The sequence below is a fragment of the Nocardia sp. NPDC056541 genome, from assembly GCF_042794235.1.
GTDB lineage: Bacteria > Actinomycetota > Actinomycetes > Mycobacteriales > Mycobacteriaceae > Nocardia.
In genome coordinates this window covers 1-56128 of the sequence record NZ_JBHTUD010000019.1, presented here as the reverse complement: position 1 = coordinate 56128, position 56128 = coordinate 1, and the positions used below count along the sequence as shown (strand labels likewise).

Here is a 56128-nt window from a genome sequence, read left to right as displayed (position 1 = left end):
ACGACGTCGACGCCGACCTGATCAACGCGGGCAAGGAAACCGTCACCGTCGCCGACGGCGCCTCGTTCTTCGATTCGTCGCTCAGTTTCGGCATGATCCGTGGTGGCCACATCGACACCGCGGTCCTCGGCGGCATGCAGGTCTCGGCCGCGGGCGACCTCGCCAACTGGATGGTGCCGGGTCAGATGGTCAAAGGGATGGGCGGGGCGATGGACCTGGTCCACGGCGCCCGCCGCGTGATCGTGGTGATGACGCACACCGACAAGGCGGGTACCCCGAAAATCGTGCCGACCTGTACCTTGCCGCTCACCGGGGCGGGCGTCGTGCATCGGATCATCACCGACTTGGCTGTCATCGACGTCGAGCCGACGGGTCTGGTCCTGCGCGAATGCGCACCGGGCGTGCGCGAGGAACACGTCCGCGCCGTGACCGCGGCACCGCTCACGTCGGGCTGATCACCTTCTTGCGCTGGTGCCCGTAGACCACCGAGGTGCGGACGTTGGCGAGTTCCGGACGCGTCGTCAGCTTGTCCAGGACTACCCCGTGCAGATGGTCGGTGTCGCGGACGGCCACGTGCACGAGGAAATCGTCGTTGCCGGTGAGCACGAACAGCGAGATCACCTCGGGCATCTGCTCCAGGAACGCCTGGAAGCCCTCGATCACCGCGCGGGTCGGCGGGTGGACGCGCACGGCGATCACGGCCTGCAACCCGCGCCCGATCGCCGCGAGGTCCGCCTCCGCGTGGAACCCGGTCAGGATGCCGCGTTCGCGCAGCGATCTGATCCGCTCCAGACAGGTCGAGGGGGCGATGTCGAGCGCTTGGGCCATGTCGCGATTGGTGCGCCGACCATCCTGTTGGAGCATCCGTACCAACGCCGAATCTAGTTCGTCCACGCTCGCCTCTCTCTATCAATTTCCGAATCTAGTTCGGAGTGTACGCATAGCTGCTGACTATGTTGCTAGCGTCTCGCCAGTCAGCTGATTTTCGTTCGGCTGCGAGACTTCGGAAAGAGGTGCCTTCCGGTGCGTGGACGAGGGCCGAGCGTGGGGGCGGTGGGCGCGGTGGTCGCGGCCGCACTGTTGTGGAGCAGTTCCTACGCGGTGACGAAAGTGCTGTTGGCCGACCTCGGCCCGCTCAGTATCGGGGCCGCCCGATTCACCATGGCGGCATTGCTGCTCGCCGCGATGGTGCGGCTGGACCGCCACCGCGGCGACCGGCCGGATGCCGGGCAGCGGCGCCTGCTCTACCTGTGCGGATTGCTCGGCATCACCGTCTATTTCGTCCTCGAGAACGTCGGCGTGGATCTGTCCACAGCCTCCGACGCGGCTCTCATCGTGGCGACCTACCCGCTGATGACGATGCTGCTGGAGCTGGCCGTCCTGCGCGTCCGGCTGCCGCCGCTGCGGGTGACGGGCGTGCTGCTGGCCACCGCCGGTGCCGTTCTCGTGGTCCACGACGGTGCCCGGATCGGCGGCAGCGCACGGTGGCTGGGCGACATCATCCTGCTGCTCGGCGGACTGGCCTGGGCGGGCTACAACGTGCTCGGCAAGCGGGCGAGTGCCGGACACGGCGCCCTGACCGTCACCTACTACCAGACCATGGCGGGGGCGGGCGGATTCCTCCTGATCGCGCTCCTGGAAGCCGACAGCTGGCGCATGCCCGACGTGACCACGTCGTCGCTGCTCGTCTACCTGGCCGTGGCGTGCTCGGTCGGCGGGTTCCTGCTCTACAACTACGGCCTGCGCAGGATGGCGCCGAGCGTCGCGGTGAACATCCTCAACCTGGTCCCGGTCTTCGGCGTGCTCAGCGCCGTGATCATCAACGGCGAACCGTTCCGGCTCGCCCAGGTGGCGGGCGGCGCGGTCATCGTCGCCGGCGTCGCACTGGGTTTGATCGAACGGCAATCGTCCGCCCCGGCCGAGCGGCCCAGCGAAGTCCTGGTTCGCCCCTGAGCCGGTGAAACCCCGGTCAGCGGAGGTCGTCGGGGTGCGGGCCGGTGCCGAACGGGTTCGGCTCGTCCTCGGCGAGGATGCCCACGAAAGGTTCGCCCTCGTCGGCGAAGGTGTACGCGCCGCCTTCGATGCGGTCGATCAGGCCGTGCGTCCAGGCTGCTTCGCTGTCGGCGGAGTGCACCCACATGTTCATGATCTCGCCGATGTGTCCGAGCTGCCCCGGACCCTGCTCCGGCGTGTAGTACTCGGTGACCGAGGCACGCCACTGCTCGAGGCCGATCATTCGTTGCTTCAGGAGCGCGACGGCCTCGGCGCGCGGTAGGTCGACGATGAAACCGATGGCGGCCGAGATCATGTCCATCTGCTGGTCGTACGAGGTCAGAGCCTCGCGGAGCAGTGTGAGGAACTCCTCGGTGCCCTTGTCGGTGACCTCGTACTCGATGCGGGGCGGACCGCCGGCGGTGCTCGGGGCGACCTCGTGCGCGAGGAGCAGTCCCTGCTTGGCCATCTGCTTGAGCGCGTGGTAGATCGAGCCGGGCTTGGCGTTGGACCATTCGTGCGCGCCCCAGAATTCCAGGTCGTTGCGCACCTGATAACCGTGCGCTCGGCCGTGCTGACGGACCGCGCCGAGGACCAGCAACCGGATCGCTGACATGGACGTCTCCCTTCCGAGCGAGTGCGATCAAAATAGCAGTATTCAAGTTTGACTAACCGAACCGGCCCCGGTACCTTGGCCATCTAGTCAAATTTGATCACTGGTTGATGGAGGGTGTTTTGACTGACCACGATCTCTCGATCGTCGTCGAAGGCCTGCGCAAGAAGTACGGGGCGAAGCAGGCCCTCGACGGACTCGATCTCGCTGTTCGGGCCGGTACCGTGCACGCGGTACTCGGCCCGAACGGCGCAGGAAAGACCACGGCCGTGCGCATCATGTCCACGTTGCTCCGGCCGGAGGAAGGGCGGGTCGAGGTGGCGGGCATCGACGTGCGCACGCGAGCCGACGAGGTGCGTTCACGCATCGGCCTGCTCGGCCAGAGCGCGGCTGTCGACGAGGAACTCAGCGGTCGGCAGAACCTGGAGATGTTCGGGCGTCTCTACCACCTGGGCGCGCGGCGCGCGGGTGTCAGGGCCGACGAACTCCTCGCGCGATTCGGTCTCGCGGACACCGGCAAGAAAGCGGTCAAGCAGTACAGCGGCGGTATGCGCCGGCGGCTCGACCTCGCGGCGTCGCTCATCTCCGCACCGCAGGTGCTGTTCCTGGACGAACCCACGACCGGGCTCGATCCCCGCGGTCGCGCCGAGGTGTGGAGTTCGGTGCGCTCCCTGGTCGACGGCGGCACCACCGTGCTGTTGACCACGCAATACCTGGAGGAGGCCGATCAATTGGCCGATCAGATCTCGGTGATCGACCACGGGAAGGTCATCGCGGCGGGCACCGCCGACCAGCTGAAATCCAAGACCGGCGGCGACCGCATCGACGTAGTCCTGCACGACTCCACCCAGCTGGCCCTCGCGGCCGCGCTCATCCCCGGCGAGGCGGTGGTGGACGAGGACCGGCGGATGGTCAGCGCCGCGGTCGGCGACCGGATGGCGGCACTCACCGAGACGGTCCGGGCGCTGGAGACCAACGGCATCGAAGCCGAGGACATCGCGATCAGACGGCCGACGCTCGACGAAGTCTTCATGCAGCTGACCAAGGAGGACGCGGCGTGAGCGCGACATATTCGACGAACCGGACCCTGAGCACGGCGCTCACCGATTCCTGGACGATGACCAGGCGCGAGCTGGCGCACTGGGCCCGCCAGCCCGTCCAGGTGGTCGTCGGGCTGGTGTTCCCGGTGATGCTGTTGCTGATGTTCAGCTACCTGATCGGCGGCGGGCGCGGCATCGACGGTGACTTCAAGGATTATCTGGTGCCCGGAATCCTCACCATGACAATGGCCTTCGGTCTCGAGGCGACCATGCTCGCGGTGACCCAGGACCTCGGCAAGGGAGTCATCGATCGATTCCGCTCGATGCCGATGAACTCGGCCGCGGTCCTGGTGGGTCGCAGCGTCGCCGACATGCTGCAGTCGGCGGTCGGGCTGATCGTGATGATCGCGGTCGGGTACGCGATCGGCTGGCGCTGGCACGATGGTGCCGCCTCGTTCCTGGCGGCGGTAGGGCTGTTGTTGCTGTTCCGCTTCGCGATGTTGTGGATCGGCATCTACCTGGCGATGGTCGCGGGCAAGCCCGAGCTGGTGCAGGCGGTGCAGATCCTGGTCTGGCCGATCAGCTTCCTCTCCAATGCCATCGCCTCGCCCGAGTCGATGCCGTCCTGGCTGGGTGCGGTCGTCGAGTGGAACCCGATGTCGGCGACGGCCACGGCGGTGCGCGGTCTGCTGGGCAATCCGGGTGCGGTCGGTGACTCCTGGGCCGGGGCACACGCCGAAATGCTGGCGGTGGTGTGGCCGCTGGCGTTGATCGCGGTGTTCTTCCCGCTGGCAGTGAAGCGGTTCCGGGATCTGAGTCGCTAGCTCAGCGCGGCATCTCGGTGGTCCTGCTCCGCGCGAGCCGGGTAGCCCCATTCTCGGCACGCCGTCCTCAGCGCGTCCGGGATCGGCTCGTCGGCGGGCAGTGGCCGGGCAGGCTGGATGGCGCCGGAGCGGATGGTGTCGCTCCAGTCGCCGATGCCGCGAATGTAGCTGCCGTGGTCGAAACGGCCGTAGTCCAGCATCGAGGGCTGCCACTCGACGTCGAGGAACCGGCACAGGCCGCGCACGGTTTCCTCGGGGCGGTGGGTCAGGTCCTCGTAGCGGATCTCGTGGCCGTCCAGCGTCGCCCTGGCCTCGTTCATCGCCGCGACGAACTCCAGCGTCCGCCGCACCGGGTCGATCTCACGGCGATCCGCCCATGCGCGGCCCAGCGAGTCGGCGATCTGGACCGGGTGGCGCAACAGGAACACGTAGCGGGCGCCGGGCCAGCACGCGGCGATCCGTCGCCAGGTCAGCACGCTGCTCGTCGTCTTGTTGACCATCCGGTCCTTCCCGCTGCGTTCCAGCTCGTGGTGCAGCAGGCGGTCCCAGAGGAGATGTTCGAGTTCACGGATCGTCAGGCCGAGCGCGTCCAGCGAGATACTCGCGTAGCGCTCGGTGATGTCGTCGGCGGCCCACTCCAGTTCCTGGACGGTGAGCAGGTTCAGGTGGAGTTCGTGTGGGGCGTGGATGCGTGCGTGGCTGTCGAGGACCGACCGCAGCAGGGTCGACCCGGATCGGGGCGCGGACAGGATGAAGATCGGCGCGGGTACGAGGCGGTTCGCCGTCGTCTGCTTCACGGGCGAGGGCTCGGCAGCACAGCGGTGATCAGGCCCCGGCGGATCAGGAGATCGAGGACGTGATCGGTGGATTCGGCGACCGGCTCGGCGGTGGTGTCTATCCGCAGAGCGGGCAACAGCGGTTCCTCGTAGGCCGCGTCGACCCCGGTGAGCTGGGTGAGCTCGCCTCTGGACCGGCGCCCGTACAGGCCCTTGACGTCGCGTTGTGTGCAGGTGGAAAGCGCTGTCGCGACGTGGACTTCGGCGAAGTCGAGGCCGGCGTCGTCGTGGCGCACCCGCATCAGCGCGCGATCGGCGGCGTACGGCGCGATGGCTGCCACGAGAACGAGCACGCCGTGCCCGGCCAGCATCAGCGCGAGGGTGGTGATCCGGCCGAGATTCTGTGTGCGGTCGTCGGGGGAGAGGCCGAGTTCGGGCCACAGCCGCCCGCGCACGTCGTCGCCGTCGAGTACCTCGACCCGATGCCCAGCGGCCGCCACCCGCTGCCGGGTGGCGGCTGCGATGGTGGATTTTCCCGAACTGGGCAGCCCGGTCAGCAGAACTGTCCCGCCCGGTCTGCAGGGCCCGTCATTCATCAGACATTTCTGACAGGGCGAAATTATGTGGGGGTATCGATTGTGCGATCGACGCGTAAACGCCTGCTGCCCAAAAGAATTCGTCCTGGCACGATAAGGGAGACGGTGCCACTGATAATGATTCGGCGCATCTCTCGCCTAGTTCCCGAAGACGAGACTGCGCAGAACCAGGAACCGCAGACCGCCGACCGCGGCCATGACGGCGATCACCGCACCCGCCTGCGCGACCTCCCCGAGATCCGGCGCCAGGAAATCCAGCCCGGCCAGCGCCGCCGTGCTGATGCCGAGGCCGAGCAGCGCCAGCCCGCCGCCCTCCCACTGCGCGGTGAATCCGCCGACCCTACTTCCCGCCCGGAAGGTGAGCTGGCGGTGCAATTCGTTGGCGATCACGGTGCTCACCATCGACCCGGCGACATTGGCGACCAGTGGACCGCTGTCGTGCATGGTCATGAACAACAGCACATAGGCGATGTTGCTGGCACCGCCGACCAGAGCGAACCGGATCAGCTGAGCGAGGGCGTGGTCGCCGCGCAGGAATCGCAGCACACGGATGGGGTCGACGTGCGACGCAGAGCTGACCCACGGTGCGTAGGTGCTGGTGGGCAGCATTCCGGGGCGGGTGATCTGCGAGACGGTCATGTTCGTTCCGATCGAGCGTGCGGACCCGGCGGTGCTGCCGGACAACGCTTGTGACTATACGTAGAAGTATACGTATAAACAAGTGTCGCGGCGGTGAGGCAACCGTGATCGGCAAGATCGGCATTGGCACCCGCGGCGCAGTCGGCGGACACTGGAGGAATGGTTGACAGGGAGCAACGCACACCCTTCTACGGGGTGGTGCTGATTCTCGCAGCGTTGGGCGCGTCGATGGCGGTCAGTTACTACGGGCCGACCTGGTTTCGCGTCACCGTCTACATCCTCACGGCGGTGGTAGTCCTGGTCGGCGGTGTCATGACCTTCCGCGACTACTCGCACTGACGCAGCGAAACTCGCGCGTCGCACCCTGGCCTGTCAGGGGGCGCGATGGGTTGTGCTGGTGCAGTATGGGTCCCGGCCAGCTCGCCGGGCTGCACCCGGCCGTACCCGCTGAGGAGTTCGCCGTGGCTTACATTGTGGATTTCGAGACCGTTTCGACCCGGGGATTGGAGTCGTCGCCGGTCGCCGACGCGCTCGCGGGATTGCGGGCGAACGAGGCCAGGTATTTCAAGAACAAATACGATCATGTCTTCACCGTGGAGCCCGCGAGCGAGGCGACATCGGCTGTCGACCGGGTGAGCCGGATACTCGCCGAAGAACGTGACATCGTCATCGCCTCGCGCCCGCTCGAAGCTACCGCTTTCCAGGTCGAGAACATTCGTATGGCCTATGTCTTCTACGAAAGCGGCCTGTCGATCAACGTGATGTACTCGATCGACGACGCGAAGAAGCGGGCGGTCGGGTTCAAGCTCAGCGACGGAATGGAAGTACCCGCCGAGCTCGACTCGTTCAAGTTCGCCCGGCAGAAGTCGAAGCTCGCAGGCACCATTCGCGGTTCCTACTTCGTCATCAAGAACGAGTACTGACCGGTCCGGCGCTGGATTCATCGTGCGGCAAACCCTGTTGGGAGTGCGGCTGCGGCGAGGACCCTGTGGTGGTTCGAGTATTCCCGCCTCGCTGCCGCAAGGAGACTCTCATGACCGTCGAAGCCAGTACCCGACTCAACAACGTGGATATCGACGCCGTCGGGGGTCTCGTGGCGGCTGTTCGAGCCGATCCGGCCAAGGGGCAGACCACCTGGGCGGCGCATGTCGGGTGGAAAGGTGGGTTCGCCTCGGAGGCGCGCGTCCGCAAGTTCGCGCCGATCCCGTCGGACGAGCCGTCGGCGCTCGGCGGCGCCGACACCGCCCCCAACCCCGTCGAACAACTGCTCGCGGCCCTGGGCAACTGCCTCGCGGTCGGCTACGCGGCCAACGCCACGATCGCCGGCATCCGCATCGACGATCTGCGCATCGACGTGAAGGGCGACCTCGACCTGCACGTTTTCCTCGGGCTCGCCCAGGGGCACGCGGGCTTCGAGTCCATCACCGCGACAGTGTCGATCGATTCGGACGCTTCCCGGGAGCAGCTCGAGGACCTGCACACGAAGGTGTTGTCCAGCTCGCCGGTGGGGCACACAGTGCGCACCGCGGTGCCCGTCGACATCACCCTCGCCTAGGCGGGGCCTCCCCGCCATGCGCGGCTCCGTCGTTCGAATTCATTGCACTGCCGAGAATTTCGGCCGTAAACAGAACAGTCCCCGGTAGTCTCCATCGAAACCATGAGCTCAGTCGTCGCTGACAACTCCGGTTTCGATTGGCTTGCCGGGGGCTTAGCCAGATCCTGAAATGTCGTCACTACCGTCGGCGAACGTCTTCGTCGGCAGTGCGGCTCATTCCGGTATTCCGGTGTATATCCAGTCTTCTCCGGATCTGCTCGATGTCAATACCTTCGCGCTGTCGAATATTGCCTGATTTCGAACGTGGTGACGACGGCCGTCGCATTGTGTGGACGGTCTTTTCGGAGGACAGTGGATATGTCCGGTGGCGCCCGCCGGGGCGCCGCCCTTCCTGGAGTAGGAGGTGGCCCGTGTACGCACGTTCCAGCACATTCGCTGCCCAGCGGTCGTCGATCGACCGTGGTATCGCATACCTCCACAATGCGGTGATGCCGAATATGCCCGAAATCGACGGGTGGGTCGGAATGTCACTGATGGTGGACAGGGCGACAGGCCGATGCATCGCCACGACCGCGTGGGAATCGGAGGACGCCCTGCACGACAGCAGGATGCGCGTCCGATCGCTGCGCGACGGTCTGGCCGAAGCGCTCAACGGACAGGTCGAGCACATCGAGGAATGGGAAGTCGCGGTCATGCACCGCGATCACCTGGCCGGCGCGAGTGCCTGCACCCGATGCACCTGGATCCAGGTCGACCCGACGGCAGTCGACTTGGCGATCCACACATTCAAGTCCAGCTTGCTGCCGGAATTCGAGAAGATCGATGGATTCCGCAGCGCCAGCCTGTTCGTCGACCGGGACACCGGCCGAGGGGTGGGATCCACGGTCTGGGCAAGCCGAGAGGAATTGGACAACAGCCGCCCCCTGGTGGATCGCATGCGCGCCGAAGCCGTCCGCACCATGGGAGCTGAGGTCCTCGAGGTGGCGGAGTTCCGACTCGGCTTCGCCCATCTGCGCGTCCCCGAGTTGGTCTGAACGACGAAACATCCGGCCGCGGAGCGGCAACTCCCGGCCGGCCTTCGGGCTGTATCGGAGGAGCATTGTGAATGCCGACGAACCACTCGACGCGGCTGAGCGCGCGGAACTACAGCGCCTGCGACAGGAACTGACCGAACTTCGTCGCGCCCGCGATGAGGAATCGCCGAACGCTGCTCCGGCCGAGGGCCGACGTCCCTCCGGTCACCGGAAATTGCGCTGGACGGGCGCGGCGGTCCTGCTCGTGCTGGTCGCCGTCCTGTCCTTTTCCGCGGTCCTCGCCCGCTACGCCCACAGCGAGGTCCTCGACACCGACCGCTATGTCCGGACAATGGCCGCGCTGGGGTCGGACCCGGTGCTGCAGGGCGAACTCACCGATCAGATCACCGATGAGGTCATGACGCGCCTCGATGTCGAGGCGATCACCGCCGACGCGCTGCGGTCGATCGCCGACGACGCTCCCCGCGTGCCGCCCGCCGTGGTCGGGCTGGCGCCGGTGATCGCCGATCAGGCCGAGTCGTTCGTGCACCGGACGGTGGCATCGTTCGTGGCCTCCGACCAGTTCGAAGCCCTGTGGATCCAGGCCAACGAGCAGGCGCATCAGGCGCTGGTCGCGGTGCTGACCGGGCAGACCCGGCCTGGCGTCGATGTCAGCGATCAGGGCGTGGTCAGCATCTCGCTGGCCCCGATCATCGACCGGGTTCGGGCCGCGCTGATCGATCGGGGGTTCGCGTTCGCGGACAAGGTCCCCACGGTCGACAAGTCGTTCGTGCTGTTCGAATCGCCCGAACTCGTCAAGGCGCAGCGGGCGACCTCGGCATTGGACAAGGCCTCCGCGGTGCTGCCCTGGCTGACCCTGCTGGCCGCCGTCGGTGCCGTGTGGGTGGCGCCGAACGGCGCACGCCGACGCGCCGTTGCGCTGGTCGGAGTCAGCATCGCGATCGCGATGGCGCTGCTGGCCGTGGCGATCGCTCTCGGCCGGTCGTGGTATCTGGGGGCCGTCCCTGCGGACGTGCTCTCCGCGCAGGCGGCCACGGTGCTGATCGACACCGTGCTGGTTCCGCTGCGCACCGCGTTGCGGGCGGTGTTCGTGCTGGCCGTGGTGATCGCGGTAGTCGGATACCTCACCGGATCGTCGGGATCGGCGGCCGCGGTCCGTGGCGCTGGTACTCGGGCGCTCGACGCGCTGCGCCCCGAGCACGGGCGGGCCCCGAATCCGATCGAGTCCGCGGTCGCGCGGTTCCGCATCCCGCTGCGGGTGGTCATCATCGTGATCGCGGTGACGACCCTGGTGTTCTGGCCGTACCCGTCGGGCGTGGTCGTGGTGGTGACCGTGCTCGTCGCGGTGGCAGCCCTGCTGGTGGTGGAACTGGTGGCACGGCCCGCGCTGGTCGAACGCGACTCACCGGTCACGGAGGCGGTGCCGGCTCGGGACGGGTGAGTGTCGCTCGGATCAGGTCTTCTCGTCGAGGTCACGGCGTCGTCGGTCCGACGCTCACGGTGAATTCCGTGTTGCAATGGATTCCGGTCATAGCAAACAGCAGAAGTACGTCACGACTGCCGGGATGGTGAGCGTCGATGAGCAACGATTCGGCTGGGCAGACGGGCGGCACACAGCGACTGCTGGCGGTGTTGCTGGCGATGGCGATGTTCGTGCTCGTCGTCGATACATCGCTGATGAACGTGTCGATCTCGGCGGTGGTGCGAGATCTCGACACGACCGTCAGCGGGGTCCAAGCGGCGATCGCGTTGGAAGCGCTGGTTTCGGCCGCATTCATTCTGATCGGCGGAAAAGCAGGTGACCTGATCGGACGCAAGCGGGCCTATGCGCTGGGATTGATCGGCTACGCGATCGGGGCGACGGCGATGGCGTTCGCGCAGAGCCTGATCGCGATCGTCATCTTCTGGGCGGTGCTCGGCGGGATCGGCGCATCGCTGCTGTTGCCCGCCATGCAATCGCTGATCCACGGCAACTTCGAAGGCGCGGCGCAGAAGAAGGTCTATGCCCTGGTCGGCGCGGCGGCCGCGATCGCGGCCGCGATCGGCCCACTGCTCGGCGGATTCATCACCACCTACCTGTCGTGGCGCGTCGGGTTCGTGTTGGAGGTCGTCGTTATCGCGATCGTGCTGTCCGGGATGGGCATCGTCCGCGATGTGTCCTATACCGGCCCGCGCAGCGTCGACCTGGTCGGGGCGGTGCTGTCGGTACTCGGTATGGGCGGAATCGTGCTGGGAATCCTGGTGTGGCAGGAGGGCGGCGAAGCAGTCGGCGCCCTCCTGGCCCTCGGGGCCGTCGCGCTGGCCGGCCTCGCCTATTGGCTCGTTCGGCGCAAGCGTGCGGGCAAATCGATACTGCTCGACCCGGACCTGTTCCGTTCCAAGGCCTTCCGGCTGGGCATCTCGGGACAGATGCTGCAGCAGATCGCCCTCGGCGGCACGATGATCGCCCTGCCGATCTACCTGCAGATGGTGCTCGAGTACAACGCGATGCAAGCAGGACTGTCCATCGCGCCCCTGTCGTTGAGCATGTTCGCCGTAGCGCTGCTCGCCGGCAGATACGCGGGCGATCGGCCCGCGAGCACCATCATCCGGTGGGGATTCGTGCTCCTGACGGTCGGGACGGTGGTACTCGTTCCGATCGTGCCCCGCGCGGAATTCGGCTGGGGGCTCATCATTCCCCTCATCATCGCGGGCTCAGGGCTGGGTCTGCTGGTGTCCCAGCTCAACAACTACACACTGGCCCCGATCGAGGAGGAGCGGATCAGCGAAGCCGCCGGCGTCAATTCGGCGGCCGGGTCGTTCGGGTTGTCCTTCGGGCTGGCGTTCGCCGGCGCCATCATGCTGGCGACGTTGTCGATCACCTTCACGAGCATGGCGGAATCGAGCACGGTGCTCCCGCAGGCACAGCAACAACAGGTGGCGCAGGTGCTGGAGGACGACGCCGAGATCATGAGCAACACCCAGCTCGATCAGCTGCTCGTCGACCAACCGCCGCAGATCCGCGACGAGATCGTTCGCATCAACACCGAGGCTCGGCCCTTAGCTCTGCAGGTGGCACTACTGGTTCCGCTGCTGGCCGGTCTCGTCGGGTTGTTCACCTCGTTCCGGATGAGACGCATCCCGGAAGCCGTGCCGAAGCCGTCCTGATCCCGGTCGCGATATCGGCGGGGCATTCGGCCCTGCCGGCAACAAGGTGGCGATCAGCCACACCTGGGGTCCCTGGTGTGGAGTGCGGCTCCGGACAATGGTTTACCTATGAGTGGCGCGAAATCGACTACCGAGGTGTGGCGGGAGAAGTTCCGGGCCCGCCGCCGGACCAGGTTCGTCGTGGCGTTCGGAGTGCTCCTCGCGGGACTGAGCACGGCTGCCGTAGTCGTCGTGCCCCGACTTGCGTCCGCGATGTCCGGCACGGATGTCTCGACCATGCTGATCTGGCTGGCGATTCCGGTCTTCCTTGTCGCCGTTGTGGCGGAGTTCGTGTACATCAAGCGTCACGGCAAGCCCTACGACTACCGTGACTCAGCTACCTCCATCGCCGCCGGTGTGGGGTATCAAGTGCTCAACATTCCCTGGGCGCTGGCGGAGCTCGCGATCTTCGCAACTGTTTCCTCGCTGGTGCCGTGGCACCTCGAGGGCTGGGTTGCGTGGGCCGTCGCGCTGATCGGGGTCGACTTCGCCTACTACTGGTTTCATCGCGCACACCACGAAATCCGGGTGTTCTGGTCGGTCCACGTCGTGCATCACTCGAGCGAGAACTTCAACCTCACCACAGCACTGCGTACGCCATGGCTGGTTGTCACGTCCCTGCCGTTCCTGGCACCGCTGGCGCTGTCGGGAATCGATGGCAAGATCATCGCCGCCTCCTACGCGATCAACCTGCTGTACCAGTTCGGCATCCACACCGAGGCCATCGGCAAACTCTGGGCGCCTATCGAATTCGTGTTCAACACACCGAGCCACCACCGCGTGCACCACGGCTCCAACACTGAATACCTCGACCGCAACTACGGTGGCGTGCTCATCATCTGGGACCGCGTCTTCGGCTCCTTCGAACCGGAGGGCGAGCAGGCGATCTACGGTCTCACCAAGAACGTCGACACCTACAACATCGCAAAGATCAACGCCCGCGAGATAGTCGCGATCTGGCAGGACGTGCAGAACGCGGCGAAATTCTCGGACAAGCTCGGGTTCCTGTTCCGAGGTCCCGGTTGGCAGCCACAGCCGACCTGAGCGAGCAGCTCTTCGAGTTCGAGCCACCCGTGACGTCGTCATGGGCAGGCAGGGACCGCGATCGGCAGCGGCAGCCTGGCCGCGCTATTGCGTGAAGTCCACCTTGGTGCCGTCGATCCAGCCCGGCAGGCTGTCCGCGACGAAGTCGGACATGTCGCGGCCCGCGTCGATCGTCGATTCGACGTCGGCGAGGTAGGTGGCCATCGCGCGTTTGGCCGACGGCGTGGACGCCGCGGTGAGGAAGTGGGCGCGTTCGATGTGCAGGCCCTTCTCGAGTGAGGTCGAACCACCCTGGTAGACAGCGTGTTTGATACCACGGACCGCCGTGGGGGAGCGCTTCGCCAACCTGGCAGCCGTCGCCTGCGCCTCGGTCAGCAGCTCGTCGGCGTCGATCAATCTGTGCACGAGCCCGATCTCCAGCGCCCGGCTCGGGGTGATCGGAGCGCCCTCGAGACACAATTCGAGCGCACGCCCCGCGCCGAGCACGCGAGTCAGCATCTGGGTGCCGCCGCCGCCGGGGATGATGCCGACCAGGATCTCGGGCTGCCCGATTTCGAAGGGACCATCGGCCATCAGGCGCAGGTCGCAAGCCAGCGACAGCTCGCAACCGCCACCCAGCGCGCGGCCGTTGAGCGCGGCGATGAAGACGGTGCTGGACTCCCGCATCAGTCGGCACACCTCGTGATAGCGGCGGAGATTCGCGACACCGCCCGCGCCGGCCCGGGCCAAGCCCGACTGCCCGCCGGGAACATGGTCGGCCAAGGAACTCATCCGCAGCGCTGCGCCCGCCGTGCGCGCGTTCAGCGTCAGCGGTGCGGCCTCGACGCCCTCCAGGATCTCCGACACCGAGTAATGGCTGACGAAGACCCCGTCGACGGCGCTGGTGAGCACGACCGCACGGACTCCGGCGTCACCGTCGATGGCGCGCAGGAGGTCGAGTAGTTCACCCATCACGGCATCGGTGAGGAAGTTGTAGGGCGGGTTGTTCAACCAGATGGTTTGAACGGGGCCGTTCCGGTCGGTGCGGAGAAACTCCATGCCATTGCCTTTCGTTGTCGCTATTGCCCGTAGGCACGTTCGAGTTCGGCCAGCGCGTCACCGCAGTACGGTGCGACCCGTTGGACATGGGGCAGTGCGGTCGCGCACGCGGTCACGCACAGGTTGAGGCGATTCGCGTAGGACAGGATCGTCAGGTTGAGTGCTTGACCGTCGAGCGGGATCGATACCGCGTGCCACTCCTCCAGGGTCATACCGTTGTAGTGCAATTGCCGGCTCGGGCCCGGCATATTGGAGATGACGACATTGAACATCGGCGTGATCCGGCTGCTCACGCCGAGTACCAGACTCGCGCCGAAGGGCGCCATGAGCATCGCCGTGTACGCCATGACCGCCGCGCCCGACATCCGGCTCATGTGTTCCTTGGCAGCGACCGTCGAGGCGACGATCGCCGAGACGCGTTCCCGGACATCGGTGATGTCGGTCGCGAGGGTGGCCAGCGCCATGGTCGTCGCGTTGCCCTCGGCGTCGTCGCTGTCCTTGGGGCGGAACGACATCGGCATGCCGGCGATCAGTGAGTCCGCGGGCAGCGCGTCGATCTCGGCGAGGTAGCGGCGCAGGCCGCCCGCACAGATCGCGAGGATGACGTCGTTGATCGTTCCCCCGCATCGCTGAGCGAGCGCGGTGATGCGCGCCAGATCGAACGACTGGGTGGCTATCCGGCGTTCGGCGGTGATCGCGCCGTTGAGGATCGATGCCGGCGCGGAATACGGCTTGACCAGGGCCGCGTCGGATTCGAACAGCCCGCCGTACATGCGTGAGATCGCCTGCACACCCGTGAGCTGATCGGCGATTCCCCGGATCGGAGCGTTCATCAGTCGCCGGAGCGAGGAGACCGGGCTCGCGCCCGCACCTGCCGAATCCGGGGTGGGGTGGGGCCGGGGCTTCCGGGTTTCCCGATAGGCCCAGATCGCCGGCCTGCCACGTTCGTCGGGATCGTTCGACATCACTTTGCGGGCGAGCCGCACGGTGGCGACGCCGTCGAGCAGGGCGTGGTGTCCTTTGACGTAGAGCGCCAGACGTCCGTCGTCGAGGCCCTCGATGACGTGCAGTTGCCACAGCGGGTGCGACCGATCCATCGGTACACCGTGCAGGCGCGAGACGAGGGCGCCGAGCTCACGCTGTCCGCCCGGCGCGGGCAGTACATGGTGCTGGAGGTGGTAGTCGAGGTCCGGCGCTTCGACGCTGACCCATTGTGGGAGCACACGAGCGATCAGCGCGGAGTCGATGCGGCGGTCGAAGGGGCTGGTCGCACCGGTGTAGGTCCGTAGGTCGTCGAGCAGGTCCGCGACGAAGTCCGGGCCCGCGTCCGGTGGCAGCCGGAAGATGTCGAGGTGTGCGATGTTCATCAGGTTGGAGTCCGTTTCCCCCCAGAGGAAGGCGACATCGATCGGGTTCAGCGTGGTGGTCGACATGGGGTGGTGGCCTCCGGCGAGAAATCTGTAGTGGACGCGGCTCGCAACGGTGCTCGCCCGTCGGTGGCGGTGTCGGTCATACGTCGTTCTCGGTGCGCGCGGTAGGCAGTACTGCCGTCAGCCATGCGGTGAGTTCGGCATCTACCCGATCCAGGGCTGTGGTCGATCGCTGCGCCTTGGCGACCAGGATCGCGCCCTCGATCGCCGCGATCGCGGTGGTCGACAGCGATTGGGCGCGTGGCATCGGTACCCCTTGTTGCCACAGCGCGACGGTGATCAGCGACTCCCAGGACGCGAAGGCCTCGCCCGCGGCGTTCTTCGCCTCGGCGAAATCGCCGCTTTCCAGCGCGCCCGCGGCGATGGGGCAGCCTGCCGCGAAATCGGTGTCGTGGAGCTGGCGCCGGAAGAGGTCGACGATGTGCGACAGCGTCGCGGTGGGGCCACTCGTGGCCAGATCGTTGAGGATCATCGACGCCATCAGCGCCCCGGCGTGCCGGGTGGCCTCCTCGGCCAGCTGTGCCTTCCCGCCGGGGAAGTGGTGATAGATCGAGCCCCGGGGCGCCTGCGAGCGGGCGATCACGTCGGCGAAGGAGGTGCCCTCGATGCCCTTCTCCCGGAAAAGCAGGGCGGCGCCGATCAGCATCTTGTCGCGGGCCGACGCTGTCACTCCGGCCGCGCTGTTCTCTGCGGTCACCGCGTCACCATCCTATGTCCATCATCATATCCAGATTCTGCCACGATCCCGTTCGTGCACCATTTCCACCTGAGTTACGCAGGTAGAAACTCATTCTCCATTGACTGTAACACGCAGTTACGGCTACATTGCTGGCATCCCACTATGTAGCGCGTCATAGACGACGAGCTCGTTCGGATCACCGATGATCCGAGGCAGAAGGGCATTCGCAGATGAGCTTCCCCATCGAGACGACCGACGGACATCGCCTGGTCGTCACCACGGCCGGCGACCTCGCCCGGCCCACCGTCGTGCTGGTACACGGCTTCCCCGACGACCAGACGGTCTGGAACGGCGTCGCGCGCGTGCTGTCGGACCGGTTCCACACCGTGACGTTCGACGTACGTGGCAGCGGCGAATCGGACAAACCCCGGGCGATCTCCGCCTATCGCAAGGATCAGCTCGCCGCCGATATCGGCGCGGTAGCCGCGGCGGTCTCCCCCGACCGGCCGGTGCACCTGGTCGGCCACGACTGGGGCGCGGTGCAGGCATGGCACGCCGCCGCGGCCCCGGCGACGCGCTCGGCGATCGCCTCCCTGACCTCGATCTCCGGGCCCTGTCTGGACGGTGTCCCGCACTGGTTGCGCAGCAGCCTCGCCGCCGGACCGCCCGGATGGCGTGCGGTCGCCACGATGTGGAAGTCCCCGCTGTACATGGGCGCGCTGGCCACCCCCGTGCTCGGCGCGCTGCTGTGCAGGCTCGGTCTAGTCGACGCCGCGATCGGGCTCGCGCACCGACTGGAAGCCGGTGTGGCACCGGATATTTCGCCGCACCGGGCGCGCGACAACCGCGCCGGCCTCAAGATCTACAGCGCCAATCTGGTACCGACGCTGCTCCGTCCCCACATGCGCAGGGTCGGCGTGCCGGTGCAGGTGCTCGCCCCGCGTCGCGACATCTTCATCACGCCCGCCGCGCAGCGCGATGTGGCCCACGTCGCCGACCAGTGGCAGGTCCACGACGTCGACGGCGGCCACTGGGCCCCGGCGTTCAACCCCGCCGAGATCGCCGACCGCATCCGCGCGTTCGTCGACGCCGTCGAAGCAGCCACCACCGCAACCCAGGCAGGAGAACCCCGTGAGCACTCTGCGTGATCAAGACAAAGTCGCACTCAAAGCACGTGCCGTGGAATGGGATTGGACCGGTCTGCCGTTCCACTACGTCTACGACGACCCGTTCTCGACTCATGTGATCAACAGCTTCAACATGCTGCTGCCCGAGGGCGAGGTGTTCTTCGTCCAGGTCTTCCAGCAGGCGCTGCCGCTGATCACTGATCCCGAGGTCCACGAGGACGTCGTGGGTTTCATCGGGCAGGAGGCCACGCACTCGTCCGCGCATCAGAGCCTGGTCGACTACCTCGACCTGCACGGGCTCGACTCCACCCGGTTCACCGACCAGATCCGGTGGTTCTTCCGCGCTCTGCTCGGCGAGCGCGAACTGACCGACCGGCGTGCGCACAACTGGCTGCTCGAACGCGTCGCCGTTGTCGCGGCGCTCGAGCACTTCACGTCGTACCTGGGCGACTGGGCGCTCAACGCCGACGCGTGGCGCCGAGGCACCATCGAGCCGCGGGTGCTCGACCTGGTGCTGTGGCACCTTGCCGAGGAAGTCGAACATCGGCATGTCGCCTACGACCTGTTCACGCATCTGGACGGCAGCTATTGGCATCGCATCAGGGCCTATCTGGTCGCGATGCCCACCTTCGCCTTGCTGCACTTGCGCGGAATGCGGCTGCTGCTCAACGACGATCCGGTCGCCGAACACGGACTGTTCGCGACAGTGCGGGCCGCGCGCCGCGCCTGGCGCGCGGGGATGGTGCCGTCACCCGGCAGCCTCGCGAAGATGTCCATCGAGTACTTCAGGCCGTCCTACCATCCGCGCAATTACGGCTCGACCTCGCAGGCGGTCGCCTACCTCGCGGCCTCTCCCGCCGCACTGGCCGCGTCATGAGCGAGATCCGGACCACCACGGACCGGGTCGGCGTCGTGCTCGACCGTCGCCGCATCCCACCGTCTTTCACCGATCCGAACCGGCCCGACCGGGTCATGCGGGCCTACCGTTCCCTGCTGCGCTTCTACAGTGCGCTCAGCAACATGCGCCTGCCCGCGACCGGGCCTGCGGTCGTGGAGCGTGGCATCGCGGTCCGGGTCGTGGAGAAGACGACCGAGGCGCTGGGCGTGGTGAGCCTGACGCTGCGATCCTGTGCCGGAACCGAGCTGCCGCGCTGGCATCCCGGCTCGCACATCGATGTCACATTGCCGTCGGGGACGGTCCGCCAGTACTCGTTGTGCGGCGATCCCGACGACCGGACGACGTACCGGATCGCGGTGCGCTGGATCGACGGCGGAACGGCGTCGACCGAGATCCACGACGATGTACGCGCAGGCTCGATCCTGTCGATTCGTGGGCCGCGCAATGCTTTTCCGTTCGCTGACCCGGGGCTGTCGAAGGCCGGCGTCGACAACATCGCCTTCGTCGCCGGCGGGATCGGCATCACCGCCCTGCTGCCCATGATCGGCCACGCCCACCGCTCCGGCCTCGACTGGACCCTCACCTACTTCGGCCGCAACGAAGCGACCCTGCCGTTCCTGGCAGAGCTCGCCGCCACGGACCGGAACCGGGTCCGCGTGCTGACCACCGAGCGCAACGGCCGCCCCGACCCCGCCGAGCTGCTCGCCGACGTCCGCGCCGGGTCGTCGATCTACTACTGCGGTCCGCCCGTGCTGCACGACACTTTTCGTGCGTTCCTACCCGAAACGGGCGCGGCGGGACTGCATTTCGAACGCTTCTCGGCACCGCCGGTGATCGGTGGCGAGCAGTTCCGAATTCGTTTGGCGCGCACCGATACCGAGGTCGAGGTCGCCGCGGACCAGTCGGCCCTGTCCGCGGTGCGCGCGACCCGGCCGGGCACCGCCTACTCGTGTCAGCAAGGTTTCTGTGGCACCTGCCGGGTCAAGGTGCTTGCCGGTGCCGTCGAGAGCCGGGGGACCGCGCGGTTCCTCGACGAACCCGACACGATGCTGCTGTGCACCGACCGTGCGCGAGGACGCCGAGTCACCGTCGACCTGTGATCACCGATACCGAGTTCGCTCCAGTGATGCGCGCATCACTGGAGCGAACTTGTGGCCATCGGTCGTCCGCATACGAGAATCAGTCGATTCTCTCGGCGCGACACTGCCAGCCGCTGCCCGGTAGCCATCCCAGCGTCGAGAGCACCGCGCGTTCGGTGACACGGCCCGCATCACCCACGACCGCGATGCCGTCGATGATCTCCGGGCACGGTTGCGGGGGATGAAGCGCACCGGCAGCGGGCCGTGGATGCGTTCCTGAAGCGGGGCTTGCGGCGGGATAACCAGCGCTCACCGCACCTTGCGTTTTGAAAGTAGCACTCGTGGACGGTGCGATCGGCCAGTAGCCTGCTGGCCAATTGCCATGGGGTGGCACATTATCGAACTGATCCATCTAAGTTCAGGGCTGCGCCAGCAGCTCGCGTCGGAGCGTCATCGATCTGGTTCGGTCATGGTGGTGGCAGAAGAACTCCATGGGAAGAATCCTCGCTGACCACCACCACGTAACCGAGCAACCGCTGAACATCAATGCAGCGACATTTCTTGAATCACGAGGCAATTCTCAGACCGTGTGAGTCTGGTCCTGACGAACGATCTCGGCGACGGCGGCGGGTCGGCTGGCGGCGACTTCGTGTCCGGCGTCAGGGAGTTCGTGCAGCGCGGACCCTGGAAGCATCTGCAGTAGAGCGACGGCGAGATCGTGGCTGGAGAGGCGGTCGTCGGCGCCGCGGATCATGACGATCGGGGCGCTGATCTTCCGGATGTCCTCGCCGGGGTATCCGGTCGCATTGGTGTCGTCGATCCACATGGTCACGTTCTCCCTGACCAGCCGTTCGAAGTCAGGCTCCGGGTTCTTCGCGGTGTAGGCCGCCTCGGAGTACGGGCCATTCTGGTTGCGGTCGCGCCACCCTTGCGGGGTGACCTGCGACAGGAACGCGCGGCTTGCCTCTGGCAAGGTCCAGTCCGAACCGATCGTGAACAGCATCCCGACCCTTTCCGGGTGATGCGCGGCGAGTCGGAGCCCTGCGATGCCTCCGTCACTGAATCCCATCACGTCGGCACGCGCGACGCCGAGCTCGTCCAGGACAGCGAGCGCATCCCACTCGAGGCGCTGATAGCTCAACGGCACGTCGCCCAAGGTGGAGCGTCCGTGTCCGCGACTGTCCAGGCAGATCACCCGGCGGTCATGAGTAAGGAGGGGCACGAGTTCGGCGAAATCGGCGGTGCTCCCCATTCCGCCGTGGAGGAGCAGAAGCGGGGGCAACGTCCCTCGCCCGGAAAGTTCAACGGATAGCGAGGCACCTGCGACAACGACGGTTCGTACTTCCATAGCGACAACTGTTCCAGCCCCCACTGACATTCATCCCCAACCAAGCAACACGGATCGGCGGGCAACACCCGCCGGTCCGTGTTGCTTACCGTCTCAGGCGTAGCAATGCCTTTCAGATGGTCCGGTGGCCGAGTTCGACAGTCGCAGCCGGGTGCCCGACACCGCGCGCAAGCGGGTGCGGCTCGCCGGTGAGTACCGCGAGCGCGGCAGCGACTTCGTCCAAGTACGACTTGACGTAGGTGTCGGTAGTGCCGGAACTCTTACCACGGTGTCCGGCGAAAGCACGGGCCACGGCATAGCTGAAAGTTCGTTCGACCCAGGTCAACGTGGTGTGACGCAGCCAGTGGGCGGTAACACCTTGCGTGGCCACCCAGGGCAGTGACTCGCTGACCCGTCCCCAGATGTAGTCGTCGCGGTCGGTGACACGGCCCGCATCACCCACGACAGCGAAGCCGTAGATGATCTCCGGGTCGGTTGTGCGGGGGATGAAACGCACCGGCAGCGGGCCGTGGATGCGTTCCTGGAGCGGGGTCTGCGGCGGAACGACGGGCTCGATCACCGGCGTTCACCGCACCCGGCGCCGAGGGCGTCGAACAGGCTGGAAAGTGGCATAGATGCCACAAATCTGTGCGCGAGAGGGGACTTGAACCCCTACGTCCGTGGACACCAGAACCTAAATCTGGCGCGTCTGCCAATTTCGCCACTCGCGCTTGGATGTGTACGACCGTCCAAACTCTACCGGGCGAATCGGGCTTCGCGAAGCGTTGGGGCGGCGTGGCGTACTCGTGGGTAACACGACCTGGGGTTATAACGATTCGGTAACTCTCAATGTGAGGGGCACTCATGTTTGAGAACTCGGGTAACAGGCCGGACCTGCGCGTTCAAACATGAGGCTGCGTCATGTTTCAGAAGATTTCGGTACGGGCGTACAGAAATACTGGGGAGTAGCCCGCTACCGGGCCGGAAACGTGAGGCTTTCCTCATGATTTTGTGCGATTGTGGCTCTCAACAGGCCCGAGGGGCTGCCGGAAACGTGTGCGTGCCGTCGGTGGGCGACACGCCAGGAGAAGGAAGTCGAGCGTCTTGACGATCAACGAGAGCACCGAAATCGGCATGGGAGCGACCGCGAGCGCCAATGGTCGTGGCCAGGCGAGAGGTGTCCGCGCGGCGCTGCTGGAGCAGCTGCGCAACGGGGCGGGATACGCGTTGGCGTTCGGTGGACAGGGTGCGCAGTGGCTGCGCGAGCTCGAGGAGATCGGGCGCGACAGCGCGCTGGAGCCCGAGCTGACCGCGCTGGTCAACGACGCGGCCGTGCTGCTCGAGCCGGTTGCGACGCAGTTGCTGGTGGTGCGCCCCGGCGGTTTCGACCCGATGGGCTGGGTGCTCGAGAGCGAGCTCGACGAGCCGGAGGAGCCGTCCTCGGCGCCCTCGGACGCGGTGCTGCGCTCGGTGGCTGTGTCCATGCCCGGCGTACTGCTGGCCCAGCTCGCCGCGACCAGGGCATTGCGCTTGCAGGGCCTTGACCCGGTCGAGCACGCTCCCGTCGCCATCGTCGGACACTCGCAGGGGCTGTTCGCCGCCGCCGCGGTCGAAGCGGGCGGCACGCGTGACGCGGAGCTGCTGGCCATCGCCCAGCTCGTCGGCGCCGCTGCCGGGCTCGTCGCGCGCAGGCGCGGACTGATGCCGGTGGGCGAGCGCTCGCCGATGGTGGCGGTGTCGAACGTGGATCCCGAACAGCTGCGGGCGATCGTCGCCGAGGTGGCCGAAGGAGTCGACCCCGCGGTCGCCGCGGTCGTGTCGATCCGCAACGGGCGCAAGCGCGTCGTGCTCTCGGGTGCGCCCGCGCAGATCGATCGAGTGCGCACGCGTTGCGCGCAGCTGCACGACGAGCAGACCCGTGAGCGCGAGAGCAAGGCCCGCGGTGGTGCGGTCTTCGCGCCCGTGTTCGAGGACATCGCCGTCGACGTCGCCTTCCACCACCCGGCACTCGCCGAGACGGTCGAACTGGTCGCGGGCTGGGCCCGTCAGTGCGAGATCGACGCCGACCTCGCCGCCGCTCTGACCCAGCAGGTGCTCGTCGACCCGATCGACTGGGTCGCCACCGTCGACGCCGTGGTCGACGCGGGCGCGCAGTGGATCCTGGACCTGGGGCCCGGCGACCTGCTCTCGCGGGTGACCGGCGGCTCGCTCAAGGGCACCGGTGTCGGTGTGGTCGCCGCCGCCACCCGCGCCGGTCAGCGCAGCCTGCTCACCCCGGGCGCCGCGCCCGAGGCGTCGACGCCGTGGTCGGCGTTCGCGCCGAAGCCGGTGCGTCTGCCCAACGGCCGCATCGTCGTCGAGACCGCGTTCACCAAGCTCACCGGTCGCTCGCCGATCCTGCTGGCAGGCATGACCCCGACCACCGTCGACGCGAAAATCGTCGCGGCCGCGGCCAACGCTGGCCACTGGGCCGAGCTGGCCGGCGGCGGACAGGTCACCGAGCAGATCTTCGCCGACCGGGTGAGCGAGCTGCGTCAGCTGCTGCAACCGGGCCGCGCGGTGCAGTTCAACTCGCTGTTCCTCGACCCCTACCTGTGGAAGCTGCAGCTCGGCGGCAAGCGCCTGGTGCAGAAGGCGCGGGCCGCGGGTGCGCCGATCGACGGCGTGATCGTCACCGCGGGCATCCCCGAACTCGACGAGGCCGTCGCGCTGATCGGCGAGCTGTCCGAGGCCGGCATCAGCCACGTCGCGTTCAAGCCGGGCACCGTCGCCCAGATCAAGGCCGTGCTGCGCATCGCCGACGCTGTCCCGGACTACCCGGTGATCATGCACATCGAAGGCGGCAAGGCGGGCGGGCACCACTCCTGGGAAGACCTCGACGACCTGCTGCTGGCGACCTATGCCCAGCTGCGCAGCCAGGCCAATGTGGTGATCTGCGTCGGCGGCGGCATCGGCACCCCCGAACGCGCCACCGACTACCTCACCGGCACCTGGTCCACCGGCCACGGCTACCCGCTGATGCCCCTCGACGGTGTGCTCGTCGGCACCGCGGCCATGGCGACCCTGGAAGCCACCACCGCCCCCGCGGTGAAGCAGCTGCTGGTCGATACCCCCGGCACCCCCGATTGGGTCGGTGCGGGCACCGCCAGCGGCGGGATGGCCTCCGGGCGCAGCCAGCTGGGCGCCGACATCCACGAGATCGACAACGCCGCCTCGCGCACCGGTCGCCTGCTCGACGAGGTCGCGGGCGATGCCGAGGCCGTGGCGAGCCGTCGCGCCGAGATCATCGCGGCGCTCGACGCCACCGCCAAGCCCTACTTCGGCGACATCGCCACCATGACCTACCAGCAGTGGCTGGAACGCTACGTCTCGCTGGCTGTGTCGAGCGAGGTGCCGATCTCGTTCGACTGCGGCAGCGATATCGGTGACGCGATCCGCGACGCGACCCGCTCGGACTGGCTCGACATCAGCTGGCGCGACCGGTTCGCGGAGATGATGCGCCGCACCGAATCCCGGCTCAACCCGGCCGACAGCGGCGAGATCGAAACCCTGTTCGCCGACGACGACGCCTTCGAGCACCCCGTGCAGGCGTTGTGCGAGCTGAAGAAGCAGTACCCGACCGTCGCGGACACCGTGCTGCACCCGGCCGACGTGCCGTTCTTCGTTTCCCTGTGCAAGACACCGGGCAAGCCGGTGAACTTCGTGCCCGTCGTCGACGCCGATGTGCGCCGCTGGTGGCGTTCGGACTCGCTGTGGCAGGCCCATGATCCGCGCTACTCGGCCGATCAGGTGTGCGTCATCCCCGGCACCGTCGCTGTCGCGGGCATCACCCGCGTGGACGAGCCGGTCGGCGAGCTGCTCGACCGCTTCGAACAGGACACCGCGTACAGCCTGGTCAGGGCCGGTGTCGTCCCCGAGCCGGTGGACGCGCGTCGCGTCGCCGGTGTGGTGGCGGGAGCGATCGACACCGTGCTTGCCGCCCCCGATGTGCAGTGGGCCGGTCGCACCACCGTCAACCCGGTGCACCGCCTGGGTGACGTCTCGGAGTGGACCGTCGAGCAGGGGAGCGCGGTGCATCAGAGCACCGGTGCCACGCTGACCGAAACCACCGGGCCCGAAAGCGAATTCAGCTACGTGGAGCTTTCGGTGCCGCTGGCCCGCGACTCCGTGCGGATCCGCATCACCGTGCCGGCGAGCGTGTACTCCGGTGGCGCGCCGGTGATCACCGACGCCGACGCCGAAACCGCGATGTCGGCACTGCTCGGCGTTGCCGCCGGAAAGTCGCTGCCCGAGGTGAAAGCCGGTGTGGCGCACCTCAATCTGGCGTGGATGCCGGACCTGATCGCCGACCACGCCGGTGTCACCGGCTCCGGCCTGCCCGACACCCTCAGCACCCTCGGTCGCACCGCCCCCGATGTGCTCGTCGGCGCCTGCTGGCCCGCGGTCTTCGCGGTGCTCGGTGCGGCTCGCACCCCGGTCGGTGGCTGCGTCATCGAGGGCATGCTCGACCTGGTCCACCTCGATCACCAGGTCGAACTGCTGAACGAATTGCCCTCCGAGACAAGCATTCTTGTCGTTCGCGCCGAAGGCGGCGCGGTGGTCGACACCGACATGGGCCGCGTGGTCGAGGTCGTGGTGAACATCGGCCTGATCCTGGATCAGGGACTCGACGCCACCCCGCTGGCCCGCCTCGTCGAACGCTTCGCCATCCGCGGCCGCAACGGCGCGGGCGAGCTCACCGATCCGCCGCGTGCGGCCGGTGCGGTGTCCGACACCGCCACCGACACCCCGCGCCGCCGTCGCCGCGACGTGCAGATGGCCGCCCCGCGCGCCATGCACGCCTTCGCCGCGGTCTCCGGTGACCACAACCCGATCCACACCTCCGAGGCCGCCGCCAAGCTGGCCGGCCTCGGCAGCCCGATCGTGCACGGCATGTGGCTCTCCGCCGCTGCCCAGCACGCGGTGGTCGCCGTGGATCCCGAAAGCTCCGTTCCCGCACGCACTCTCACGGCATGGACCACCCGGTTCCTCGGCATGGTGCGCCCCGGCGCGACCGTGGACGTGCGGGTGGAGCGGATCGCGGTGGACGCGGGCGCCGAGATCGTCGAGGTCTCCTGCCGCGTCGACGGTGACCTGGTCATGACCGCGACCGGGCGCACCGCCGCCCCGAAGACCGTGTACGCCTTCCCGGGCCAGGGCATCCAGCGCAAGGGGATGGGCCTGGACGCGCTGACCCGCTCGAAGGCGGCCAAGCGGGTGTGGGAGCGTGCCGACGCGCACACCCGCGAAGCCCTCGGTTTCTCGATCCTGGCGGTGGTGCGCGACAACCCGACCTACCTCAAGGCGCGCGGTGTCGAACATCGGCACCCGGACGGCGTGCTGCACCTGACCCAGTTCACCCAGGTCGCCATGGCCACCCTCGGTGTCGCCCAGGTCGCCGAACTGCGGGAAGCGGGCGCGTTCGTCGAAGGCGCGATGCTGGCCGGTCACTCGGTCGGCGAGTACAACGCCCTCGCCGCCGTCGCCGGTGTGCTGCCGCTGGAGGCCGTGCTCGAGGTGGTGTTCCAGCGTGGCTCGGCCATGCACGAGCTGGTACCGCGTGATGCCAAGGGCCGCAGTGACTATCGGATGGCCGCCATCCGCCCGTCGCAGATCGGCCTGCCCGACGCCGAGGTGATCGACTTCGTCAACGGCATCGGCGCCGAGACCGGCGAGTTCCTCGAGGTGGTGAACCTGAACCTGCGCGGCTCGCAGTACGCCATCGCGGGCACGGTCGCCGGGCTCGAAGCGCTCGAGACCGAAATCGATCGCCGCCGTGCGGAATTCGGTGGCAAGCGGGCCTTCATCCTGGTGCCCGGCATCGACGTGCCGTTCCACTCCTCGGTGCTGCGCGACGGTGTGCCGGAGTTCCGGCACAAGCTCGAGCAGCTGCTGCCCGCCGAGGTGCACCCGGAAGTCCTGGTCGGACGCTACATTCCGAACCTGGTGCCACGCCCGTTCTCCCTGGATCGCGCGTTCCTCGCCGAGATCGCCGAACTCGTGCCCTCGGAGCCGCTCGTAGCCGTGCTGGCCGACTTCGACAGCTGGGCCACGCGCGATGCCGAGCTGTGCCGGGTGGTGCTGATCGAGCTGCTGGCCTGGCAGTTCGCCAGCCCGGTGCGCTGGATCGAGACCCAGGATCTGCTGTTCACCGACACCGCGCACGGCGGTCTCGGGGTCGAGCGCTTCGTCGAAATCGGCCTCGGCGCCACCCCGACGGTGGCGAACCTGGCCTCGCAGACGCTGAAGCTGCCCGCGTTCGGCGGGGCGACCGTGGAGGTCGTCAACGTCGAACGTGACGCCGCGGTCGTCTACTCCACCGATACCGATCCGGCCCCGGTCGACGACATCGACGAGACCCCGGTCGAAGCCGCGGCCGCACCGGCCACGGCGGCACCCGTCGTCGCCGCCGCTCCGGTGGCGACCGGCGGCCCGCGCCCCGACGACATCGCCTTCAGCGCCGCCGACGCCACCCGTGTGCTCATCGCGCTGTGGACGAAGCTGCGGATGGACCAGATCGGCCCGGTCGACACCATCGAAGGCCTGTGCGACGGTGTCTCCTCGCGCCGCAACCAGCTGCTCGTCGACCTCGGCGCCGAACTGTCCCTCGGTGCCATCGACGGTGCCGCCGACGCCGACATGGGCGCGCTGGCGGCCACGGTCGAACGCCTGGCCCGCACCTACAAGCCGTTCGGCAGCGTGCTCACCGACTCCATCGGCGACCACCTGCGCAAGGTCTTCGGCCCGTCGGGCAAGCGGCCCGCCGCCATCGCCGACCGGGTCAAGAAGGTCTGGGAACTCGGCGACGGCTGGGCCAGCCACGTCACCGCGGAGGTCTCGCTCGGCACCCGCGAAGGCGCCAGCGTGCGCGGTGGTGACCTCGGCGGTCTCGCCGGTGGTGCGCTCGGTGACGCCGCATCGGTCGACGCCGCCATCGACGCGGCCGTGCAGGCCGTGGCGGCTCGGCGCGGTGTCTCGGTCTCGATGCCCTCGGCGGGTGGCGCGGCAGGCGGCACCGTCGACGCGGCGGCGCTCGGCGAGTTCACCGAGCAGATCACCGGACGCGACGGCGTGCTCGCCACCGCGGCGCGGGTGGTACTCGAACAACTCGGCCTCAGCGAGAAGATCAGCGCTCCCGAGGCGACTGACGACACTCTCGCGGACCTCGTCTCGGCTGAATTGGGTTCGGACTGGCCGCGTCTGGTCGCGCCCGCGTTCGACGCCCGCAAGGCCGTTCTCATCGACGACCGGTGGGCCACCGCCCGCGAGGATCTCGCGAAGATGTGGCTCGGCGACGACGCCACCACCGCGGAACAGTCGATCGACGGATTCGCCGGCGCCGGTGAAGCCGTGGCCGCCCAGGCGAACTGGTGGCGGCAGCGGGCCATGCACGAGGCCCGTTCGGTGCTGGCCGGGGTGTACGCGCAGATCGCGAAGACCGCGCTCGACACCACCGAGCCAGGTCTGTGGTCCGACGACCTCGCCGTGATCACCGGCGCCAGCAAGGGTTCCATCGCGGCAGCGGTCACCGGCAAGCTGCTGTCCGGCGGCGCGACCGTGGTGGTCACCACGTCGGGTCTCAACGACGAGCGGCTGCGGTTCTACCGCTCGCTCTACCGCGACAACGCCCGCCACGGTGCGGCGCTGTGGGTGGTCCCGGCCAACATGGCCTCCTACCAGGACCTCGACGCGCTGATCGACTGGGTCGGCACCGAACAGGTCGACAACGCGGGCGGCGCCAAGATCAAGATCAAGGACGCGATGACCCCGACGATGCTGCTGCCGTTCGCGGCGCCGCGCGTCGCCGGTGACCTCGCCGACGCGGGCGCTCGGGCCGAAATGGAAATGCGCGTGCTGCTGTGGTCGGTGGAACGGCTGATCGGCGGCCTGTCCGCCCTCGGCGCCGACCACGACGTCGACGCGAAACTGCATGTGGTGCTGCCGGGTTCGCCCAACCGTGGTCTGTTCGGCGGCGACGGCGCGTACGGCGAGTCCAAGGCCGCCCTCGACGCGGTGGTCTTGAAGTGGAAGGCCGAGAAGTCCTGGGCCGAACGCGTCACCCTGGTGCACGCGCTGATCGGCTGGGTGCGCGGCACCGGGCTGATGGGCCACAACGACCCCATGGTCGAAGCCGTCGAGAAGGCGGGTGTGCACACCTGGTCGACCGACGAGATGGCCGACGAACTGCTCAAGTGGTGCACCTCGCGTGCCCGCCAGGTGACCATCACCGGCCCGCAGCAGATCGACCTCACCGGTGGTCTGGCGCGTGCCAAGCTCGACCTGCCCGCGCTCGCCAAGCAGGCGCAGGAGGCCGCGGCCGAGAAGGTCGAAGAAGCCGCCACCGTCGCGACGATCGCCGCACTGCCCGCCCCGCCGACCCTGAGTTCGGCACTGCCGGTGCCGGAATGGGCCCCGGTCACCGCGGAGCTGAGCGACATGGTCGTGATCGTCGGCGCCGGTGAGCTCGGGCCGTACGGCTCCTCGCGCACCCGCTTCGAGATGGAGGTCGAAGACGAGCTGTCGGCCGCCGGCGTGCTCGAGCTGGCCTGGACCACCGGTCTGATCCGCTGGGAGAACGAACCGAAGCCCGGCTGGTACGACACCGAATCCGGCGACTTCGTGCCGGAATCGGAGGTCGCGCAGCGCTACCACGACACCGTGGTCGAACGCTGCGGTGTGCGCCGCTACGAAGACGACGGCGCGATGCTCGACAACGCGGCCCCGCTGCTCACCTCGGTGTTCCTCGATCAGGACCTGTCGTTCACCGTCGCCGGCGAGGCGGAGGCACGCGCCTTCCACACCGCCGATCCCGAGCACACCGTCATCGCGCCGGTCACCGACTCCAGCGACTGGACCGTGACTCGTCAGGCGGGCACCGAGATCCGGGTGCCGCGCAAGGCGAAGCTGTCGCGTGTGGTCGGCGGTCAGATCCCGACCGGCTGGGATCCCACCATCTGGGGCGTCTCGGCCGACATGGCCGCTTCGATCGACCGGGTCGCGCTGTGGAACATCGTCTGCACCGTCGACGCGTTCGTCGGCGCGGGCTTCAGCCCCGACGAGCTGATGAGCTGGGTGCACCCGAGCCTGGTGGCCAACACCCAGGGCACCGGCATGGGCGGCATGTCCTCGATGCGCTCGCTCTACGTCGACAACCTGCTCGGCGAACCGCGCCCGAACGACATCCTCCAGGAAGCACTGCCCAACGTCGCCCTGGCGCACGTGGTGCAGTCCTACGTCGGCAGCTACGGCGCCATGGTGCATCCGGTCGCGGCGTGCGCCACGGCGGCGGTCTCGGTCGAGGAAGGCGTCGACAAGATCCGGCTCGGCAAGGCCGAGGTCGTGGTCGCCGGTGGCTTCGACGACCTGGGTATCGAAGGCATCGTCGGCTTCGGTGACATGTCGGCCACCGCCGACTCGGCGAGCATGCGCGCCAAGGGAATCAGCGACCGCTACTTCTCCCGCGCCAACGATCGCCGCCGCGGCGGGTTCGTGGAATCGCAGGGTGGCGGCACCGTGCTGCTGGCCCGTGGTGACGTGGCCGTGCAGATGGGTCTGCCGGTGCTCGGCGTCGTCGCCTTCGCCCAGTCCTTCGCCGACGGCGTGCACACCTCCATCCCGGCGCCGGGTCTCGGCGCATTGGGTGCGGGGCGCGGCGGCAGCGAGTCGCGACTGGCGGCCGAACTGCGCAAGCTCGGTGTGACCCCCGACGACATCGCGGTGATCTCCAAGCACGACACCTCCACCGCGGCCAACGACCCCAACGAGTCGGAGCTGCACGAGCGGCTGGCGGGCGCGCTGGGTCGTACCGAGGGCGCACCGCTGTTCGTGGTCTCGCAGAAGAGCCTCACCGGACATGCCAAGGGCGGCGCGGCGGCGTTCCAGCTCATCGGCCTGTGCCAGGTGCTGGAAAACGGTGTGGTGCCGCCGAACCGGAGCCTGGACTGCGTCGACGAGAAGATGGCGGGCTACCCGCACCTGGTGTGGGCGCGCGAGCCGCTGCGCTTCGGTGAGAAGTTCGCGCTGAAGGCGGGTCTGGTGACCTCGCTCGGCTTCGGTCACGTGTCCGGTCTGCTCGCGGTGGTGCATCCGCAGGCGTTCCTGGCCGCCATCGAACCGGCCGCGCGGGCGGAGTACCAGGAGCGGGCGCAGACGCGTCAGCTCGCGGGCAGGCAGCGGTTCGCCGAGGCCATGTGCGGCGGGTCGGCGCTGTACGAGAAGCCCGCTGATCGTCGACTGGGCGCCGACGGCACGCCGGCCAAGCAGATCCGTCAGCTCGAGGCCGACATGTTGCTCTCGCCGCAGGCGCGTCTGGACAGCGACGGCGTCTACAGCGCGAGCGGATGGGGTTGCGGCACCGGGCAAATCACCCCGCAGCCGACCGAAGCGTCGTAGGCTGCCGCTTTGTGACGATTCTCGGTATCGGCTTGGACTTGGTGACCATCTCCGAGTTCGCCGAACAGTTGCAACGGCCCGGGTCGACCATGCTCAGGGAGACATTCACCGCTGGTGAGCGTCGCTACTGCCAGAGCAAGCAGACCGACCCGGACCGCAGCTTCGCCGCACGCTGGGCCGCGAAGGAGGCGGTGCTCAAAGCTTGGGCATCGTCTCGTTTCGCCCGCAGTCCGCAGATCGGCGACAACCCGTATCCGCTCATCGAAGTCGTCAACGACGCGTGGGGCAGGCCCAGCATCAAACTCCACGGCCTCGCCGCGGAATTCCTGCCCCGCGTCCGAGTGCACCTCTCCCTGACCCATGACGGTGATACCGCCGCGGCGATGGTGGTGCTGGAAGACCCGGGCGAACTGGCCGATCTGATCGACGGCCGGGGCTAGAAATCGCGAACCGCTAGTGTTCCTCGGCGGTTCGCGATTCTTTTTCCGCCACCAGTAGATACGCCACCATGAGGCGCTTGAGTTCGGCGACCGCGTCGGTATTCGACTGGTTTTCCTGTACCGAGAAATTCAGCATCGAATACACGACGTGCACCAGCACTTCGGCCATCATCGTGCGCCGGGCGCGCGGGGTGCGCGGTGTCAGCGGCCGCAGCATCTGCGAGACGACCGCGGCGAATTCCTTTTCGTGCAACGCGCCTGTCGCGCGTGTGGACGGGGTCGACTGCATCGCCAGCCACACTTCGCGCCGTGACGGGTCGGTGGTCCACAGGTTCGCCATGTGGTCGACGAACTGGTTCATGTGCCGCAACCAGTCCAGTGAGGGCACTTCACCGTGGAAGTCGGCCAGCTCGCGGGAAACCGCAACCAGGTCTTGCCGATTGAGTTCACAGACGATCACGTACTTGTTGGCGAAGAACTGATACAGCGTGCCGATGGGCACCTCGGCGCGCTGGGCGACCTCTTCACAGGTGAACGACTCGAAACCCACCTCGACCAGCAACTCGCGCGAGGACGCCAGCAGCGCGTCGAATTTGCGCTTGCTGCGCTCCTGCGTCGGCCGCTTGCGCGGCATCAACTCCTGGGGGTCGTCCTGCAATTCCAGCGCAGGGTCCGGACGGCTCTGCGGTGACCGGGCCTGCGCGTGTACTTCCACCCATCCAGGCTAGCGGTATACACAGATCCGCGACACGCCTCTACCGACAGCGTGTCAACAACTGGCTGAAATCCCGACCCATCCATGCCCTGACCGGTGACGAATCATCAGATAAGTGTGCGTCTATCTGCACGCTTATTCGCGGCTAGCCAGCTCACGCCGCACCAGACCTACCGCGAAGTGACGGACCCTGCGTGGTCCCGTCCCGCACCGTTTCGCACAGGGGAAGGCAAGACTTGTGGCAGCAGGATCTGTGGTAACCCTCGGCGTCAGCACCGAACGGGGAGCCGTGCACGCGGTGGCGTTCGCCGAATCGGGCGTCACTCTCACGGATCGGATGCTGCTGCGGCGCACCGTCCGTGCCAACGGAGACGGTAAGGCCGAAGTGGCGGCAGCGGTACACACCGCCCTCGACGCGATCGCGACCGAGCTCGACGACGAGCACGAGATCGCCGGGGTGGCAGTGAGTTACCGCGACGCCGTCGAACGGCGCGCGATCGTGACCCGCCTGGCGGAGACTCAATGGCGCACGGCCTCGCTGGTTTCGGCGAAATCGTCGCATCTGTTCGTCGCGGGCGCGATGACCTGGCTCGACGAGTTCGACAATCTGCTCGTCTACGAGGCAGTGCCGGGCTACCAGGCGATGACACTGATCGACCAGGGTCGGCACCGTGTGCTCGCCGCGTACTCGCAGACCGGCGCACCCACACCCGACGCATTGCGCGCCGGGGTGTCGGCGGCGTGGGATCAGTTCGAGGCGGCGTCGGTGAAGCCGGCCGCGGTGGTGCTGATCGGCTCGTCGTCGGACGCACCCGCGGTGCGCGACGCGGTCGCCGGATTCGGGGTGCCGGTGCTGCCGTGCCGGTTGGCGCCGTTCGCGCCCGCCGCCGGTGCCGCGCTGGTCGCGCTCGGCGATACCGTCGTGGTGCCGATCTCGAGCGGGTCGCGGTCCAAGCGTGGGACGGCGATGGTCGCCGCGGCGGCGAGTGTGCTCGCGGGTGGGCTCGTGGCGGGTGGTTCGTACGCGGTGATCAACAGCGGGCCGCCCGCGGTCGACAACACGGCCGTGTCGTCGGAGCCCGGTGCCGCGTCGGCGCCGGTCATTCCGCAAGCCCCCCAGACACATGAAGCCGCCTCGGTGGAGTCCGGGTCGAGCGGCGGTGTGGGTTCCGGTAGCGGGTTGCAGGTGAGCCCGGTGGAAGAATCGCCCACGTCGCCGTACGAAACGGTGTCGCCGAATCCGCAACTGGTGAACCCGGGCGAGTTCCCGCTCGACTACCCGACCCAGCTGTACGGGGACGCGCCACAGGAAGACCCGCTTCCGCTCGAACCCGCTGTTCCCGTGGTTCCGCAGATTCCCGCCGCCGCACCGACCCTGCCCGGCACCGGCATTCCGCTCGGGATGCAGCCCGCGCAGGCGCCCATGCCGCAGGGCCCGCACACGGCGTCCGCCGACTGATCGTCTCCACCACGAAGGGGGCAGCGCACGCGCTGCCCCCTTCGTCGTTCTCAGACGTTGCTCTGCCGACGGAACAGCGCCCCCGCCGCGATGTACCCGACGAGCCCGATGCCGGCACACCACAGCACCGCGAGTACCCAGCTGTTGCCGATCGGCGTGCCCATCGACAACCCGCGCAGCGTCTCGATCACCGGGGTCACCGGCTGATTCTCGGCGTACCAGTGCAGCCACGTCGGCATCGACGAGGTCGGCACGAACGCCGAACTCACATAGGGCAGGAACATGAACACGAAGGTGAAGCCGTTGGCTGCCTCCGGGTTCGGGGCGAGCAGGCCCAACGCGGCCGCCAACCACGACAGCGCGAACACGAACATCGCCAGCACACCGAAAACGCCCAGCCAGCGCAGTGGGTCGGTGGTCGGGCGGAAGCCGAGCATCACCGCCACCCCGATCACGATCGCGGAGGTGATCAGATTGCGGATCACGCTCTCGGCGACGTGCCCGGTGAGTACCGCCGACCGCGCGATGGCCATGGTGCGGAACCGGTCGATGATGCCCTCGGCCACGTCGGTGGACAGCGCGAGCGCCGTGGTGGACGCCCCGAAACTCGCACACAGCAGGATGATTCCGGGTACCACGTAGTCGATGTAGGCGCCGGGACCCACATCCATCGCGCCACCGAAGACGAATACGAACATCAGCAGGATCATCACCGGCAGCACGACCGTCATGATCATGGTGTCGGGGCTGCGCAGGGTGTGGCGGATATTGCGGTCCAGCATGGTGGCCGAATCCTGCAGTGTGCGCGTGGCGTTCATGCCGCGACCTCGGTTCGTCCGGGCTGACCGGTCAACGCGAAGAACACGTCGTCGAGGTCGGGGGTGTGGACAGTGAGCTGCTCGATCGCGATATCGAGTTCGGCGAGGCGGTCGAGTAGCCGCTTGATCTCGACGGCGCTGCCGTCCGAGGGCACCTGCAGGGTCAGCTGTTCGGGATCGGGGTGGGCGCCGGTCGCGGTGTCGAGCGCGGTGGTCGCGGCGGTCAGCAGTCCGCGATCGGCGAAGCGGAACCGGATGTGGCCGCCCGGCACGAGGCGTTTGAGTTCGGCCGGGGTGCCATCGGCGACGATCCGGCCGTGGTCGAGTACGGCGATCCGGTCGGCGAGCTGATCGGCTTCCTCCAGGTACTGGGTGGTGAGCAGGATGGTTGTCCCCTCGGCCGCCAATTCCCTGATGGCGGACCACAGATCGCGTCGGCTCCGTGGGTCGAGGCCGGTGGTGGGTTCGTCGAGGAAGACCATGCGTGGCTCACCCATCAGGCTCATCGCGAGGTCGAGCCTGCGCCGCATGCCGCCCGAGTAGGAGGCGACCGGCTTGTCGGCGGCGTCGACCAGGTCGAAGCGTTCCAGGAGTGCGTCGCCACGGCGTCGGGTCTCGTCCTTGCCGAGGTGCAGCAGCCTGCCGGTGAGGCGCAGGTTCTCGGCGCCGGTGAGTACCCCGTCGACGGCGGCATACTGACCGGTGACGCCGATCAGGCGCCGGATCGTATCGGGGGCTTGCGCCAGGTCGTGTTCGAAGAGCCTGACGTCGCCGCGATCGGGCCTGCTGAGGGTGGCCAGGATGCGGACCAGCGTGGTCTTGCCCGCACCGTTGGGCCCGAGCAGGGCGAAGACGGTGCCCGCGGTGATGTCCAGGTCGAGGTCGTCCAGGACGACATGGGAGCCGTAGGTCTTGTGCAATCGGCGGATCGAGAGTGCGGGCGGTGGTGGCGATGTCATGAGTTCTCCCCGATCGAGAAACTGTTTATGTAATAAACACAGTTTATAGGCTAAACAGTTCTTGAGCGCAAGGGCGCGCGGGTTAGAGTCGAGGCGAGCAGAGGAGGCAGATGACGACGTCCGGCGACATGGCGCTACCGAAAGCGGTCGAGCTGATGTGGGGGCGCGAGCAACCCGGCGGCAGGGGGCCCAAACGCGGGCTCACCCTGGATCAGATCCTCGACGCCGCGACCGAAGTGGCCGATGCGGAGGGTTTCGCGGCGCTGTCGATGAATCGGGTCGCCAAGCAGCTCGGCTTCACCGCGATGTCGCTGTATCGGTACGTCGACAGCAAGAACACGCTGGTCGACCTGCTGATGGATCGCGTGGTGGGGGCCCCGCCCGAGATCGCCGCGGGAACGCCGTGGCGGGTGGGTCTCGAGCGGTGGGCGCTGGCCGAGTTCGAGCGGCTCGGCCGTCATCTGTGGTGGTTGGACATCCCGCTGAGCAGGCCGCCGATGGGGCCGAACAACATGGCCTGGCTCGAAACCGCGCTGCGGGTTCTCGCCGAGGCGGCCGTGCCGGAGCCGATCAAGCTCCAGCTGGTGATGAACGTGTCGATGTTCGTGGTCGGTAAACGGCGGTTCCTCCGGGATCTCCAGGAGGAAGAGGGCGGCGACTTCGCCTCGGTGATGGCCAGGGTGCTCGACCCGCAGCGCTTCCCCTCGGTGTCGGCCGCCCTCTCCCATGCCGCGTTCGACGATGACGATATCGACTGGGAGAGGGCCGACTTCGAGTTCGGCCTCGCCCGTTTGCTCGACGGTTACGAGGTCTTCATCGCCACCTTCGGCGACTAGACCGACAGGTCGCGGCGCAACTTCGCGACGTGCCCGGTGGCGCGGACGTTGTACTGGGCAACCTCGATCTTGCCCTTCTCGTCGACCACGAACGTCGAGCGGATCACACCCGTCACGGTCTTGCCGTACATCATCTTCTCGCCGAAGGCGCCCCATTCTTTGAGCACCTCGCGCTCGGGGTCCGAGAGCAGCGGGAAGGTCAGGTTCTCGTTGTCGCGGAACTTGGCCAGCTTGGCGGGCTTGTCAGGAGAGATGCCGAGCACCTCGAGGCCCGCGCCGCCCAGCTCGGCCAGATTGTCGCGGAAGTCGCAGGCCTGCTTGGTGCAGCCGGGGGTGCTGGCGGCGGGGTAGAAGTAGACGATCACCTTGCGGCCGCGGTAATCCGACAGCGACACGTCCTTGCCGTCGGCGTCGGGCAGCGTGAATTCGGGGGCGGTGTCTCCGGGGGAGAGGCGATGGTTGTCGGTCACCACCGCACGGTAACCGACCGGGTCCGCGAGGCGCATGGATAGACTCGGTGACGAGCAGCAAGACATATACCTGGAGGTGACGGTGGCCAAGGACGACACCGACCGGATCGAACGCGAGATCGAGATCGCGCGTACCCGGTTGGCGACCACGCTCGACGAACTGGCGGTGCGCGCGGATCCGCAACGGATCGCGGAAGACACCAAGACGATGGTGGTCGCCAAGTTGAACGAGCCGAAGGTCAAATACACGCTGATCGGAGCGGGCGCCCTGGTGGCCGGCCTGGTGCTGATCAAGATCTTCCGCAGCTGAATCAGCAGGCCGGACAACAAAAAACACCCGATGTGCCAACGAGTCACATCGGGTGTTTTTTGTGGCTTTACTGCGTGGGGCAGGCCAGGCCGTCGCCATCGGGGTCGAGGTGCGGGGAGTAGCCCGGCTCGCCACGGAACAGCGGCGCGCGGCCTGCGGCCATCGCGTCGTCGCAGCTGCGGAACGCGCCACCGGCCGAACCGGACTGGACCAGGTTGGCCGAGCCGGTCGCTCCGAGGATGGAGTCGAAGCTGGACGAACCGGTACCCGCCGAGCCCGATACCGGGTCGGCGTGGGAGACGGGAGCGGCGATCAGGGCGAGCCCTACGGCGGCAAGGCTGACGGTGAGCCGACGAACGTTCATGAATTCCTCTATGTCTGCTGCGGTTCGGGTGTGGTCACGGCCACGATGTGGCCGGTAGCCCCGTCCACCTTTGTGACGGGGCGACCGATTGTCAACCGCACGCGACCCGAGGATTCGCCGGGAGTCTCGGTCGGTTATTCACCCAGTCTGCGCCCGGTCAGGTGTTCGGCCGGGATGGTGCCCATGCGACCCGCGTTGAAATCCTCCATCGCCTCGATGATTTCCTCCCGAGTGTTCATCACGAACGGCCCGTATTGAATCACCGGTTCGCGCAACGGAGTTCCGCCGAGTAGCAGGACCTCGAGATCGCCGGTGGTGCTGTGCTGGGTGAGATCGGCGGTCAGGGTGAGGGCGTCGCCCTTGCCGAAGACCACCAGCTGCCCGGCGCTGATCGGCCTGCGATCGACGCCGACCGTGCCGCTGCCCGACAGCACATAGGCCATCGCGGTGAAGTCCTTCGGCCACGGCGTCTCCAGCTGGGCGCCGGGGACTAGCGAGGCGTGCGCGTAGGCGATCGGGGTGTAGGTGGAGCCGGGGCCGGAGAAACCGGCGAACTCACCGGCGATGACGCGCACGAGCGCGCCGCCGTCGTGCGAGCTCACCAGGGTCAGTTCGCTCGCGCGCAGGTCCTGGTAGCGCGGGGTGGCGAATTTGTTCGCCCGCGGCAGGTTCACCCACAGCTGGATTCCGTGGAACGTGCCGCCGGAGATGACGAGCTTCTCCTCGGGCAGTTCGTCGTGCAGCATGCCCGAGCCCGCGGTCATCCACTGGGTGTCGCCCTCGCCGATGACGCCGCCGCCACCTTGGGAATCGTGGTGGACCATGGTGCCGTCGAGCATGTAGGTGACGGTTTCGAAGCCACGGTGCGGGTGCCACGGCGCGCCCTTGGCCGCATACGGCTCGTAGGCGACCGGGCCCATCTGGTCGAGCAGGATGAACGGGTCGGCCGAGCGTAGGTCGACGCTGGGGAACGGCCGGGTCACCTCGAAGCCGGCGCCCTCCTGCTGGCGCGCGGCGGTGACGATCTGGCGAACCGGGCGCTGGGTCTCGGTGACATCGGGGCGGGGCAGCCGGGGCAGCACCATGATGTCGTCGACGGTGATAGCTGGCATGGGGTGCCTCCTGGGAGCTTCGTCATGCTGTTGGTTTCCATGTCAACCAACAGAGTTCTAGAATCATTCCCGTGCCCAGATGGTTGTCCGAAGAAGAGCAGCAGACATGGCAGTCCTACATCCTCATGCGTCAGCGACTCGACGCCGTCCTGGCCGCGGGTCTGGGCGAATACGGACTATCGATGGCCGACTACGAGCTGCTGGTCCCGCTGTCGGCGGCACCCGACGGATGCCTGCGGGCCAAGGAGCTGGCCGCCCAGGTCTGCTGGGACAAGTCCCGGTTGTCCAAGCATGTGGCCCGCATGGCCGCTCGCGGACTCGTCGATCGAGTGCAGGCCGAGGACGACGCGCGCGGAATCGTCGTGTCGCTGACCGAGGCCGGCCGCACGGTGTTGCGCGAGGCCGCACCCGAGCATGTCGAATTGGTGCGGGAGGTGTTCGTCGACCGGATGACCGACGCGGAGAGCACGGCGATCCGCTCGCTGGCAGGCAAAGTGATCGCGGCGAGTGAGGCCCGAAGCGATTCGGCCGGTTAACGATTCGGGCCACCGACCCGATGCGCAGTAGACAGGGCTCGAACTTCGCACGCAGGGGTGGTGGCATGAAGACAGCCGGATACATCGTTTCGATGGGCATGCTGTGTGCGTTGTCGGTCGCGGGGTGCTCGACCGAAGACGGCACCGCGCAACCGGCGACGACGACCGCTCGCGGTGGCTCCTGGGGTTCTGGTGCGCCCGCCACCGAACTGCCCGGTGCGGGCGGTCCGACGACCGCGCCGGATCGGTCGCCGGTGATCACCGTCGTTCCGACGACGCCGGGCCCTCGCCCGACCGGTCAGGGCGCACCGAGCAGCCTCCCCGGCACCACCGCGCCACAGCCGCCGGTCGCGACCGACGTCGTCTCGCTGGTCGCCGTCGACGCCGCGGGTCAGCCGTCCAACGGTTTCACCGTGTCCGGCTCCACTCCGGTCGGCGTCCTCGACTGCTCCCACATGTCGCCGAGCCGCTCGGCCACCACCGCGGGCATCTACGAATGCGGTGCTTCCGCCGACTCGGCCAACGTGTGCTGGGCGGCTCCCGACAAGGCATCCCTGCTGTGCGCGAACGATCCGTGGCAGCGCGGTCTGCGCCGGTACACCGTCGACCCGCCGGTCGCCGATATCGGCAAAACCGCGTCGCCCGAGCCGTGGGCACTCGAACTCGCCGACGGCCGCCACTGCCGCATCCGCGTCGGCGGCGCCTGGGGCGGCCGCTCCGACGGCCTGGTCGGCGCCTACTCCTGCGACGGCGGCAACGACGTCGTCCTCCAGCCGTCCACCGCCCGCACCGCCATCGACACCTCGACCAGCACCTGGCAGGTCAGGATCGGGCCACTCGGATCCGGCGCACCCGACTTCCCCGCGCCCGCGACTGTCGCCGTTCGCACCGCCTATTTCGCCGCGGTGAGCTGAGGCAGGTGCGTGGCTGTCCTCGATGTCGAGCCCGCCCTGTCGTGGCGGTACGTTGAGATATGCCCATCGCCTCGCTCAACGGCATCCAGCTCAGCTACGACGTCACCGGTTCGGGACCGCTTGTCCTGCTCGTGATGGGTAGTGGGAGTCCTGGACGTGTCTGGCGCACCTATCAGGTGCCCGCCCTGGTCAAGGCGGGGTTCACCGTCGCCACTGTCGACAATCGGGGGATCGCGCCGTCGTCGGAGTCGGCTTCGGGGATCACCATGGCGCAGCTGGTCGGTGATACCGCCGCGCTGATCGAGCACCTCGGGGCTCCGGCGCATGTGGTCGGCACCTCGATGGGCTCGCGGATCGTCGCCGAACTCGCGCTGGCCCGGCCGGAGTTGCTGCGCCGGGCGGTCATGTTCGCCGCCACCGCGCGGCCGTATCCGGTGACGAGCACCCTCAGCAAGGGCGAGCAGGCGTTGTTCGACAAGGGGATTCAGCTACCGCCGGAATACGCGGCCGCCGTCAAGGCGATGATCAATCTGTCGCCACACACTCTGGCCGATCCGGCCAAGGCGCAGGAGTGGCTCGATATCTTCGAATTCACCTCGGGGAAGGGAACCCCCGGCACTCGGGCGCAAGCGGCAATGGATCGGTCGCAGGACCGGCGGCAGGCGTATCGGGGGATCTCGGTGCCCAGCTTGGTGGTCGGGTTCGCCGATGATCAGATGGTGCCGCCGCGGTTCTGCCGGGAGGTCGCCGAGGCGATCCCGACCGCCACCTATACCGAGATCGAACGGTGTGGGCACTACGGATATCTGGAGCGGCCCGACGAGGTCAACCGCATCCTGATCGAATTCCTCTCCGCTGCTCGATAATTCACCACTCACAAGGATCTTCGATGACCGATTCGCCGAACTGCCCCGCCTGTGACGACACGTTCACCTATCGGGAGATGAACGGGACGTGGGTGTGTACCAACTGCGCCAATCAGTGGGGACTGCGCCTGGTCCCGGATCTCGACGACGCCTGAGCCGAGGGCCGGTCAGCTCGTGGTCAGCGCCGACGCGGCGGCCGCGGCGATCGCGGTGGCGACGGCGGCGAGGGCGGGGGAGTGCAGCTTCCACTGCTGCCAGTACAGCGGGACATCGATGTGGGAATCACCGTCGATGTTGACCAAAGTGCCTGCGGTGCGGTCTTTCCCGGTTTGCAGGTCGGGCAGCATGCCCCAGCCGAGGCCGAGCCGCACCGCATCGGCGAACGCGCTCGACGAGGGCACGTAGTGACCCGGCGGATCGACCTGGCGACGGGTGCGCCGGCGTAGCTGGCGGAGCTGGAGATCGTCTTTGCGATCGAAGTGCACGACGGGCGCGTGGGCATACGCGGCGGAGGTCGGGCCGTCGGGGAACCAGGTGCGGACGAACCGCGGTGTCGCCGTGGGGCGGTAGCGCATCGCCCCCAGCGGGGCCACGGTGCAGCCCTGCACCGGTGTGGCGGTGGCGGTGATCGCGGCGGTCACCGTGCCGTCGCGCAGCAACCGGGTGGTGTGTTCCTCGTCTTCGCGGTGCAGGTCGAAGGAGATCCCGGCGGGCACGCTCGCGAGCGCGGGCATGACCCACGATTCGAGGGAGTCGGCGTTGACGGCGATCGGGATGCGGATCGGCCGGTCGGCGGGGCGGTCGGCATCGCCGAGTTCGCGCGCGGTGTCGCCCGCGAGCAATTCCACCTGCCGGGCCAGACGCAGCACCGCGAGCCCGGATTCGGTGGGGCGCACCGGTTTCGAGCGTTGCACCAGCACACGTCCCGCCGATTCCTCCAGCGCTTTGATTCGCTGGCTGATGGCCGACGGGGTGAGGTCGAGCCGACGGGCGGCCGCTTCGAACGTGCCCTCGGTGAGGACGGCGTTGAGGGCGCGCAACTGGTCCAGTTGGAAATTCACTGAAGCAACTCTAATGGTTGTGAAGAATCATTAGCTGGACTGTAAATTGACGGACTCTTAACGTCGAGAGCTGTGACGGCATCATCGGCGGCGTCGGCCGCCCTCTCCGGATTGGGCTTCGGGCTCTCGCTCATCGTGGCCATCGGCACGCAGAACGCGTTCGTGCTGCGCCAGGGGGTGCGTGGGCAGCACGTGTTGCCGGTGATCGCGGTGTGCGCGGTGTCCGACATCGTGTTGATCGGCGCGGGCGTGGCCGGATTCGGGGCGGTCGTCGAGTCGTTTCCGGCGGTGCTGACCGTCGCCCGGTACGCGGGGGCGGCCTTTCTGGTCGGCTACGCGCTGCTGGCGGCTCGGCGCGCCCTGGGTTCGTCGACCCTGATCACCGACGCGGCGGGTGCCTCGGTGGCCGTCGGCGCGTCCGTACTCACCTGTCTGGCGCTGACCTGGCTCAACCCGCACGTGTATCTCGACACGCTGGTCCTGCTCGGTTCCTTCGCCAGCACCTACGCGGCGCCCGACCGCTGGTTCCTCGCCGCCGGAGCCATGCTCGCCAGCGTCCTGTGGTTCGGCGCCCTCGGCTACGGTGCTCGCCGGCTCGGTCCGCTCTTCGCGCGCCCGAGCGCGTGGCGTGTCCTGGATTCGCTGATCGCCGTGGTCATGCTCGCGCTGGCCGTCGGCCTACTGCTCGCCTGAGGCGCGGTGTTAGGACTCCCACGGCTTCACCGGGGGCTTGACCCACAGCAGCTTCTCGTCGGCGTGGGTGCGCACCGCGGCGGCGTGCCCGGGGTTGCGGGCCGCCCAGGCGTCCTTCTGGTCGAGGAGGTCGGCGACCACCTGCCAGGTTTCGCCGGTGCTCGGCGGATTGGTGTCGGCGGCGCGGGCCAGCTTGCGCAGGGTGGCCGCGGGCAGGGCGAGCAGTTCGGCGCTGCGGATATCGCGTGACCAGACGTAGGCGGCCATGCGGCGGGCCTTGGCGACGCGGCTGGCGGTGGCCGCGTCGGAATGCGCGTGATCGGGTGCCTGATCGGCGCTGTCTGGCACGACGGCGATTCTACGACGGAACGCCCGCGCTCCGGTCGGCGATGACCGGGGCGCGGGCGTTCACCCGTCAGGTTGCTCAGTAAGCGGAGTTGACGTTGTCCATGGAGCCGTAGCGCTGCGCCGCGTAGTTGCAGGCCGCGACGATGTTGGCCACGGGGTTCCAGACGTCGAAGGGGGTGCCCTCGACGTGGTAGGTCGCGAAGGTGGGGTCGATCACCTGGAGCAGGCCCTTGGAGGGGATGCCCATCGCGGCGTTGGAGTCCCACAGGTTGATCGCCTGGGGGTTGCCGGTCGACTCGCGCATGATGTTGCGGTGGATGCCCTCGTAGCTGCCGGGGATGCCCTTGGCGGCCATGATGTCGAGCGCTTCGGTGATCCAGCCGTGCAGGTTGTCCTCGTAGGACTTCACCTCGGGCATCGGGGCCGGGGCGGCCTCGGGAGCCGGGGCGGCCTCCGGTGCCGGGGCGGGAGCGGCCTGCGGCGCGGGCGCCGGGATGGCCTGGATGGCGGGGGCGGCGCCGACGGCGGGGATGTTCTCCGCCTGCTCGACGACCATGGCGGCACGCTCGGGAACGCTGTCGTCGGCGAACGAGACGGCGGAGGACGCGGCTACGGCGACCAGGCCGACCGCGGCGACTGCCACGGTGAACGCCTCACGGCGCGAGCGACGGCCGATAACGGTGCTGAGCTTGTCTTTGTTGAGCATGGCTTTTCTGTTCCTTCATCTCTGTCTGGCGACGCAGGCCCTGCATCAGGGCGCGATGGATCGCGCAGCGCGCACGGGAGTACACGCCGGTCAGGCGATGCGTTGTTTCTGTCTGTATGGGAAGGTGCGACACTGTCGGGGGACGAACGCTCGATGGCAGTTCATCGCTGGCGTCGCACGGTGCTCCACAGCTGGCTGCGGGGAGACCACGCGCTGTTCGGTGCTATCGGAGGTTGGATACTTCCGGGCTAACCAAACCGCAGGTCCGTTTGTGACCTGATGACAGAATGGTCACGACGGGTTAACGCAAGGTGAACGAAACCTGAACGGCAAACGCTGCCGATCTTGGTTCATTGCCGGGCAGTTGCAGAATCGTTATCTATGCAGGAGGTTTGCGACTCTGATCTGCGTGGCGGCCGTCACAGAAAAAGTTTGCCCGAATCAGGTTTTGCGGGGGTTTGCGCAGCTAGAGCGAGTCCGAATCGGGCTCTGAGCGCTAGCACGCCGGATTGTCCATGGCAGTCCGATAACGAGATCGTGACCGTTGCCCGGCAACTGCGGCTACCACCTCTCGCAGACCGGCCATGCGGGGCTCGTCCGTCTCGCTCGAACGCCATACGATGCCGAAAGTGCAGTCGGCGAGTGCGTCGACCGGCACGAAGCGCAGGTCGGGGCGTGGGTACAACTGTGCGGCAGAGGCGGGGACGAAGGCGACCGCGCCGGTCAGTGCGACGGTCGCGAGCATCGACTCGAACGTCGTGCCCATGGCCGTGGCATAGCGAACGGCTCGGCCGTCGGGCCGCGGGTCGGCGGCCCAGTACGCGCGTCCCTCGGGGAACGACTCGGGCACCATCGTGACGACCGCGTGGTGTGCGAGATCGGCCAGGCGCAGCGACTCTCGTCGCGCCAGCGGATCCGTCGCGGCCAGGCATGCGACCCGGCGCTCGACCACGAGTGGAACGACGTGCAGATGCGACGGAACAGGCACATGGACGAACGCCGCATGGATTTCACCGCGCTCCAGCGCGGCCAGCTGCTCGGTGAACGTGTCGATCACCTGCACACGAGGGCCCAGTTCCGGAAAACGTGTCGATATTCCATCGATGATCTGGCGGGTCGGGCCGAGTGCCGTAAAACTCTCGCACACCCCGATCCGCAATATTCTCACCTCTGTCGTGGCGTGATTCGCCATTTCTCTCAACTGCTCCGAGGAATCCACTATCGAACGAGCCAGCGGCAGCAATTTCAGCGCGATAGGAGTGAGTTCTACGCGTCTGCTGGTTCGATCGAAGAGCCGAACTCCCAATCGTTGCTCCAGTGCCCGGATTTGCTGGCTGAGTGCGGGCTGAGTCAGGTACACGCGGCGCGCTGCCCGGCCGAAATGCAGCTCCTCGGCGAGAACCAGCAGCAGGCGGAGTTGGTGGGGTGTGGGGTCGTCGCCCTGCAAGCTCGAGCCTGTCCCATCCATAACCCACACTCTATCGATGACGGCGAGATCCTGATAGTTACACCGTTGTGAGGCATCGCCCGGGCTGGCAAGGTTTATTTCGCTGCCGCCACGGATTGACCAGCAGGAATAGGAATCATGCGACAAAGTCTCGCCGCACTCGTATTGTGCGTCTTCGGTATTACGACCGGTGAATTCGTGATCGCGGGAATCCTTCCCGATGTCGCGGCTGAATTCGGCGTCTCTATTTCGGCGGCCGGGCTTCTGGTGACCGCTTATGCCGTCGGAATGATCTTCGGTGGACCGGTCGTCACCGCGCTCACTGCGCGCTACTCGCGCAAACCGTTGATCAGCGTGCTGCTCTTGATCGCGGTGGCAGGCAACGTCGCCTCCGCGCTGGCGCCCTCCTATGAGCTCCTCTTCGTTGCCCGCGTTGTCACCGCGCTGGTCACCTCCACGTTCTTCGCGAACGCGATCGTCATCGCGACCGCGACCTCGCCGCCGGACAAGCAGGCGTCCACGGTCTCGAAGCTGGTCTTCGGGATGAACATCGCAATGGTGCTGGGTGCACCGATCGGGACGCTGCTGGGCAATCGGTTCGATTGGCGTACACCGTTTTTCGCGATTGCGGCGGTATGCGCTCTCGGCTTGGTGCTCGTTCTGCGCTCGGTCCCGGAGGTGGCGAACTCCGGCGGGTCGGCGTGGTCGGAATTGCGGGTGTTCGGCGATCGCGACGTTCAGCTGGCCATTGCCGTCACGGCGATCGGCAGTGCGGGCGTGCTGATGGTGTTCGTCTATTTCGCGCCGTTGCTGACCGAGGTCGCGACGTTCGCCTCCAGCGCTGTGGCGGTGATGCTCCTCGTCTACGGCCTCGGCGCCACAGTGGGCAACGTCGTCGGCGGCAGACTGTCCGACCGCTCACCGAAACGTGCGCAGCTCGGTCTGCTCGTGTTGCTGGCCTGTGCGTTGCTGCTGATGTGGGCGGTGAGCGGCCAGACCGTGCTCATCGGCGTGATGGTGTTCCTGGTGGGTGCACTCGGCTTCTCGGTGATCCCGGGAATGCAGGCCCGTGTCCTGAACACCGCGAGGCGGGCCCCGACGCTCGCTATCGCGGTCAACGCCTCGGCGTACCAGCTCGCCGCGGCCTTCGCGGGCTGGTTCGGCGGGCAGGTGATCGACTCTGCCGGACTGCGCGTCGTGTACCTGGTCGCCGCCGCTGTCACTGTCCTCGGTATCGCTGTCAGTGCTGCCGCATGGCACCGTGACACTGCCGAGAGCAAGCGCGTCGCGCCAGTGGCCAACTCTGCCCCTCGTGAGCGAGATCACTGAACGGTGACGGCCTATCCGGCGGCCGAAACAAACGAAGCCCCTGACCATGGGACCTGGTCAGGGGCTTCGTTGTGGTGCGCCATCAGGGACTTGAACCCCGAACCCGCTGATTAAGAGTCAGCTGCTCTGCCAATTGAGCTAATGGCGCATGTCTTTGTTCTTTGCCCCGTCTCCGGTGCGGAACAAACATTAGCAGGCCGTGGGGCGGAAAGTGAAATCGGGCGCTGACCAGCAACAATGCGGCACATCCGGCGTTGTTAACACCGACGACCTCCGGACCTATCTAACGATTGTGACTTGGTCGTGTCGCGGGGGCTTTCCCGTTGGAACCGGCCGGGCCAGCTGGCAGAATGGGCGAGACGTCGAGTTCGTAACGCCCCCCGCCAACACGGATGGCTCTAGCGATTCGGGTCGGTGGGATCTGCGGCGCACTGTAATCGCGTCGGTACGGAAACGGGGTTGACATGGGTAAGAAGCGGGGGCGACCTCGGTCGCTACGGACGATCGTTCCGATGGTGCTGTTGGCGGTGTTCGCGCTCGGCGCGTCGGCCTGCTCGGCCGCCGAGGGCACCGGGGTGGAGGTGGCGATCGATCGCAACCCCCTCGCCGAGCTCATCAAGCCGAAGCTCGTCTCGACCATCAAGGACGGGCAGGTCGGCGTCTCGCCCGGCATGCCCATGGCTTTCCAGGTCGAGGACGGCAAGTTCACCGACGTCACGCTGACCAACCAGCAGGGCGCCGCGGTAGCGGGTCAGCTGGCCGCGGACGGGCGCTCCTGGTCGACCGCCGAGGTGCTCGGCTACGGCAAGACCTACAAGCTCACGGCCTCGGCCATCGGGCTCGGTGGCGCGAACTCCTCGACGCTGAGCTTCACCACCAGCTCGCCGAAGAGCCAGACCAAGCCGTACCTGCTGCCCGGCGAGGGCGAAGTGGTGGGAATCGGTCAGCCGGTCGCGATCCAGTTCGACGAGAACATCCCCGATCGCCGTGCCGCCCAAGAGGCCATCAAGATCACCACCGAGCCCGCCGTCGAGGGCGCCTTCTACTGGGTGAACAATCGCGAAGTGCGGTGGCGCCCGGAGCACTACTGGACACCGGGCACCAAGGTGACCATCGATGTGAACGTCTACGGCAAGGACCTGGGCAAGGGTCTGTACGGCCAGGACAACATCCATTCGTTCTTCACCATCGGTGACGCGGTGGTCTTCACCGCCGACGACAACACCAAGCAGGTGGTGGTGGAGAAGAACGGTCAGGTGATCATGACCATGCCCACCTCGATGGGTAAGGACAGCACGCCCACCGACAACGGCGTCTACATCGTCAGCGACCGGCACGAGAAGATCATCATGGACTCCTCGACCTACGGTGTGGCGGTGAACTCGTCCGACGGGTACCGCACGCCGGTCGACTACGCGACGCGAATCTCCTACAGCGGCATCTTCTTCCACTCGGCACCGTGGTCGGTGGGGCAGCAGGGCTACTCCAACTCCAGTCACGGCTGCCTGAACCTGAGTCCGGCGAACGCGCGCTGGGTGTACGAGAACGCCAAGCGTGGTGACATCACCGTCATCAAGAACACGGTCGGCGGCACCCTGTCCGGTGTCGACGGGCTGGGTGACTGGAACATCGCGTGGCCGGAATGGAAGGCGGGCAACGCCGACGCTCCGTAGGCGCGCGACAGACGAAAAACGAAGGGGCACCGGATTTTTCCGGTGCCCCTTCGTTGTGTCTGTGGACCGCTCAGAGCGGGGTGGGGAGTTCGCTGCAGTCCATCATCGCCTCGCCCGCGACCGCGAGCGCGCTACCGAAGGCGCCGCACAGAATGCGGCCGCCGAACAGCAGGCGGTCGAGGTTGGGCAGGCCGGCCGAGCCGGTACCGGAGGATCCGGTGGTTTCGACGCCGGTGGTGGAGCCGCTCTGCGCCGAACCGGATTCGGGCTGATCGCTCGGCAGGCCGAAGTCGCCGATGGGGGTCTCCGCCGTGAAGTCGGTGAGGGGCAGGCCGGGCGAGGCCGTGGCGGTCCCGGCGACGGGGCCGAGCACGGTGACGGCCGCGAGGACGGCGACGACGGTGGAACGCTTCATCAAGGGGTCTTTCCGGTCGAGCGCTGACGCGATGGCGAGATCTGCCCCACATCTGGGCAGCGGTCCAAAGTGTAGCGGTCAAACGTGATGTTCGTCATGGTGGTGCGAGTTATCCGGCGGCGGCCAGGCCCGGTTCGTCGCGATGGATCTCGGACGCGACGCTCAGCTGGTCGACGACCACCCTGCGCGCGCCGCAGCGGCAGCGTTGGTAGGCCACGACGCCCTCGCTGGTCCGGTGGCGTGACTCGATCTGCCAGGTGTGTGCGGGGTGGCTGTTCATGGTTCGAGTCTGATGTAATGGCATTGTGCATTACAACCATTACGGGCGTGAGCCGGTGCTGCTGGGCGTCGACCTGCTCAACGTTCCGTGTTCGAACGCCGCGGAGTTGGCGCGACGCTGCGCGGCGGCGGGCTTGGTGCTGTCCACGCCGGTGTCCGACGGCGATCTGACGTCGGTAACGGCCTTCCTGGGGCGCTGGCGGGGCGTGCTGGAGTGCGCGGACCGCGCCGAACGTGCGGCCCGGCTCAATGTGCTGCTGGCCGAATACGCCTCCGCGCCCCGCTTGACCGACCATGTGGGCGACGGCTGGCATCTGCATTTCCGTGACCCGGGGGTGGCGACGGACCGCCAGATCGCGGCGCTGATCACCGTCGGCACCGCATTGCACCTCACCGGGCTGGGGATGGACCGTCTCGGCGTCTGCGCGGCGGACGGGTGCTCACAGGTGTACGCCGACATTTCACGCAACGGCAGGCAGCGTTTCTGTAGCCCGGCGTGTGCGAACCGGTCGGCCGTCCGACGGCACCGGGCGAGCCGCGCCGAAAGCGGTGCCGCCCAGGTCGGTCCGTAGCCGCGGGGTGCCGAGACAGCAAAGAAGGCCCGGTCCTTGTGGACCGGGCCTTCTCTTCGGGGTGACCGACGGGACTCGAACCCGCGACATCCAGGATCACAACCTGGTGCTCTACCAACTGAACTACGGTCACCATCACCGGTGAATCACCGGCGCCGTCGATATTAGCGTGTGTGTAGTGTCAACCCCTAATCCGCTGGTAGATGACTCGAACCGGTGACATCCACGGCCTCGGTAGCCTCCTGGGCAGCCGCCGCGATCTCGGCGGTCGACGGCCCGGGCAGCGGGACGAACGCGGTGCGGCGGTAGTACTCGAGTTCGCGGATGGATTCCTTGATGTCGGCCAGCGCGCGGTGGGCCAGGCCCTTCTCCGGCTGACCGAAGTAGATGCGCGGGTACCAGCGTCGGCACAGTTCCTTGATCGAGCTCACGTCGACCATCCGGTAGTGCAGGTGCGCGTCCAGCTCCGGCATGTCGCGGGCGATGAAACCGCGATCGGTGCCGATGGAGTTACCGCACAGCGGCACCGTGCGCGCGGTGGGCGCGTACTCGCGGATGTAGTCGAGTACCTGCTGCTGGGCCTGTTCGAGAGTGACGGTGGAACGCCGAACCTCTTCGGTCAGACCGGATTTCGCGTGCATGGTGGCGACGACCGGTGGCATGCAGGCCAGGGCGGCGTCGTCGGCGTGGATGACGATGTCGACACCGTCACCGAGAATGTTGAGGTCGCTGTCGGTTACGAGCGCGGCGATCTCGATCAGCTTGTCGCTGTCGAGACGGAGCCCCGTCATTTCGCAATCCATCCAGACCAGGAGTTTGTCTGACACGGGAGCCACCCTAATGGTGGGCCCGGGAACCTGGTCGGCAGGTGTGTCGCGTGGGCGAGGCGGACCGGGTTTGCCGACGACATCCCCGGATGTTTGCCGACCGGGTGACGTGCCCGGATACAGTTTGCCTGGAATTGACCACAGACGTTTCGAGCATTTCTTGCGTACGTGCCAGTGAGCAGACGGAGGACGCGCGAATGACCACCCCACAGGAGAAGGCGGCAGCGGCACGCAAGGCGGCCGAAGACGCGGCCAGGGTCGCCGCCGAGGCCATGGCGGCCGCGGAGGCCGCCGAGCAGGAAGCCGCGGCGGCGAGCGCGGCACCGGCCACGGACAGTCGACCGGCGGTCGAGGGCGGCGAATCCGATTCTGCGAGTGAGGAATCCGCCTCGAAGCCGGCGGCATCCGGCGCGGTCGCGCAGATCGCCGAGGGCTACGCCTTCAGCGGACCCGCACTGGAACTCGGCACGGTGATGGTCGACGGCGTGGCCGATCCTGGTGCGCGCGTGCGTATTCCGCTGCGGATGATGAACCGGCACGGTCTCGTCGCCGGTGCGACCGGCACCGGCAAGACCAAGACCCTGCAGGGCATCGCCGAGCATCTGTCCCGCGCGGGCGTTCCCGTGGTGATGGCCGACATCAAGGGCGACCTGTCGGGCCTGAGCGAGCCGGGCGCCGACACCGACAAGATCCGGGCGCGCGCGGCGGAGACCGGCGCGACCGACTGGGCGCCCGGTGCGTTCCCCACCGAGTTCGTCTCGCTCGGCACCGGCGGCATCGGGGTGCCGATCCGGGCGACGATCACCTCGTTCGGACCGATCCTGCTCAGCAAGGTGCTCGGCCTCAACGACACCCAGGAATCGACGCTCGGCCTGATCTTCCACTGGGCCGATCAGCGCGGCCTCGCCCTGCTGGACCTGAAGGACCTGCGGGCGGTGATCACCCACCTGACCAGTCCCGAAGGCAAGGAAGACCTCAAGGGCATCGGTGGGGTGTCCTCGCAGACGGCCGGGGTGATCCTGCGGTCACTGGTGAATCTGGAAGCCGACGGCGGCGACACGTTCTTCGGCGAACCCGAACTCGACCCGGCCGATCTGCTGCGCACCGCGGGCGGTCTCGGCGTGATCACACTGTTCGAGCTCGGTCAGCAGGCGGCGCGGCCCGCGCTGTTCTCGACGTTCCTGATGTGGGTGCTCGCCGATCTGTTCCAGACGTTGCCCGAGGTGGGTGACGTGGACAAGCCGAAGCTCGTGTTCATCTTCGACGAGGCGCATCTGCTGTTCGCCGAGGCGTCCAAGGCGTTTCTGCAGCAGGTCGAGCAGACGGTGAAGCTGATCCGGTCCAAGGGTGTCGGTGTGTTCTTCTGCACCCAGTTGCCCACCGACATCCCCAACCCGGTGCTCTCCCAGCTCGGAGCCCGCGTGCAGCACGCGTTGCGCGCCTTCACCCCCGACGATCAGAAGGCACTGTCCAAGACGGTGCGCACGTATCCGAAGTCGTCGGTGTACGACCTCGAAGAGGCGCTGACCTCGCTCGGTACCGGCGAGGCGATCGTCACCGTGCTCTCCGAAACCGGTGCGCCCACGCCCGTTGCCTGGACCAAGGTCGCGCCACCGCGCTCACTGATGGACACCATCGGCGACGAGGCGATCAAGTCCAAGGCACTGTCGAGCGCGCTGCAGGGCAGATACGGGCAGAGCGTCGACCGGGAATCGGCCTACGAGATGCTGCTCGCCAGCGTGGCGGCCGCCGAGCCGGTACCCGAATCCGCCCCCGCGCCGGGGCGCTCGACGGACCGGCGGGAAGAGGATTCGGCCGCTGAACGGATCATGGCGAATCCGGCGGTGAAGAGTTTCCTTCGGTCGGCGGCGAGTGCGGCCGGGCGCGAGATCAGCCGCAGTATTTTCGGCACCCGCCGCCGGTGATCGAGTGCGGCCCGTCGATCGGCGGGCCGCACTCCCCGAGTCCCGGGATCAGCCAGTCACCGCGCGAGCTCGCGCATCAGCAGGTCGGCGGTCGTCTCGCGACGGAGCAGCTGCTCGGTGCGGCCGTGGGCGACCGCGACGACCGGCGGCCTGCCCGCTGTTCGATATCCGGCCGCGCACGGGTGATAGGCACCGGTGCACGGCACCGCGAGAACCTCGCCGGCACGAAGATCGGCCGGAATCCGGACCTCGGCGGCGATGAGCCTGCCCGCGGCACCGTGCCTGCTCGCGACCGATGCGGTGAGCTGGGGTCCGGCCGGATGCCGGTTGACCACGAGCGCGCTCACATCGTCGCGCCCGTCGGTATCCCCGTCGACGATCACGCACCTGCCGCCGGCGACCTCGGTGACGGCGAGCACCCGGTGGAGCGTGACACCCGCCCGCGCGACGATCGCGCGCCCCGGTTCCATCGCGAGGACCGGGCGGGGGAAGTGGTGGCGCGCACAGCCCGCGTCGAGCGCGTCATCGAGGATGTCGGCGAGTTCGCGCAGGTTGAGCTCGGCATCGCCGCCGCGCAGCGCCACCGCGTGCCCGCCGCCGATATCGAGATGGGTCAGCAGGGTGCCGTGTTCGGCCTGGATCCAGGCCATCTCGCCGATCATCCGGCGGATCGCCTCGCCGTACAGGTCGGGGTCGTGGATCTGTGCGCCGAGGTGGCAGTGCAGTCCGGTCAGGATCAGCTTCGGCTGCGCGATGATCCGGGCCACGGCCGCGGCGCAGGAATCGCTGCCGAGCGGGAACCCGAACCGTGAGCTGCCCGGCACCTCGATTCCGGGCGCCACCCGCAACAGCACCTGCTGTGGGCGGGTCGCGAGCGAGGCGAGCAGGGTGATCTCGGTGAGGGTGGAGACCACGATGCGGCCGACCCCCGCGCCTACCGCGGCGCGGAGCTCGTCGAAGGGAGCCCCGTTGCCCTGCAGGACGATCCGGCGTGGGTCGATGCCCGCCGCGAGCGCCACCTCGAGTTCACCGGTCGAACCGACCTGCACGGCGAGGCCCTCCTCGGCGACCCAGCGGGCAACTGTGCGCAGCATCAGGGCGGTACCCGCGTAAACGATCTCGGTGTCGGGGAAGTGCTTGCGGTAGGCGCGGCAGCGTTCCCGCACCTCCGTCTCGTCGATCACACGCACCGGTGTGCCGTATTGGTCGGCGACATCGTGCAGGGCCACGCCGCCGAGGGTGATCCGGCCGTCACCGTCGTAGTGGGTGTCGGCGGGCCACACCGCGGGGTCGAGTCGGGGGACCGCACTCGCATGCAGGGACGGGAAGATATCGAGCAACGTCACGGTGGTCTCCTCCAGGAGGACGCCCCCGCACTCGGACGGCGGGGCCACTTCCAGGACTACGCCGCTCGCGGGCAGCCGAACTCGGTCTTTACGGGTCCTTGACCACCCGGCGACCGTTCCTGACGACTTGCTGACGTGGGTGTCAGCCGCCCAGCTTCTTGTAGAACGCGCCCGCGATCGGTGCGGTGAACGAACGGGGGCCGTAATTGCCCGCCACGCTCATGCCCTTGCTGATCAGGCCGGGGACGATGCGCATCTTGTTGCGGGCCAGCGCGTCGATGGAGACCTTCGCGGTGTACTCCGACGACACCCAGAGGAAGTCGGGAACCATCTTGTCGACGATCGACTGGTCTTCGGGGGCCGGGGTTTCGGTGCGGACGGGACCGGGCGCCAGCAGGGTGACGTTCACGCCGCTGCCCTTGAGTTCGCCGCGCAGCGACTCCGAGAAGGTGTTCGCGAACGCCTTCGACGCCGCGTAGGTGGCGTTGTTGGGGATCGGCATATTGCCCGCCGCCGAACCGCTGATCAGGATCCCGCCCGCCTTGCGCTCGATCATGCCGGGCAGCACCGCCAGGCTCAGGTCGTGCACGGCGGTGGCGTTGAGTTCCATCTGCATCCGCTCGTAGGCGAAGTCGAGTTCGGCGACCGGACCGAACGTCGCGATGCCCGCGTTGTTGCAGAGAACGGCGATATCGCGAACCGCGAGCTCGTCGACGAGGCTGGCCCGCTGGGTGCGATCGGCCAGGTCGACCGCGCGGACCTCGGCGGTGATGCCGTGGGCCAGGGTCAACCGCTGGGCCAGCTCGGTGAGGATCTCACCGCGGCGCGCGACCAGGATCAGCGAATAGCCGCGCCCGGCCAGTTCGGCGGCCAGCGCGGTGCCGATGCCGGAGGACGCGCCGGTGACGACGGCACGATTGTCTGCAGTGGGGGAGGGCAAGCTCACGAGGGGAGCTTAGGGGATCGGCTACGGCCGTGCGGTGTCCGCATCGACGGGGTGGCAGCGCGATGAGAGGGTTCGACGCTGAATGGTCCGGCGCCATCGATACTGGACCGATGGCTGACGAGCAGGTGTTCGGGATGGGCGACGACCCGCTGGCCGAGCCGACGTGGCCCGCGCTCACCGACGACGAGATCGCTCGCGCGGTCGCCGAGACCTGGGGCGGTTCGCCCGCTGCGATCGAATGGCGGGGTGCGCGGCCGTTGTCGTCGACGGTGGGGGTGCGGTTGGACGGTGGGGATCGGCTCGTGGTGAAGCGGATGCCCGCGCGATTACGCGATGTGGTGGCGTTGGGTGAGGAGCATCGGTTCATCCGGCACCTGCGGGTTCGGGATATTCCGGTGCCCGAAGTGCGTGCCACCGTGGGGGATTGGGTGAGCGATGAGTCCGGCCGAGACCGTGATGGCGCGACAGGCGCGTTCGTCTACGAGGTGCATCGGGTGGGGATGGGGGAGGATCGGTATCGCGCGGACTTCTCCTGGTCGCCCTATCGCGACCGTGACGATGCGGGGAGCGCTGGGGTGATGCTCGGCCGATTGCATTCGGCCGCAGCAGATTTCGATGCACCGGCTCGACCCGCGCGACCGCTGCTGGCGAGCATGCACAATGACGTGGCGTGCGCCTTCGAATGGCACATCGCCCGACGGCCGTCGGTCGCCCGATTCCTCGGTGCGAGAGACTGGCGCGCTGACATTCCCCAGTTTCACGCCGACCTTTCCGGCGTCGCGCCACTGTGGACGCACGGGGACTGGCACGCGACGAACCTGCTGTGGAACGACCACGAGGTGACCTCGGTGATCGATTTCGGCCTGGCCGACCGGACGACGGCTGTCTTCGACCTCGCCACCGCCATCGAGCGCACCGCCATCGACTGGGTTTCGCTGCGTGACGGCGGACCCGCACACGTCCGAGCAGACCAGATCACCGCGCTGATCCAGGGATATCAATCGGTTCGACCGCTGTCGGTCGCCGAACAGCGCCTGCTCCCGGACCTGCTCCCGCTCGTGCACATCGGCTACGAACTCTCCGAAATCGACTACTTCCTGACCATCGCCCACGACCCACGCAACGCCGAAATCGCCTACTACGACTGGCTTCTCGGTCACCTGCGCTGGTACGAGACAGCAGAGGGTCGCGAACTACGCGATGTGATTCACGACGCCTCCCGGCGCTGACGCCTCCCGCTGACCGCGCCCGGCACCGCCGACCGTATTTCCGGCGACACTCACCCCGGCCACCCCCCGACGACACCCATGATCCGCCATGACCGGATCCGCCATGACCGCACTCCCAGCCCCGCACGACCCGACCTCGAGGAGGGTCCGCCGCGCAGCGGCGCAGCGGCCCGGCCGCGAGTTAGCCACCGTTGCGTCCGCGGCGCAGCCGCCAGCAACGGGTGG

The 56128-nt window shown here is 67.6% G+C and carries 54 protein-coding genes and 3 tRNA genes (1 of these 57 cut by a window edge); 29 read left to right on the top strand and 28 right to left on the bottom strand.

The window, feature by feature from the left end; genetic code table 11:
- Positions 1-455 carry the 3' portion of a CoA transferase subunit B gene (locus ACFQ9R_RS28125; protein ID WP_378994621.1) on the top strand. 199 nt of this gene lie to the left of the window's left edge, so 455 of the gene's 654 nt are visible here — the last part of the coding sequence; its start codon lies off the left edge, out of view; its stop codon occupies positions 453-455.
- On the opposite strand, the gene ACFQ9R_RS28120 is transcribed toward ACFQ9R_RS28125, so the two are convergent.
- Positions 442-894, bottom strand: a complete 453-nt coding sequence (locus ACFQ9R_RS28120; protein ID WP_378994618.1) for an Lrp/AsnC family transcriptional regulator — start codon at positions 892-894, stop codon at positions 442-444. The genes ACFQ9R_RS28125 and ACFQ9R_RS28120 overlap by 14 nt on opposite strands.
- Positions 895-1023: 129 nt before the next feature.
- Between ACFQ9R_RS28120 and ACFQ9R_RS28115 the strand changes: the two genes are divergently transcribed.
- Complete coding sequence (locus ACFQ9R_RS28115; protein WP_378994615.1) at positions 1024-1953, top strand: DMT family transporter; 930 nt, start codon at positions 1024-1026, stop codon at positions 1951-1953.
- Between the two features lie 16 nt (positions 1954-1969).
- Here the strand turns inward: ACFQ9R_RS28115 and ACFQ9R_RS28110 are convergent, their stop codons facing one another.
- The gene (locus ACFQ9R_RS28110) at positions 1970-2608 is read right to left on the bottom strand and encodes a PadR family transcriptional regulator (protein ID WP_378994612.1); all 639 of its coding nucleotides are present in this window, start codon (positions 2606-2608) and stop codon (positions 1970-1972) included.
- A gap of 119 nt (positions 2609-2727) precedes the next feature.
- Here ACFQ9R_RS28110 and ACFQ9R_RS28105 point away from each other — a divergent pair, with 119 nt between their 5' ends.
- Both ACFQ9R_RS28105 and ACFQ9R_RS28100 read left to right on the top strand, forming a co-directional pair.
- Positions 2728-3666 carry an ATP-binding cassette domain-containing protein gene (locus ACFQ9R_RS28105; RefSeq protein ID WP_378994609.1) on the top strand — a complete coding sequence of 313 codons (939 nt, stop codon included), beginning with the start codon at positions 2728-2730 and terminating at the stop codon, positions 3664-3666.
- On the top strand, positions 3663-4469 hold the full coding sequence (locus tag ACFQ9R_RS28100) for an ABC transporter permease (protein ID WP_378994606.1): 807 nt from the start codon (positions 3663-3665) through the stop codon (positions 4467-4469). The genes ACFQ9R_RS28105 and ACFQ9R_RS28100 overlap by 4 nt, the downstream gene beginning before the upstream one ends.
- Here ACFQ9R_RS28100 and ACFQ9R_RS28095 read toward each other — a convergent pair.
- The 3 genes from ACFQ9R_RS28095 to ACFQ9R_RS28085 all read right to left on the bottom strand — a co-directional run bounded on the left by ACFQ9R_RS28095 (position 4466) and on the right by ACFQ9R_RS28085 (position 6480).
- Positions 4466-5266 carry a sulfotransferase family protein gene (locus ACFQ9R_RS28095; protein ID WP_378994602.1) on the bottom strand — a complete coding sequence of 267 codons (801 nt, stop codon included), beginning with the start codon at positions 5264-5266 and terminating at the stop codon, positions 4466-4468. The two genes, ACFQ9R_RS28100 and ACFQ9R_RS28095, sit on opposite strands and share 4 nt — an antisense overlap.
- Positions 5263-5841, bottom strand: a complete 579-nt coding sequence (gene cysC, locus ACFQ9R_RS28090; protein WP_378994599.1) for an adenylyl-sulfate kinase — start codon at positions 5839-5841, stop codon at positions 5263-5265. The genes ACFQ9R_RS28095 and cysC overlap by 4 nt, the downstream gene beginning before the upstream one ends.
- Before the next feature lie 138 nt (positions 5842-5979).
- On the bottom strand, positions 5980-6480 hold the full coding sequence (locus ACFQ9R_RS28085) for a GtrA family protein (RefSeq protein ID WP_378994597.1): 501 nt from the start codon (positions 6478-6480) through the stop codon (positions 5980-5982).
- 159 nt (positions 6481-6639) lie between these two features.
- On the opposite strand from ACFQ9R_RS28085, the gene ACFQ9R_RS28080 reads away from it, so the two are divergent.
- From ACFQ9R_RS28080 to ACFQ9R_RS28050, 7 genes are all read left to right on the top strand, one after another.
- Positions 6640-6819: a hypothetical protein gene (locus ACFQ9R_RS28080; RefSeq protein WP_358068566.1), complete on the top strand. Its 180-nt coding sequence runs from the start codon at positions 6640-6642 to the stop codon at positions 6817-6819.
- 122 nt (positions 6820-6941) lie between these two features.
- Positions 6942-7403, top strand: a complete 462-nt coding sequence (locus tag ACFQ9R_RS28075; RefSeq protein ID WP_378994595.1) for a phage tail protein — start codon at positions 6942-6944, stop codon at positions 7401-7403.
- Positions 7404-7513: 110 nt separating this feature from the next.
- Positions 7514-8035 (top strand): OsmC family protein, encoded by a 522-nt coding sequence (locus ACFQ9R_RS28070; RefSeq protein ID WP_378994593.1) that lies wholly within the window; start codon positions 7514-7516, stop codon positions 8033-8035.
- Between the two features lie 488 nt (positions 8036-8523).
- Positions 8524-9069 (top strand): hypothetical protein, encoded by a 546-nt coding sequence (locus ACFQ9R_RS28065; RefSeq protein ID WP_378994591.1) that lies wholly within the window; start codon positions 8524-8526, stop codon positions 9067-9069.
- 67 nt (positions 9070-9136) lie between these two features.
- The gene (locus tag ACFQ9R_RS28060) at positions 9137-10510 is read left to right on the top strand and encodes a hypothetical protein (protein ID WP_378994589.1); all 1374 of its coding nucleotides are present in this window, start codon (positions 9137-9139) and stop codon (positions 10508-10510) included.
- A 137-nt stretch (positions 10511-10647) separates the two neighbouring features.
- The gene (locus tag ACFQ9R_RS28055; protein WP_378994587.1) at positions 10648-12216 is read left to right on the top strand and encodes an MFS transporter; all 1569 of its coding nucleotides are present in this window, start codon (positions 10648-10650) and stop codon (positions 12214-12216) included.
- 108 nt (positions 12217-12324) lie between these two features.
- Positions 12325-13299, top strand: a complete 975-nt coding sequence (locus tag ACFQ9R_RS28050; protein ID WP_378994584.1) for a sterol desaturase family protein — start codon at positions 12325-12327, stop codon at positions 13297-13299.
- Positions 13300-13383: 84 nt separating this feature from the next.
- Here ACFQ9R_RS28050 and ACFQ9R_RS28045 read toward each other — a convergent pair whose 3' ends face one another.
- The 3 genes from ACFQ9R_RS28045 to ACFQ9R_RS28035 all read right to left on the bottom strand — a co-directional run bounded on the left by ACFQ9R_RS28045 (position 13384) and on the right by ACFQ9R_RS28035 (position 16464).
- The gene (locus ACFQ9R_RS28045) at positions 13384-14337 is read right to left on the bottom strand and encodes an enoyl-CoA hydratase/isomerase family protein (RefSeq protein ID WP_378994582.1); all 954 of its coding nucleotides are present in this window, start codon (positions 14335-14337) and stop codon (positions 13384-13386) included.
- A gap of 20 nt (positions 14338-14357) precedes the next feature.
- Positions 14358-15770: a wax ester/triacylglycerol synthase family O-acyltransferase gene (locus ACFQ9R_RS28040; RefSeq protein WP_378994580.1), complete on the bottom strand. Its 1413-nt coding sequence runs from the start codon at positions 15768-15770 to the stop codon at positions 14358-14360.
- A 76-nt stretch (positions 15771-15846) separates the two neighbouring features.
- On the bottom strand, positions 15847-16464 hold the full coding sequence (locus ACFQ9R_RS28035; RefSeq protein WP_378994578.1) for a TetR/AcrR family transcriptional regulator: 618 nt from the start codon (positions 16462-16464) through the stop codon (positions 15847-15849).
- A gap of 212 nt (positions 16465-16676) precedes the next feature.
- Between ACFQ9R_RS28035 and ACFQ9R_RS28030 the strand changes: the two genes are divergently transcribed.
- From ACFQ9R_RS28030 to ACFQ9R_RS28020, 3 genes are read left to right on the top strand one after another with little or no spacing between them, the layout of a single operon-like run.
- The gene (locus tag ACFQ9R_RS28030) at positions 16677-17594 is read left to right on the top strand and encodes an alpha/beta fold hydrolase (RefSeq protein WP_378994576.1); all 918 of its coding nucleotides are present in this window, start codon (positions 16677-16679) and stop codon (positions 17592-17594) included.
- Positions 17578-18450 (top strand): metal-dependent hydrolase, encoded by an 873-nt coding sequence (locus ACFQ9R_RS28025; RefSeq protein ID WP_378994574.1) that lies wholly within the window; start codon positions 17578-17580, stop codon positions 18448-18450. Before ACFQ9R_RS28030 ends, ACFQ9R_RS28025 begins: the two co-directional genes overlap by 17 nt.
- Complete coding sequence (locus ACFQ9R_RS28020; RefSeq protein ID WP_378994571.1) at positions 18447-19571, top strand: PDR/VanB family oxidoreductase; 1125 nt, start codon at positions 18447-18449, stop codon at positions 19569-19571. Before ACFQ9R_RS28025 ends, ACFQ9R_RS28020 begins: the two co-directional genes overlap by 4 nt.
- Positions 19572-20130: 559 nt before the next feature.
- Here the strand turns inward: ACFQ9R_RS28020 and ACFQ9R_RS28015 are convergent.
- From ACFQ9R_RS28015 to ACFQ9R_RS28005, 3 genes are all read right to left on the bottom strand, one after another.
- On the bottom strand, positions 20131-20898 hold the full coding sequence (locus ACFQ9R_RS28015; protein ID WP_378994569.1) for an alpha/beta fold hydrolase: 768 nt from the start codon (positions 20896-20898) through the stop codon (positions 20131-20133).
- Between the two features lie 112 nt (positions 20899-21010).
- Positions 21011-21457 (bottom strand): hypothetical protein, encoded by a 447-nt coding sequence (locus ACFQ9R_RS28010; RefSeq protein WP_378994567.1) that lies wholly within the window; start codon positions 21455-21457, stop codon positions 21011-21013.
- A 69-nt stretch (positions 21458-21526) separates the two neighbouring features.
- A tRNA-Leu gene (locus ACFQ9R_RS28005) sits at positions 21527-21608 on the bottom strand.
- Between the two features lie 373 nt (positions 21609-21981).
- On the opposite strand from ACFQ9R_RS28005, the gene ACFQ9R_RS28000 reads away from it, so the two are divergent.
- Together ACFQ9R_RS28000 and ACFQ9R_RS27995 are read left to right on the top strand one after the other, a co-directional pair.
- A complete protein-coding gene (locus ACFQ9R_RS28000; RefSeq protein WP_378994565.1) occupies positions 21982-31308 on the top strand; it encodes a fatty acid synthase subunit beta domain-containing protein in 9327 nt (3108 codons plus the stop codon).
- An 11-nt stretch (positions 31309-31319) separates the two neighbouring features.
- Positions 31320-31748: a holo-ACP synthase gene (locus tag ACFQ9R_RS27995; protein WP_378994563.1), complete on the top strand. Its 429-nt coding sequence runs from the start codon at positions 31320-31322 to the stop codon at positions 31746-31748.
- 13 nt (positions 31749-31761) lie between these two features.
- On the opposite strand, the gene ACFQ9R_RS27990 is transcribed toward ACFQ9R_RS27995, so the two are convergent.
- Positions 31762-32382: a TetR family transcriptional regulator gene (locus ACFQ9R_RS27990; protein WP_378994773.1), complete on the bottom strand. Its 621-nt coding sequence runs from the start codon at positions 32380-32382 to the stop codon at positions 31762-31764.
- Between the two features lie 319 nt (positions 32383-32701).
- Here ACFQ9R_RS27990 and ACFQ9R_RS27985 point away from each other — a divergent pair, with 319 nt between their 5' ends.
- Positions 32702-33922, top strand: a complete 1221-nt coding sequence (locus ACFQ9R_RS27985) for a hypothetical protein (RefSeq protein ID WP_378994560.1) — start codon at positions 32702-32704, stop codon at positions 33920-33922.
- Positions 33923-33972: 50 nt separating this feature from the next.
- Here ACFQ9R_RS27985 and ACFQ9R_RS27980 read toward each other — a convergent pair whose 3' ends face one another.
- Both ACFQ9R_RS27980 and ACFQ9R_RS27975 read right to left on the bottom strand, forming a co-directional pair.
- The gene (locus tag ACFQ9R_RS27980) at positions 33973-34740 is read right to left on the bottom strand and encodes an ABC transporter permease (protein ID WP_378994558.1); all 768 of its coding nucleotides are present in this window, start codon (positions 34738-34740) and stop codon (positions 33973-33975) included.
- Positions 34737-35699: an ATP-binding cassette domain-containing protein gene (locus ACFQ9R_RS27975; RefSeq protein ID WP_378994556.1), complete on the bottom strand. Its 963-nt coding sequence runs from the start codon at positions 35697-35699 to the stop codon at positions 34737-34739. The genes ACFQ9R_RS27980 and ACFQ9R_RS27975 overlap by 4 nt, the downstream gene beginning before the upstream one ends.
- 110 nt (positions 35700-35809) lie before the next feature.
- Here ACFQ9R_RS27975 and ACFQ9R_RS27970 point away from each other — a divergent pair, with 110 nt between their 5' ends.
- Positions 35810-36535 carry a TetR/AcrR family transcriptional regulator gene (locus ACFQ9R_RS27970; RefSeq protein ID WP_378994554.1) on the top strand — a complete coding sequence of 242 codons (726 nt, stop codon included), beginning with the start codon at positions 35810-35812 and terminating at the stop codon, positions 36533-36535.
- Here the strand turns inward: ACFQ9R_RS27970 and bcp are convergent.
- Positions 36532-37005, bottom strand: coding sequence for a thioredoxin-dependent thiol peroxidase (gene bcp, locus ACFQ9R_RS27965; RefSeq protein ID WP_378994552.1), 474 nt, complete (start codon positions 37003-37005; stop codon positions 36532-36534). The two genes, ACFQ9R_RS27970 and bcp, sit on opposite strands and share 4 nt — an antisense overlap.
- A 34-nt stretch (positions 37006-37039) precedes the next feature.
- On the opposite strand from bcp, the gene ACFQ9R_RS27960 reads away from it, so the two are divergent.
- Positions 37040-37315 carry a DUF3618 domain-containing protein gene (locus tag ACFQ9R_RS27960; protein WP_378994550.1) on the top strand — a complete coding sequence of 92 codons (276 nt, stop codon included), beginning with the start codon at positions 37040-37042 and terminating at the stop codon, positions 37313-37315.
- A 67-nt stretch (positions 37316-37382) separates the two neighbouring features.
- Here ACFQ9R_RS27960 and ACFQ9R_RS27955 read toward each other — a convergent pair whose 3' ends face one another.
- Positions 37383-37679 carry an excalibur calcium-binding domain-containing protein gene (locus ACFQ9R_RS27955; RefSeq protein ID WP_378629849.1) on the bottom strand — a complete coding sequence of 99 codons (297 nt, stop codon included), beginning with the start codon at positions 37677-37679 and terminating at the stop codon, positions 37383-37385.
- Positions 37680-37813: 134 nt separating this feature from the next.
- Positions 37814-38791 carry a pirin family protein gene (locus ACFQ9R_RS27950; protein WP_378629850.1) on the bottom strand — a complete coding sequence of 326 codons (978 nt, stop codon included), beginning with the start codon at positions 38789-38791 and terminating at the stop codon, positions 37814-37816.
- A 71-nt stretch (positions 38792-38862) separates the two neighbouring features.
- On the opposite strand from ACFQ9R_RS27950, the gene ACFQ9R_RS27945 reads away from it, so the two are divergent.
- The 4 genes from ACFQ9R_RS27945 (at position 38863) to ACFQ9R_RS27930 (ending at position 41262) form a co-directional block, all read left to right on the top strand.
- Complete coding sequence (locus tag ACFQ9R_RS27945) at positions 38863-39327, top strand: MarR family winged helix-turn-helix transcriptional regulator (RefSeq protein WP_378994548.1); 465 nt, start codon at positions 38863-38865, stop codon at positions 39325-39327.
- Positions 39328-39392: 65 nt separating this feature from the next.
- Positions 39393-40241 (top strand): hypothetical protein, encoded by an 849-nt coding sequence (locus ACFQ9R_RS27940; RefSeq protein ID WP_378994546.1) that lies wholly within the window; start codon positions 39393-39395, stop codon positions 40239-40241.
- 59 nt (positions 40242-40300) lie between these two features.
- Positions 40301-41107 carry an alpha/beta fold hydrolase gene (locus ACFQ9R_RS27935; protein ID WP_378994544.1) on the top strand — a complete coding sequence of 269 codons (807 nt, stop codon included), beginning with the start codon at positions 40301-40303 and terminating at the stop codon, positions 41105-41107.
- 23 nt (positions 41108-41130) lie between these two features.
- A complete protein-coding gene (locus ACFQ9R_RS27930; RefSeq protein ID WP_378994542.1) occupies positions 41131-41262 on the top strand; it encodes a hypothetical protein in 132 nt (43 codons plus the stop codon).
- A 12-nt stretch (positions 41263-41274) separates the two neighbouring features.
- Here the strand turns inward: ACFQ9R_RS27930 and ACFQ9R_RS27925 are convergent, their stop codons facing one another.
- Positions 41275-42168, bottom strand: coding sequence for a LysR family transcriptional regulator ArgP (locus tag ACFQ9R_RS27925; RefSeq protein WP_378994540.1), 894 nt, complete (start codon positions 42166-42168; stop codon positions 41275-41277).
- Positions 42169-42240: 72 nt separating this feature from the next.
- On the opposite strand from ACFQ9R_RS27925, the gene ACFQ9R_RS27920 reads away from it, so the two are divergent.
- Positions 42241-42861: a LysE/ArgO family amino acid transporter gene (locus tag ACFQ9R_RS27920; RefSeq protein ID WP_378994538.1), complete on the top strand. Its 621-nt coding sequence runs from the start codon at positions 42241-42243 to the stop codon at positions 42859-42861.
- Positions 42862-42870: 9 nt separating this feature from the next.
- Here ACFQ9R_RS27920 and ACFQ9R_RS27915 read toward each other — a convergent pair whose 3' ends face one another.
- The 3 genes from ACFQ9R_RS27915 to ACFQ9R_RS27905 form a co-directional block, all read right to left on the bottom strand.
- A complete protein-coding gene (locus ACFQ9R_RS27915) occupies positions 42871-43209 on the bottom strand; it encodes a hypothetical protein (RefSeq protein WP_378994536.1) in 339 nt (112 codons plus the stop codon).
- 76 nt (positions 43210-43285) lie between these two features.
- Positions 43286-43915: a transglycosylase SLT domain-containing protein gene (locus ACFQ9R_RS27910; RefSeq protein ID WP_378659547.1), complete on the bottom strand. Its 630-nt coding sequence runs from the start codon at positions 43913-43915 to the stop codon at positions 43286-43288.
- A gap of 496 nt (positions 43916-44411) precedes the next feature.
- Positions 44412-45509, bottom strand: coding sequence for a LysR family transcriptional regulator (locus ACFQ9R_RS27905; RefSeq protein ID WP_378994534.1), 1098 nt, complete (start codon positions 45507-45509; stop codon positions 44412-44414).
- Between ACFQ9R_RS27905 and ACFQ9R_RS27900 the strand changes: the two genes are divergently transcribed.
- Positions 45501-46691, top strand: coding sequence for an MFS transporter (locus ACFQ9R_RS27900; RefSeq protein WP_378994532.1), 1191 nt, complete (start codon positions 45501-45503; stop codon positions 46689-46691). The two genes, ACFQ9R_RS27905 and ACFQ9R_RS27900, sit on opposite strands and share 9 nt — an antisense overlap.
- Before the next feature lie 72 nt (positions 46692-46763).
- Here ACFQ9R_RS27900 and ACFQ9R_RS27895 read toward each other — a convergent pair.
- Positions 46764-46839, bottom strand: a tRNA-Lys gene (locus tag ACFQ9R_RS27895).
- A 316-nt stretch (positions 46840-47155) separates the two neighbouring features.
- Here ACFQ9R_RS27895 and ACFQ9R_RS27890 point away from each other — a divergent pair.
- The gene (locus ACFQ9R_RS27890; RefSeq protein ID WP_378994530.1) at positions 47156-48364 is read left to right on the top strand and encodes an Ig-like domain-containing protein; all 1209 of its coding nucleotides are present in this window, start codon (positions 47156-47158) and stop codon (positions 48362-48364) included.
- Positions 48365-48434: 70 nt separating this feature from the next.
- Here ACFQ9R_RS27890 and ACFQ9R_RS27885 read toward each other — a convergent pair whose 3' ends face one another.
- Positions 48435-48779, bottom strand: coding sequence for a hypothetical protein (locus ACFQ9R_RS27885; RefSeq protein ID WP_378994528.1), 345 nt, complete (start codon positions 48777-48779; stop codon positions 48435-48437).
- Positions 48780-48888: 109 nt separating this feature from the next.
- Positions 48889-49059, bottom strand: coding sequence for a hypothetical protein (locus ACFQ9R_RS27880; protein WP_378994526.1), 171 nt, complete (start codon positions 49057-49059; stop codon positions 48889-48891).
- Positions 49060-49084: 25 nt separating this feature from the next.
- On the opposite strand from ACFQ9R_RS27880, the gene ACFQ9R_RS27875 reads away from it, so the two are divergent.
- A complete protein-coding gene (locus ACFQ9R_RS27875; protein ID WP_378994523.1) occupies positions 49085-49630 on the top strand; it encodes a CGNR zinc finger domain-containing protein in 546 nt (181 codons plus the stop codon).
- Between the two features lie 60 nt (positions 49631-49690).
- Here the strand turns inward: ACFQ9R_RS27875 and ACFQ9R_RS27870 are convergent.
- Positions 49691-49763 (bottom strand) — tRNA-His (locus ACFQ9R_RS27870).
- Between the two features lie 55 nt (positions 49764-49818).
- Entirely contained in the window at positions 49819-50457 is a 639-nt protein-coding gene (orn, locus tag ACFQ9R_RS27865; protein WP_378994520.1) for an oligoribonuclease, read from the bottom strand.
- Between the two features lie 197 nt (positions 50458-50654).
- Between orn and ACFQ9R_RS27860 the strand changes: the two genes are divergently transcribed.
- The gene (locus tag ACFQ9R_RS27860; RefSeq protein WP_378994518.1) at positions 50655-52382 is read left to right on the top strand and encodes a helicase HerA-like domain-containing protein; all 1728 of its coding nucleotides are present in this window, start codon (positions 50655-50657) and stop codon (positions 52380-52382) included.
- A 56-nt stretch (positions 52383-52438) separates the two neighbouring features.
- On the opposite strand, the gene ACFQ9R_RS27855 is transcribed toward ACFQ9R_RS27860, so the two are convergent.
- Both ACFQ9R_RS27855 and cmrA read right to left on the bottom strand, forming a co-directional pair.
- On the bottom strand, positions 52439-53728 hold the full coding sequence (locus ACFQ9R_RS27855) for a diaminopimelate decarboxylase family protein (protein ID WP_378994515.1): 1290 nt from the start codon (positions 53726-53728) through the stop codon (positions 52439-52441).
- Positions 53729-53870: 142 nt separating this feature from the next.
- Positions 53871-54674, bottom strand: a complete 804-nt coding sequence (cmrA, locus tag ACFQ9R_RS27850) for a mycolate reductase (RefSeq protein WP_378994513.1) — start codon at positions 54672-54674, stop codon at positions 53871-53873.
- 110 nt (positions 54675-54784) lie between these two features.
- Here cmrA and ACFQ9R_RS27845 point away from each other — a divergent pair, with 110 nt between their 5' ends.
- Positions 54785-55903 carry a phosphotransferase enzyme family protein gene (locus tag ACFQ9R_RS27845; protein WP_378994510.1) on the top strand — a complete coding sequence of 373 codons (1119 nt, stop codon included), beginning with the start codon at positions 54785-54787 and terminating at the stop codon, positions 55901-55903.
- Positions 55904-56128: the final 225 nt, after the last annotated feature.

What these genes read in the sequence shown, in the direction of transcription:
- ACFQ9R_RS28110 (WP_378994612.1), bottom strand. Translation starts at nt 2,608, where the DNA reads ATGTCAGCGATCCGGTTGCTGGTCCTCGGCGCGGTCCGTCAGCACGGC.
- cysC (WP_378994599.1), bottom strand. Translation starts at nt 5,841, where the DNA reads ATGAATGACGGGCCCTGCAGACCGGGCGGGACAGTTCTGCTGACCGGG.
- ACFQ9R_RS28085 (WP_378994597.1), bottom strand. Translation starts at nt 6,480, where the DNA reads ATGACCGTCTCGCAGATCACCCGCCCCGGAATGCTGCCCACCAGCACC.
- ACFQ9R_RS28080 (WP_358068566.1), top strand. Translation starts at nt 6,640, where the DNA reads ATGGTTGACAGGGAGCAACGCACACCCTTCTACGGGGTGGTGCTGATT.
- ACFQ9R_RS28070 (WP_378994593.1), top strand. Translation starts at nt 7,514, where the DNA reads ATGACCGTCGAAGCCAGTACCCGACTCAACAACGTGGATATCGACGCC.
- ACFQ9R_RS28065 (WP_378994591.1), top strand. Translation starts at nt 8,524, where the DNA reads ATGCCGAATATGCCCGAAATCGACGGGTGGGTCGGAATGTCACTGATG.
- ACFQ9R_RS28055 (WP_378994587.1), top strand. Translation starts at nt 10,648, where the DNA reads ATGAGCAACGATTCGGCTGGGCAGACGGGCGGCACACAGCGACTGCTG.
- ACFQ9R_RS28050 (WP_378994584.1), top strand. Translation starts at nt 12,325, where the DNA reads ATGAGTGGCGCGAAATCGACTACCGAGGTGTGGCGGGAGAAGTTCCGG.
- ACFQ9R_RS28045 (WP_378994582.1), bottom strand. Translation starts at nt 14,337, where the DNA reads ATGGAGTTTCTCCGCACCGACCGGAACGGCCCCGTTCAAACCATCTGG.
- ACFQ9R_RS28040 (WP_378994580.1), bottom strand. Translation starts at nt 15,770, where the DNA reads ATGTCGACCACCACGCTGAACCCGATCGATGTCGCCTTCCTCTGGGGG.
- ACFQ9R_RS28030 (WP_378994576.1), top strand. Translation starts at nt 16,677, where the DNA reads ATGAGCTTCCCCATCGAGACGACCGACGGACATCGCCTGGTCGTCACC.
- ACFQ9R_RS28020 (WP_378994571.1), top strand. Translation starts at nt 18,447, where the DNA reads ATGAGCGAGATCCGGACCACCACGGACCGGGTCGGCGTCGTGCTCGAC.
- ACFQ9R_RS28015 (WP_378994569.1), bottom strand. Translation starts at nt 20,898, where the DNA reads ATGGAAGTACGAACCGTCGTTGTCGCAGGTGCCTCGCTATCCGTTGAA.
- ACFQ9R_RS27990 (WP_378994773.1), bottom strand. Translation starts at nt 32,382, where the DNA reads ATGCCGCGCAAGCGGCCGACGCAGGAGCGCAGCAAGCGCAAATTCGAC.
- ACFQ9R_RS27980 (WP_378994558.1), bottom strand. Translation starts at nt 34,740, where the DNA reads ATGAACGCCACGCGCACACTGCAGGATTCGGCCACCATGCTGGACCGC.
- ACFQ9R_RS27975 (WP_378994556.1), bottom strand. Translation starts at nt 35,699, where the DNA reads ATGACATCGCCACCACCGCCCGCACTCTCGATCCGCCGATTGCACAAG.
- ACFQ9R_RS27970 (WP_378994554.1), top strand. Translation starts at nt 35,810, where the DNA reads ATGACGACGTCCGGCGACATGGCGCTACCGAAAGCGGTCGAGCTGATG.
- ACFQ9R_RS27960 (WP_378994550.1), top strand. Translation starts at nt 37,040, where the DNA reads ATGGATAGACTCGGTGACGAGCAGCAAGACATATACCTGGAGGTGACG.
- ACFQ9R_RS27955 (WP_378629849.1), bottom strand. Translation starts at nt 37,679, where the DNA reads ATGAACGTTCGTCGGCTCACCGTCAGCCTTGCCGCCGTAGGGCTCGCC.
- ACFQ9R_RS27950 (WP_378629850.1), bottom strand. Translation starts at nt 38,791, where the DNA reads ATGCCAGCTATCACCGTCGACGACATCATGGTGCTGCCCCGGCTGCCC.
- ACFQ9R_RS27940 (WP_378994546.1), top strand. Translation starts at nt 39,393, where the DNA reads ATGAAGACAGCCGGATACATCGTTTCGATGGGCATGCTGTGTGCGTTG.
- ACFQ9R_RS27935 (WP_378994544.1), top strand. Translation starts at nt 40,301, where the DNA reads ATGCCCATCGCCTCGCTCAACGGCATCCAGCTCAGCTACGACGTCACC.
- ACFQ9R_RS27930 (WP_378994542.1), top strand. Translation starts at nt 41,131, where the DNA reads ATGACCGATTCGCCGAACTGCCCCGCCTGTGACGACACGTTCACCTAT.
- ACFQ9R_RS27910 (WP_378659547.1), bottom strand. Translation starts at nt 43,915, where the DNA reads ATGCTCAACAAAGACAAGCTCAGCACCGTTATCGGCCGTCGCTCGCGC.
- ACFQ9R_RS27900 (WP_378994532.1), top strand. Translation starts at nt 45,501, where the DNA reads ATGCGACAAAGTCTCGCCGCACTCGTATTGTGCGTCTTCGGTATTACG.
- ACFQ9R_RS27890 (WP_378994530.1), top strand. Translation starts at nt 47,156, where the DNA reads ATGGGTAAGAAGCGGGGGCGACCTCGGTCGCTACGGACGATCGTTCCG.
- ACFQ9R_RS27885 (WP_378994528.1), bottom strand. Translation starts at nt 48,779, where the DNA reads ATGAAGCGTTCCACCGTCGTCGCCGTCCTCGCGGCCGTCACCGTGCTC.
- ACFQ9R_RS27880 (WP_378994526.1), bottom strand. Translation starts at nt 49,059, where the DNA reads ATGAACAGCCACCCCGCACACACCTGGCAGATCGAGTCACGCCACCGG.
- ACFQ9R_RS27860 (WP_378994518.1), top strand. Translation starts at nt 50,655, where the DNA reads ATGACCACCCCACAGGAGAAGGCGGCAGCGGCACGCAAGGCGGCCGAA.
- ACFQ9R_RS27845 (WP_378994510.1), top strand. Translation starts at nt 54,785, where the DNA reads ATGGCTGACGAGCAGGTGTTCGGGATGGGCGACGACCCGCTGGCCGAG.